The 54,796-nt window shown below is 36.1% G+C and carries 60 protein-coding genes and 2 pseudogenes; 15 read left to right on the top strand and 47 right to left on the bottom strand.

The genetic code is table 11. The features are described from left to right. Together ABH966_RS22570 and ABH966_RS22565 are read left to right on the top strand one after the other, a co-directional pair. Window positions 1-214: hypothetical protein (locus tag ABH966_RS22570; RefSeq protein WP_370082369.1), on the top strand; the 214-nt coding region annotated here is incomplete at its 5' end. 44 nt (window positions 215-258) lie between these two features. Further along, window positions 259-588, top strand: a complete 330-nt coding sequence (locus ABH966_RS22565; protein WP_370082367.1) for a YrdB family protein — start codon at window positions 259-261, stop codon at window positions 586-588. A 28-nt stretch (window positions 589-616) separates the two neighbouring features. On the opposite strand, the gene ABH966_RS22560 is transcribed toward ABH966_RS22565, so the two are convergent. The 5 genes from ABH966_RS22560 to ABH966_RS22540 all read right to left on the bottom strand — a co-directional run bounded on the left by ABH966_RS22560 (window position 617) and on the right by ABH966_RS22540 (window position 5,111). After that, on the bottom strand, window positions 617-1,564 hold the full coding sequence (locus ABH966_RS22560) for an MBL fold metallo-hydrolase (protein ID WP_370082365.1): 948 nt from the start codon (window positions 1,562-1,564) through the stop codon (window positions 617-619). A 103-nt stretch (window positions 1,565-1,667) separates the two neighbouring features. Further along, window positions 1,668-1,889 (bottom strand): hypothetical protein, encoded by a 222-nt coding sequence (locus ABH966_RS22555; protein WP_370082363.1) that lies wholly within the window; start codon window positions 1,887-1,889, stop codon window positions 1,668-1,670. Between the two features lie 11 nt (window positions 1,890-1,900). Continuing rightward, a complete protein-coding gene (locus ABH966_RS22550) occupies window positions 1,901-2,971 on the bottom strand; it encodes a LolA family protein (RefSeq protein WP_370082361.1) in 1,071 nt (356 codons plus the stop codon). Beyond that, window positions 2,968-4,416: a HAMP domain-containing sensor histidine kinase gene (locus tag ABH966_RS22545; RefSeq protein WP_370082360.1), complete on the bottom strand. Its 1,449-nt coding sequence runs from the start codon at window positions 4,414-4,416 to the stop codon at window positions 2,968-2,970. The genes ABH966_RS22550 and ABH966_RS22545 overlap by 4 nt, the downstream gene beginning before the upstream one ends. After that, window positions 4,413-5,111 carry a response regulator transcription factor gene (locus ABH966_RS22540; protein WP_370082358.1) on the bottom strand — a complete coding sequence of 233 codons (699 nt, stop codon included), beginning with the start codon at window positions 5,109-5,111 and terminating at the stop codon, window positions 4,413-4,415. The genes ABH966_RS22545 and ABH966_RS22540 overlap by 4 nt, the downstream gene beginning before the upstream one ends. 81 nt (window positions 5,112-5,192) lie before the next feature. On the opposite strand from ABH966_RS22540, the gene ABH966_RS22535 reads away from it, so the two are divergent. Next, window positions 5,193-5,690 (top strand): hypothetical protein, encoded by a 498-nt coding sequence (locus ABH966_RS22535; RefSeq protein WP_370082356.1) that lies wholly within the window; start codon window positions 5,193-5,195, stop codon window positions 5,688-5,690. Between the two features lie 109 nt (window positions 5,691-5,799). On the opposite strand, the gene ABH966_RS22530 is transcribed toward ABH966_RS22535, so the two are convergent. Next, window positions 5,800-6,012, bottom strand: coding sequence for a hypothetical protein (locus ABH966_RS22530; protein WP_370082354.1), 213 nt, complete (start codon window positions 6,010-6,012; stop codon window positions 5,800-5,802). A 749-nt stretch (window positions 6,013-6,761) separates the two neighbouring features. On the opposite strand from ABH966_RS22530, the gene ABH966_RS22525 reads away from it, so the two are divergent. Both ABH966_RS22525 and ABH966_RS22520 read left to right on the top strand, forming a co-directional pair. After that, on the top strand, window positions 6,762-7,031 hold the full coding sequence (locus ABH966_RS22525; RefSeq protein ID WP_370082352.1) for a hypothetical protein: 270 nt from the start codon (window positions 6,762-6,764) through the stop codon (window positions 7,029-7,031). Window positions 7,032-7,750: 719 nt separating this feature from the next. Beyond that, window positions 7,751-7,918 (top strand): hypothetical protein, encoded by a 168-nt coding sequence (locus ABH966_RS22520; protein WP_370082350.1) that lies wholly within the window; start codon window positions 7,751-7,753, stop codon window positions 7,916-7,918. A 134-nt stretch (window positions 7,919-8,052) separates the two neighbouring features. On the opposite strand, the gene ABH966_RS22515 is transcribed toward ABH966_RS22520, so the two are convergent. Further along, window positions 8,053-8,229: a hypothetical protein gene (locus tag ABH966_RS22515; RefSeq protein ID WP_370082348.1), complete on the bottom strand. Its 177-nt coding sequence runs from the start codon at window positions 8,227-8,229 to the stop codon at window positions 8,053-8,055. A 310-nt stretch (window positions 8,230-8,539) separates the two neighbouring features. Between ABH966_RS22515 and ABH966_RS22510 the strand changes: the two genes are divergently transcribed. From ABH966_RS22510 to ABH966_RS22500, 3 genes are all read left to right on the top strand, one after another. Next, window positions 8,540-8,848 carry a hypothetical protein gene (locus tag ABH966_RS22510; protein WP_370082346.1) on the top strand — a complete coding sequence of 103 codons (309 nt, stop codon included), beginning with the start codon at window positions 8,540-8,542 and terminating at the stop codon, window positions 8,846-8,848. 339 nt (window positions 8,849-9,187) lie between these two features. Next, on the top strand, window positions 9,188-9,337 hold the full coding sequence (locus tag ABH966_RS22505) for a YjcZ family sporulation protein (RefSeq protein WP_370082344.1): 150 nt from the start codon (window positions 9,188-9,190) through the stop codon (window positions 9,335-9,337). 217 nt (window positions 9,338-9,554) lie between these two features. After that, window positions 9,555-9,689: an IS3 family transposase gene (locus ABH966_RS22500; RefSeq protein ID WP_483308143.1), complete on the top strand. Its 135-nt coding sequence runs from the start codon at window positions 9,555-9,557 to the stop codon at window positions 9,687-9,689. A 116-nt stretch (window positions 9,690-9,805) separates the two neighbouring features. Here ABH966_RS22500 and ABH966_RS22495 read toward each other — a convergent pair whose 3' ends face one another. The 4 genes from ABH966_RS22495 to ABH966_RS22480 form a co-directional block, all read right to left on the bottom strand. Next, a complete protein-coding gene (locus tag ABH966_RS22495) occupies window positions 9,806-9,934 on the bottom strand; it encodes an N-acetylmuramoyl-L-alanine amidase family protein (protein WP_370082342.1) in 129 nt (42 codons plus the stop codon). A gap of 209 nt (window positions 9,935-10,143) precedes the next feature. Beyond that, window positions 10,144-10,596: a GNAT family N-acetyltransferase gene (locus tag ABH966_RS22490; RefSeq protein ID WP_370082340.1), complete on the bottom strand. Its 453-nt coding sequence runs from the start codon at window positions 10,594-10,596 to the stop codon at window positions 10,144-10,146. A 191-nt stretch (window positions 10,597-10,787) separates the two neighbouring features. Next, window positions 10,788-11,075: a YolC/YozM family protein gene (locus tag ABH966_RS22485; protein ID WP_370082338.1), complete on the bottom strand. Its 288-nt coding sequence runs from the start codon at window positions 11,073-11,075 to the stop codon at window positions 10,788-10,790. Window positions 11,076-11,347: 272 nt separating this feature from the next. Continuing rightward, complete coding sequence (locus tag ABH966_RS22480) at window positions 11,348-11,782, bottom strand: MarR family winged helix-turn-helix transcriptional regulator (protein ID WP_370082336.1); 435 nt, start codon at window positions 11,780-11,782, stop codon at window positions 11,348-11,350. 144 nt (window positions 11,783-11,926) lie between these two features. On the opposite strand from ABH966_RS22480, the gene ABH966_RS22475 reads away from it, so the two are divergent. Continuing rightward, complete coding sequence (locus ABH966_RS22475; RefSeq protein ID WP_370082334.1) at window positions 11,927-12,403, top strand: GNAT family N-acetyltransferase; 477 nt, start codon at window positions 11,927-11,929, stop codon at window positions 12,401-12,403. A gap of 107 nt (window positions 12,404-12,510) precedes the next feature. Further along, on the top strand, window positions 12,511-12,777 hold the full coding sequence (locus ABH966_RS22470; RefSeq protein ID WP_370082332.1) for a hypothetical protein: 267 nt from the start codon (window positions 12,511-12,513) through the stop codon (window positions 12,775-12,777). A 1,819-nt stretch (window positions 12,778-14,596) separates the two neighbouring features. Here ABH966_RS22470 and ABH966_RS22465 read toward each other — a convergent pair. The 4 genes and pseudogenes from ABH966_RS22465 to ABH966_RS22450 form a co-directional block, all read right to left on the bottom strand. After that, a pseudogene (locus ABH966_RS22465) lies at window positions 14,597-15,738 on the bottom strand (M56 family metallopeptidase); the annotation flags it as partial. A 2-nt stretch (window positions 15,739-15,740) separates the two neighbouring features. Continuing rightward, window positions 15,741-16,142: a BlaI/MecI/CopY family transcriptional regulator gene (locus tag ABH966_RS22460; protein ID WP_370082373.1), complete on the bottom strand. Its 402-nt coding sequence runs from the start codon at window positions 16,140-16,142 to the stop codon at window positions 15,741-15,743. 311 nt (window positions 16,143-16,453) lie between these two features. Beyond that, the gene (locus ABH966_RS22455) at window positions 16,454-17,470 is read right to left on the bottom strand and encodes an inorganic phosphate transporter (protein WP_370082330.1); all 1,017 of its coding nucleotides are present in this window, start codon (window positions 17,468-17,470) and stop codon (window positions 16,454-16,456) included. 15 nt (window positions 17,471-17,485) lie between these two features. Next, complete coding sequence (locus ABH966_RS22450; RefSeq protein WP_370082328.1) at window positions 17,486-18,106, bottom strand: DUF47 domain-containing protein; 621 nt, start codon at window positions 18,104-18,106, stop codon at window positions 17,486-17,488. A 387-nt stretch (window positions 18,107-18,493) separates the two neighbouring features. Between ABH966_RS22450 and ABH966_RS22445 the strand changes: the two genes are divergently transcribed. The 3 genes from ABH966_RS22445 (at window position 18,494) to ABH966_RS22435 (ending at window position 21,951) form a co-directional block, all read left to right on the top strand. After that, complete coding sequence (locus tag ABH966_RS22445) at window positions 18,494-19,261, top strand: sulfite exporter TauE/SafE family protein (RefSeq protein ID WP_370082326.1); 768 nt, start codon at window positions 18,494-18,496, stop codon at window positions 19,259-19,261. A 390-nt stretch (window positions 19,262-19,651) separates the two neighbouring features. Then, window positions 19,652-21,034 (top strand): Na+/H+ antiporter NhaC, encoded by a 1,383-nt coding sequence (gene nhaC / locus ABH966_RS22440; RefSeq protein WP_370082324.1) that lies wholly within the window; start codon window positions 19,652-19,654, stop codon window positions 21,032-21,034. 152 nt (window positions 21,035-21,186) lie between these two features. Next, window positions 21,187-21,951: a hypothetical protein gene (locus ABH966_RS22435; protein ID WP_370082322.1), complete on the top strand. Its 765-nt coding sequence runs from the start codon at window positions 21,187-21,189 to the stop codon at window positions 21,949-21,951. A gap of 152 nt (window positions 21,952-22,103) precedes the next feature. On the opposite strand, the gene ABH966_RS22430 is transcribed toward ABH966_RS22435, so the two are convergent. The 3 genes from ABH966_RS22430 to ytaF form a co-directional block, all read right to left on the bottom strand. Beyond that, window positions 22,104-23,042, bottom strand: a complete 939-nt coding sequence (locus tag ABH966_RS22430) for an LCP family protein (protein ID WP_370082320.1) — start codon at window positions 23,040-23,042, stop codon at window positions 22,104-22,106. Between the two features lie 102 nt (window positions 23,043-23,144). After that, window positions 23,145-23,798 (bottom strand): DUF1232 domain-containing protein, encoded by a 654-nt coding sequence (locus tag ABH966_RS22425; protein WP_370082318.1) that lies wholly within the window; start codon window positions 23,796-23,798, stop codon window positions 23,145-23,147. A 316-nt stretch (window positions 23,799-24,114) separates the two neighbouring features. Next, window positions 24,115-24,747 (bottom strand): sporulation membrane protein YtaF, encoded by a 633-nt coding sequence (ytaF, locus tag ABH966_RS22420; RefSeq protein ID WP_370082316.1) that lies wholly within the window; start codon window positions 24,745-24,747, stop codon window positions 24,115-24,117. 341 nt (window positions 24,748-25,088) lie between these two features. Between ytaF and ABH966_RS22415 the strand changes: the two genes are divergently transcribed. Then, the gene (locus tag ABH966_RS22415) at window positions 25,089-25,847 is read left to right on the top strand and encodes a methyltransferase domain-containing protein (protein WP_370082314.1); all 759 of its coding nucleotides are present in this window, start codon (window positions 25,089-25,091) and stop codon (window positions 25,845-25,847) included. A gap of 91 nt (window positions 25,848-25,938) precedes the next feature. Here the strand turns inward: ABH966_RS22415 and ABH966_RS22410 are convergent, their stop codons facing one another. From ABH966_RS22410 to ABH966_RS22310, 21 genes and pseudogenes are all read right to left on the bottom strand, one after another. Then, window positions 25,939-26,346 carry a GNAT family N-acetyltransferase gene (locus ABH966_RS22410; protein WP_370082371.1) on the bottom strand — a complete coding sequence of 136 codons (408 nt, stop codon included), beginning with the start codon at window positions 26,344-26,346 and terminating at the stop codon, window positions 25,939-25,941. A 177-nt stretch (window positions 26,347-26,523) separates the two neighbouring features. Then, window positions 26,524-27,129 carry a zf-HC2 domain-containing protein gene (locus ABH966_RS22405; protein ID WP_370082312.1) on the bottom strand — a complete coding sequence of 202 codons (606 nt, stop codon included), beginning with the start codon at window positions 27,127-27,129 and terminating at the stop codon, window positions 26,524-26,526. Beyond that, the gene (locus ABH966_RS22400; protein WP_370082310.1) at window positions 27,119-27,634 is read right to left on the bottom strand and encodes an RNA polymerase sigma factor; all 516 of its coding nucleotides are present in this window, start codon (window positions 27,632-27,634) and stop codon (window positions 27,119-27,121) included. The genes ABH966_RS22405 and ABH966_RS22400 overlap by 11 nt, the downstream gene beginning before the upstream one ends. A gap of 171 nt (window positions 27,635-27,805) precedes the next feature. Continuing rightward, window positions 27,806-28,129, bottom strand: a complete 324-nt coding sequence (locus tag ABH966_RS22395) for a YnfA family protein (protein WP_370082308.1) — start codon at window positions 28,127-28,129, stop codon at window positions 27,806-27,808. A 224-nt stretch (window positions 28,130-28,353) separates the two neighbouring features. Beyond that, complete coding sequence (locus tag ABH966_RS22390) at window positions 28,354-29,259, bottom strand: aminoglycoside phosphotransferase family protein (protein ID WP_370082306.1); 906 nt, start codon at window positions 29,257-29,259, stop codon at window positions 28,354-28,356. A 93-nt stretch (window positions 29,260-29,352) separates the two neighbouring features. Continuing rightward, on the bottom strand, window positions 29,353-30,090 hold the full coding sequence (locus ABH966_RS22385; RefSeq protein WP_370082304.1) for an urease accessory protein UreH domain-containing protein: 738 nt from the start codon (window positions 30,088-30,090) through the stop codon (window positions 29,353-29,355). Between the two features lie 207 nt (window positions 30,091-30,297). Next, window positions 30,298-31,815, bottom strand: a complete 1,518-nt coding sequence (locus tag ABH966_RS22380; RefSeq protein ID WP_370082302.1) for a multicopper oxidase family protein — start codon at window positions 31,813-31,815, stop codon at window positions 30,298-30,300. A 47-nt stretch (window positions 31,816-31,862) separates the two neighbouring features. After that, a complete protein-coding gene (locus ABH966_RS22375) occupies window positions 31,863-32,906 on the bottom strand; it encodes a sensor histidine kinase (RefSeq protein ID WP_370082300.1) in 1,044 nt (347 codons plus the stop codon). Continuing rightward, window positions 32,903-33,565 (bottom strand): response regulator transcription factor, encoded by a 663-nt coding sequence (locus ABH966_RS22370; protein ID WP_370082298.1) that lies wholly within the window; start codon window positions 33,563-33,565, stop codon window positions 32,903-32,905. Before ABH966_RS22370 ends, ABH966_RS22375 begins: the two co-directional genes overlap by 4 nt. Before the next feature lie 135 nt (window positions 33,566-33,700). Further along, window positions 33,701-34,570 carry a LysR family transcriptional regulator gene (locus ABH966_RS22365; protein ID WP_370082296.1) on the bottom strand — a complete coding sequence of 290 codons (870 nt, stop codon included), beginning with the start codon at window positions 34,568-34,570 and terminating at the stop codon, window positions 33,701-33,703. Between the two features lie 180 nt (window positions 34,571-34,750). Beyond that, window positions 34,751-35,440 (bottom strand): glucosamine-6-phosphate deaminase, encoded by a 690-nt coding sequence (locus ABH966_RS22360; RefSeq protein ID WP_370082294.1) that lies wholly within the window; start codon window positions 35,438-35,440, stop codon window positions 34,751-34,753. A 297-nt stretch (window positions 35,441-35,737) separates the two neighbouring features. Next, window positions 35,738-35,950 (bottom strand): annotated as a pseudogene (locus ABH966_RS22355) (PTS sugar transporter subunit IIA); the annotation flags it as partial. Between the two features lie 338 nt (window positions 35,951-36,288). After that, complete coding sequence (locus tag ABH966_RS22350) at window positions 36,289-37,236, bottom strand: ABC transporter permease (protein WP_370082292.1); 948 nt, start codon at window positions 37,234-37,236, stop codon at window positions 36,289-36,291. Further along, on the bottom strand, window positions 37,205-38,128 hold the full coding sequence (locus ABH966_RS22345) for an ABC transporter ATP-binding protein (RefSeq protein ID WP_370082290.1): 924 nt from the start codon (window positions 38,126-38,128) through the stop codon (window positions 37,205-37,207). The genes ABH966_RS22350 and ABH966_RS22345 overlap by 32 nt, the downstream gene beginning before the upstream one ends. Before the next feature lie 5 nt (window positions 38,129-38,133). Continuing rightward, window positions 38,134-38,829, bottom strand: coding sequence for an ABC transporter ATP-binding protein (locus ABH966_RS22340; RefSeq protein ID WP_370082288.1), 696 nt, complete (start codon window positions 38,827-38,829; stop codon window positions 38,134-38,136). Between the two features lie 10 nt (window positions 38,830-38,839). Beyond that, window positions 38,840-39,196: a GntR family transcriptional regulator gene (locus ABH966_RS22335; protein WP_370082286.1), complete on the bottom strand. Its 357-nt coding sequence runs from the start codon at window positions 39,194-39,196 to the stop codon at window positions 38,840-38,842. After that, window positions 39,193-39,972 (bottom strand): hypothetical protein, encoded by a 780-nt coding sequence (locus tag ABH966_RS22330; protein WP_370082284.1) that lies wholly within the window; start codon window positions 39,970-39,972, stop codon window positions 39,193-39,195. Before ABH966_RS22330 ends, ABH966_RS22335 begins: the two co-directional genes overlap by 4 nt. A gap of 813 nt (window positions 39,973-40,785) precedes the next feature. Further along, entirely contained in the window at window positions 40,786-41,544 is a 759-nt protein-coding gene (locus ABH966_RS22325) for an ABC transporter ATP-binding protein (protein ID WP_370082282.1), read from the bottom strand. Between the two features lie 3 nt (window positions 41,545-41,547). Then, the gene (locus ABH966_RS22320; RefSeq protein WP_370082280.1) at window positions 41,548-43,866 is read right to left on the bottom strand and encodes an ABC transporter permease; all 2,319 of its coding nucleotides are present in this window, start codon (window positions 43,864-43,866) and stop codon (window positions 41,548-41,550) included. Next, window positions 43,851-45,014 (bottom strand): MFS transporter, encoded by a 1,164-nt coding sequence (locus ABH966_RS22315; protein WP_370082278.1) that lies wholly within the window; start codon window positions 45,012-45,014, stop codon window positions 43,851-43,853. The genes ABH966_RS22320 and ABH966_RS22315 overlap by 16 nt, the downstream gene beginning before the upstream one ends. 127 nt (window positions 45,015-45,141) lie before the next feature. Then, window positions 45,142-45,789 (bottom strand): TetR/AcrR family transcriptional regulator, encoded by a 648-nt coding sequence (locus ABH966_RS22310; protein WP_370082276.1) that lies wholly within the window; start codon window positions 45,787-45,789, stop codon window positions 45,142-45,144. Window positions 45,790-46,010: 221 nt separating this feature from the next. Between ABH966_RS22310 and ABH966_RS22305 the strand changes: the two genes are divergently transcribed. Then, window positions 46,011-46,877 (top strand): pentapeptide repeat-containing protein, encoded by an 867-nt coding sequence (locus ABH966_RS22305; RefSeq protein ID WP_370082274.1) that lies wholly within the window; start codon window positions 46,011-46,013, stop codon window positions 46,875-46,877. A gap of 183 nt (window positions 46,878-47,060) precedes the next feature. Here ABH966_RS22305 and ABH966_RS22300 read toward each other — a convergent pair whose 3' ends face one another. The 8 genes from ABH966_RS22300 to ABH966_RS22265 all read right to left on the bottom strand — a co-directional run. Beyond that, window positions 47,061-47,510, bottom strand: coding sequence for a DUF1569 domain-containing protein (locus ABH966_RS22300; protein ID WP_370082272.1), 450 nt, complete (start codon window positions 47,508-47,510; stop codon window positions 47,061-47,063). A gap of 314 nt (window positions 47,511-47,824) precedes the next feature. Then, a complete protein-coding gene (locus ABH966_RS22295; RefSeq protein WP_370082271.1) occupies window positions 47,825-48,043 on the bottom strand; it encodes a hypothetical protein in 219 nt (72 codons plus the stop codon). A 607-nt stretch (window positions 48,044-48,650) separates the two neighbouring features. Further along, window positions 48,651-50,366 carry an FTR1 family iron permease gene (locus tag ABH966_RS22290; protein ID WP_370082269.1) on the bottom strand — a complete coding sequence of 572 codons (1,716 nt, stop codon included), beginning with the start codon at window positions 50,364-50,366 and terminating at the stop codon, window positions 48,651-48,653. Beyond that, window positions 50,341-51,600, bottom strand: a complete 1,260-nt coding sequence (gene efeB, locus ABH966_RS22285) for an iron uptake transporter deferrochelatase/peroxidase subunit (RefSeq protein ID WP_370082267.1) — start codon at window positions 51,598-51,600, stop codon at window positions 50,341-50,343. The genes ABH966_RS22290 and efeB overlap by 26 nt, the downstream gene beginning before the upstream one ends. Before the next feature lie 6 nt (window positions 51,601-51,606). Continuing rightward, a complete protein-coding gene (gene efeO / locus ABH966_RS22280) occupies window positions 51,607-52,473 on the bottom strand; it encodes an iron uptake system protein EfeO (protein WP_370082265.1) in 867 nt (288 codons plus the stop codon). A gap of 143 nt (window positions 52,474-52,616) precedes the next feature. Beyond that, entirely contained in the window at window positions 52,617-53,810 is a 1,194-nt protein-coding gene (locus ABH966_RS22275) for an MFS transporter (RefSeq protein WP_370082263.1), read from the bottom strand. 11 nt (window positions 53,811-53,821) lie between these two features. Next, window positions 53,822-54,250 (bottom strand): MarR family winged helix-turn-helix transcriptional regulator, encoded by a 429-nt coding sequence (locus ABH966_RS22270; RefSeq protein ID WP_370082261.1) that lies wholly within the window; start codon window positions 54,248-54,250, stop codon window positions 53,822-53,824. A 300-nt stretch (window positions 54,251-54,550) separates the two neighbouring features. Next, window positions 54,551-54,796 (bottom strand): hypothetical protein (locus ABH966_RS22265; RefSeq protein ID WP_370082259.1); only part of this gene is annotated, 246 nt, incomplete at its 5' end.

The raw sequence follows: 54,796 nt of genomic DNA, 5'->3' as shown, positions 1-54,796 counted from the left end.
TATCAGCGATGTTCGTGGTTCTATCAGCGATTCTTCCGCTTTTATCAGCGATGTTCGTGGTTCTATCAGCGATTTTTCCGCTTTTATCAGCGATGTTCGTGGTTCTATCAGCGATTCTTCCGCTTTTATCAGCGATGTTCGTGGTTCTATCAGCGATTTTTCCGCTTTTATCAGCGATGAGTGTTTTTATCAGCAGTTCGGTTCACTTTATTAGCGATTATGTACACCCTTTCAAAACCAATTTTTCGGAGGGATACTATGGTATTGAATTTAGTACTTCGCTTTCTATTAGAAATTTGCGTGTTAATGGCTTTTGGATATTGGGGTATACAAACTGGGAAAGGCATGTTCTTCAAGCTTTTACTTGGCATTGGAGCACCGGCTTTGTTCGTAGTTAGTTGGAGTTTGTTCGGTTCACCCAAAGCAACATTTCCATTGAATGGGATTTCGCATTTTTTGTTTGAATTTGTGATATTCTCTTTAGCCGTCATAGCTCTGTATGCTACAGGACGAAAACAATTAGCGATTATATTTGCCATACTAATTATCATTAATGAGATTTTATTGTCCGTATTTCATCAACGCTAAAAAATCCACGTTTTTATAAGTGGATTTTTTAACTCTTTTGAAGATACTTGTATATCGTTGTAAGGTTACCTTTAATACCGTTTACTCCCTTCCATTCCCTATACTTTTTAGGTAAATCAAATTCAGAAATAAAATCTTCCAGTGGCAACTTTCGTTGAAGAGCCTCTTTTGCGCGTTGAATCATGAATGATAAATAGTCAATTAATGTATCGCATAAAGTCATATCAGCAACATTACCATGGCCAGGTACAATTATATTTATATCGATTTGTTTAGCTCGCTTTAATATAGTCAAAAATTCTTCAGGATTATAGATTGGAACATGTAAATCTTCAGTCGCTAAATCACCCATAAAAGCTATTTTTTCGTTAGGCAGGTACATAAATGTGTCACTCGGTGAATGTCCTCCGCCTAAACAGTATAATTCCACAGTTCTTTCGGAACCGGTGATGGTTAATTTCTCTTCAAACAACAAGGATGGTAACACAATTTGTAATTGGGATAAATCAACCAACACCTTCGACATTTCTTGATATTGGTTTATTAAACTCGCTTTTATAATGGTGTCCTTTGTTGAGCCGATTTGATTTTCCAGTTGAAGGAGGTATTGATTCATGTCCTGCTTTTCCTTCTCATAATCTTCAATCTTATTTTTTTCTTTGCACAATTTCTCAGTTACATATGTAGAAATAATCGTTGTATCTGAAAATACTCGATTCCCAAAAACGTGATCTCCGTGATAGTGACTATTAATCAAATACTTTACTTTCTTACCCGTTAAACTTTCGGCTTGGCGCCTTAACTCTTCCCCCGCTGAAGGAGTACTTAGCGAATCAAAAACTAGAAGTCCGTCACCTAAATCAATTATTCCTGCATTACTCCAAGCACCTTGACCTGGTTTAGCAATAGCAGCAAACACACCGTCACATAAAGTATGCAAAGTAAAATATTTTGTTTCTACAATCTCCCGCTCCATTCATAGCTCCCCCTAAAAGTTTTTACATATTATAGCATTCATACTGGAAGATAAATCAATACAAAAAAAATCCACTCTTTTAAAGTGGATTTTTCTCATCATATTAAATAAGTCTCTTAATCTTCGTTTCATATAACGCAACAATTAGTAAGCCTCCAAGTATAGGGGTTAAAGAACTTAAACTGAAATAAAAACCTTCATCATTATATTGTCCTAAGAAATGAAATTGTAGCCATGAAACGCCATATGTTTCACCTATACCGTATAAAAAAACTGTGCTAAATAAAAACAATGTAAGACATTTGATAAATTCATTTCTTTTCATTGCAATTCACCTCACTTAACGATGGTCATTTGTTTTGCATAGGCTACAAGGTCTTCGATAGTAAGCTTAGGTTTTGCAAGAAAAATGCTATATTGATAGCCGTTTTCCTGCCAGCTAATATAACGGAAGTTTTTCTCATCCATTACAGTACCTTTTTGACCTCGGATATCCATTTCTTTTTGACCTTTAATAGGCTCTTCCTTCTTAGCATTGCTAGTTGCTTTAACAACTGTTACTGAAATATTTTGCTGACCATTCTTCGCATAACTAAAGGTATATGCTGAATGATCTTCTATCCCTTTATCTAATGAAATATCCTCCAAAGTTAGTCCATTTACTTCTGGCACCATTAAAAATTCGCCAAGCTGTTCTTTCACTGTATCCAGTGTCACTGATTCAGGTTCAGGTACATTTATTTCTTCTACCGTTGCATCCTTTGGAATATCAAGTGTAAATTGTGCATCATCAATTTTTGCATTTTCATCCATTTTCGTATACTCTGATGTCATTTTACTTCCAGCACTATTCGTTATTGTTTTTAACGTTACCCATGTTTTTTTATCAACCCATACTTCTATATCACCTATTAAAGTATCATCTTTTTTAGCTTTCGCGACAACTTTATACGTATCTCTTCCAGCAATCTTCTCCTCTCCTGCAATTTTCACATCATGCGTATCCTTTACTGCGTTAAATAGTAATTCTAACTGGTCTCTTTGTGATGGGATTTCATCTAACCCACCGTTGCTAATATCTAATTTATGAACAGTGTTTTTAACAACATCATACATCATAATCTGTGAGCCATCGTTGACTGCGATGCTATGCTCACCATTTTCAGTTGTCGACTCAATACGTCGTTTACCATCTTTAATCCACTCTTTGACTTGAGCTTTTTCACCAGCCTCGCCTATATCCATTGTGTATTCACCGTAATACGTAAGTGGTTCTTTCGTTTCCTGTAATGCATGATCAATAATTTCCTGTGGTGAATATGATCCCTCTGTATTACAACCTACTAAGCTAAATGTTAGGGCAGCAACTAAACCTGCTGCACGTAATGATTTTTTCCAATTCATCATGAATTCTCTCCTTTAAATGATGGTAACCAGCAAAGTACAGCTGTCCCATAGTTTTCTTTTGATATAAGCTCTACTGTCCCACCATGTTTTTCTATTATTTGTTTTGCTATATTTAATCCTAGTCCAGTGCCGCGCTCCCCAGCCTTAGTTCGTGCTGAATCTGCTTGGTACATGGGCTCGAATAACTTCTCGATATCCTCTTTTTTTACACCTTGCCCGCTATTTTGTACAATGATATACATACCATTCTGCTTATTCAGTGCAGGCGATACAAAATCAAAGCTCTCTATAGGGCATTGTCCAGCATTCACGGCTGCTAAGCCTATCGTTGTACCTACTGCTCCATAGCGCCAAGCATTACTCATTAAATTGTCGATCACCCGTTGAAGCTGCTTCGGATGCACTGCATACATACCCTCTATGTCACAAGTAACTTCAAGCATAAATCCTTGATCTTTGCACAGCTGCTCGTAATCAGACAGTGCCATTTCAAAAAACTCTGCCCCATCAACTGCAACAAGTTCTAAATGATAGCTTGTCGATTGCAGTAAAGTGTACATTAGTAAATCCTCTAACATATGCTTCATCGTTTCAGACTTTGTTAAAATTATCTGTCGGTACTCGTCTTGCTGTTCTTCTGATAACGCCTTGCTTTGTAAAGATTCAGCATATGCTTGAATAGCTGTAAGAGGTGTTTTCAAATCATGGGAAATACTTGCAATCATTAGCTCCTTTTGCTGTTGTTCAGTTTTCAAGTGAGCACGCGCTGTTTCAATTTCGTCCTGCATGGCAAGAAAGGTTTGAGCAAGTTCCCCAATTTCATCTTTTCTTACCACTAAATTTGATTCCACATGCTCCCCCTTTGCAAAAGTACGCATTTGCCGCATCAGTTCATGTAACGGGCGATTTAATTTACGGTTAAGCAGCATCATTACTGCAAAATAAATAAGGAGAAATAAAAATATAGAGCTAGCTATTACAAGCCAAGAACGACTTTCTACACCTTTTACCCAATCCGTCCTAACTAATTGAATCTCATAAACCCCAAGCAATTCTCCATCTTGATAAACAGGTTCTTTATAAGTAAAAGCATTGTAATTTTGCTTTAGCTCATATAAACCTTTAAATATTCTATCTTTAGAATCAAACACCTGTTTCAATGGATTTGAGGAATACAAAATCAAGTCTGATTTCGAGTAAAGAGTAATTGCAAGATGCTCATTCGTTAGTGCTTCAATATCCTTTATATCCGCATTTTTTTTATAATACATAGGATTTTCGAGAACAGATTTTACCTGATTGAGCTCTGTTAATTTTTCAAAATATTCACCAACGTTTTTATCTTGGTAATAGGCATTGATCCACACATAAAGGCTATAAGCACCTGTTATCGGTAAAACCATCACGATGAAGAAAGTGATGAGTAACCATGTTTTAATCTTCATAAAAGTTCACCGATAAAGCGGTACCCCTTGCCCCATACTGTTTGTGTATAATACGGTGATTTTACTGGGTCTTTTAGCTTTTCTCGTAGCGCCTTTATATGTACTGTGACTGTATGTGTTTCATCTACGCTCGCCTGTTGCCAAATATGCTGATAAAGCTCTTCTTTTGAAAAGGTTTGGCTTGGATTTTTCGCAAGTAGTTTTAACAGAGCAAATTCCTTCTGTGTTAAGGCAAGCTCTTGATCCTCAAGGCGCGCTGTTTCCTTTTGCCAATCAATTTTTAAGCCGTGTTTAAAGGATGTAACATCTTCTGCTATTTCTTTTTTCGCAAAACGTTTCCAGCGACGTAAGTGTGAGGCTACACGTGCCTTTAACTCCTCTAAGCTAAACGGTTTTGCTATATAATCGTCAGCGCCCTGCAAGCCCTCAACCTTATCTTCCTCTTCCTTACGCGCGCTCATCATTATAATAGGTACATCACTTTCCCAACGGATATTTTGACAAACCGTCAGACCATCCATCTCAGGTAACATCCAATCGACTAACACTAAATCGAACGTATCAGCTTGAAAATCAGCTAGCCCTTCAAGTCCTGTTGTTGCCCAAGTAATTTGGTAACCCTCTTGCTCAAGCGTATCCTTCACAATACGCCCTATCGCCGTATCATCCTCAATCAGTAATAGCTTTTCTTTCATCTGTTTTCCTCCTGTACTAACCTTACTATGTAAAAAGACAATTTTTCTGAACTTTATACTTTCTTTATAATTACCATAGATTTGGTTATCCGTCACTTCTCGTTTTTTATCCTTCGGTCTGCTCGAGCTTTCCGTCGCTTCTCCTTCTCTATCCGTCGTTCTACCCGGACTTTCCGTCGCTTCTCCTTTTCTTTCCGTCGTTCTATCCAGACTTTCCGTCGCCTTCTTTCCCATCCGTCGTTCTGCTCGTGCCTTCCGTCGCTTCGCCCTTTCTTTCCGTCGTTCTACCCGGAATTTCCGTCGCCTTCTTTCCCATCCGTCGCTCTGCTCAGGCTTTCCGTCGCTTCTCCTTCTCTATCCGTCGTTCTACCCGGAATTTCCGTCGCCTTCTTTTTCATCCGTCGTTCTGCCCGGCCATTCCGTCGCTTCTCCTTTTCTATCCGTCGTTCTACCCGAGCTTTCCGTCGCTTCTCCTTTTCTATCCGTCGTTCTACCCAAAATGCCCCTCAATTCTTATCTACAGCAACTTCAAAAACTCCATTTCGAAAAAGATTGTTCAAAATGGAGTTACTCTTTTAGATTAGTATGAAATTTTTTGTAAAAAAGCTTGATCATTTTAATAAGCCTTATTCTGCAAACGCTCCTTTTTCCGGAATAAGCAATTCACTTATTGATATTAATATAACAGTTAGATTTCCTTTATTAGACAATATATTTTTTCTACATCTACTATTTGGCTGCCACTGACTAACTCGAGAATACTGTTTTTTTCAACTTCCGTTTCGAAAACTGATTGTTCGTCTCCGCTTTGAACTCTCACTTTCGCATCCTCTAATGGCTGCGCTATCGAAACGATACGACCACTTTTATCGTGAACGATCGACACCTTCACTTTTGTCATTTCTACTTCACCCCTTTCGGTCGATCCATAGGCCAGATTATGAGAACTTTCGTCCAGAATACCCCCGCGTCACAGTGTCTCAACTTGAGCAATAATGTGAACGTTACAGGAGTTGAAGAATGCATTGTTCATAATTTTGATTTTATAGGCTTTTTGTGACGTCGACGTGCTCGAACGACTCCCCGGCGTGAGCGTTGCGTGTCTCACAGGATTTAGAACACCCGTACCGGGAAAGACTACAATACTGAAGACCACTAACTCATTTGCGTAGAATCCATGGATGAACTACGCATAGCATTATGACTAGCTCCAACTCCTCCAATATAAAAACACGTGAAGATTTATCAAACCCCATACCTTTTAAGTCTTCGCAGAGTCTAATACTTGAAGAAGATACAGTGTCTATATCACGTGTTGTATAGTTATTTTGCGCATAAATCTCTACCGATAGACTACCATCTATTAACCTTCATAAAGATCAAAGATCTATATGTATTTCTAACTCTTAAAAAATTATTAATCAAAAATAACGGATTTTGTTCATTTCTTTTTAGGACATTCTAGAAGTGGCTTGGTGATCATGGTTGGTGGTACTAAGTAAAAAAGCGTGGCGAAATGGGTAATATTTGTAATTTTTTCAAACAACTACAATTTTCGACAACATTTTCATTTTTGTTGTGTTATGGTTGTATTATTCTATTAAATGCAACTTATTAATAGAAAAAACAAATGTAAAGGGAGAGTTAATTATGTTTAAATCAAAAATTTCAAAAATGGTAGGATCACTGGCTTTATCAGGGGCTATACTAATTCCTGCAGTATCAGCGAATGCATGGACTGAGTATGTTTATGTTAAGGACTTATATCCGAACGCTGAACATTTTGTATTTGTAAATAGCGGGGCAAATGACAAGTATGTAATAGTACAAGAAAGAGGATGGGATGATAGAATATACGAAACAAAGGTAAAATGCGATAAAATGATGGATGGTAAGTGTTATGTAGCACGTGAAAGATAGTTCAAAATGTGCTACTAGGTGGGGCATTTAGTATTTATTGAAATACATAAATACAAAAAGGCGCATTGGCTCATTAACGAGTTGTGCGCTTTTTTTGTTTCTCGGGGAGTGAACCTAGAGTTGTTTAGTTAGTATCTGGTATTATAAAAACATCATTTTAAGTAAGAGATTTATTATTTGTTATATCCAGCCAATCATTCTTCGTACAAACTCTTCCAGAATATTTAACATTTACTACCATTCTACCTGCATGTAGTACTGCACTTTCTTTTGAAGCAATTACAACTACTTTTAACAATTCAATCGTGTTATTTTATTTGTCTTCATTTTCATCCTGAATTATTCATACTTTTAAAAAGAAAAACATTTTGTTCTTGAAATTTAGGGAAGAAAGATAGTAAATAAATAGACGAGATTTTTTTCACTTGCCTTGATTCCTTTTCCTTTAGATTTAAGAATAAAGTGTCATCCTTTTAGGATAAAGAAAAACAAGTAACTGTTGAAGTGACCCCTAAAAGTTAGACACGGTTATTTCATATCACACAAACCAAAAAAGCGAATGGAACTATATTCATTCCATTCGCTCTTCTTATTCCTCACTTATTTGCAATTTACTTCATTATCCAACGTGTCAATCTACCTTAATTATCCTCTCCCGCATACCATTTACCCTTAACAATAACAACCTTTCAGCAGGCACCGAAGAAATTGTCGGTAGTGTGAATTCGATCCACTCCATAACTAAATCTAACGCAGCAGGCACAGAAAGTATTTCTGCTACGACCGAAGAACAAACGGCATCAATGGAGGAAATTTCATCATCTGCTTATGCACTTGCAAACTTGGCAGAGGAGTTAAGGGAATTGGCAGCTCAATTCCGTGTATAATCTCATAAACGGAGACAGCATCACTCTTAACATTTAAGTGTAACTTTGTACATTTTTTAAGGAATAACCACTTCAGTCATATAAAAAGAAGCGGCAAGATTATTTTTTGATCTAAACCGCTTCTTCCTATTATGTTAAGCCATTCCTATATACCAATTAAATAAATTGTTAAATTTTGAATCACTCTCTAATTCTGGATAGCTATCTATGTAAATGGTATAAGCTTTTAAGTATGAAGGAATAGCTTTCTCAATTACTACATTTATTGGTAAATCTAATAAAAAATAATAACCTTGCACTCTTAATAGCATACAGTCCTTCTCATTTTAAACATCTTCTCTTTATCCTCTTGTGATAATCTAAATTTAATTGAAGGTAAATTTTGAGAGGCATAAGCTTCGATGATTTTTTTGAAAGTGTTAAAAAAGCGTTAGATATTATTTTCTAAATACACAGATAAAAATAGTATTGCTCATCTTACTGCAAGGATATTAGTAGATATGGGATATTCAAATTCAGTGTATGAGCTTATCAAAGATTCAGAAGTTCGACTTTTGGTTGAATTAGCGAATAAAATCAAGAATTAACAACTTATAAATCTAAATATTAAAAGGAGGACATATGGAAATATACAATATTAATTTGAATATTCATTATTCTGCCCCACAAGAAGTTTGGGATAAGTTGGAGCGTTTATATAGAGAAATGCCTAACTGGAACAACTTTGTAAACGGCTGTCCACAGTGGTATGGTTCACATGGTAAATTGATAGAAGTAAGTATTGAATCAAGTGGATTACAATTCTATGCTAAATTACCATCAGAAGAATGGAATGAATGGATTACATTATTTAAGAATAGAGCTACAAAATTATTGGGATATGAAGTTGGCGAACCAGAAGACGGTTTTGAATTTAACTATTATGATTAACCCTACAAATTCAAAGTTGTCCATAAGCTTAATTTGAAAATACATAAGACATTTCGGTGTCTTTTTTATATCATCGACAATTCTTCCAATCACACCTAATTTCACAGGCAATTCACTATACAAATATAGCTATCACATCATAATAATAGTAAGGTAAAGCTAATTTAGCCTTACACCTCCTATTCTTTTTACTAAGGGTCACTCCATCCCAAGTGGCCTTTTTTTAATGGTTTTATCTCACGAAAATATATTTTTAAAAGCCTATAGCTCAATGGTTTAACAACCATACTCCTTCTCCGCAACCAACATATTATATATTGTAGAAAGGAGGTGTTTTTTATGGGATACTATGGCGGAAATGTTGGTGGCATTGGTAACTGCGGCTATTCCGGCGGCGGTTATGGTAATGGTTCTGCATTTGCCTTAATTGTTGTTCTATTTATACTTCTAATTATTGTCGGCGCTACTTTCTTAAATACAGGGTATTAACATTTCCGATGTAAGGGTCGCCCTCCCAGCCTGGTGACCCTTTATTAACTTCTCACATCAGAATGCCCCCACCTTACTGAACATTTTCTTTCAGATATTCATTCAATATAGTTTTGAAATTTATAGTTTCACTTTGGTATCTTTGTTTAAAGTAACCTTCTACTCCTTCTTCTTCAACTAACCTGCACCGTTAGCTTAATTAGATTATTTAAGAACTATGAAAAACGCCCCTCAAGAATCCCTCTTCGGTCATTTTAAAGATGAAACCAATATGAAAGCGTGCGAAACATTAGAAGAAGTAAAAGAAGTGAAAAGTTATATGATGTATTACAACCATTATCGAGGGCAATAGAACTTGAAAAAGCTGCCGCCTGCAAAATACAGACAGCAGCTCCAAAAGGTTGCCAAGCTTTTTTCAAAATGTCCTTTACAAAGGGTACACTTTAATGAACCGTGTAGCCCTTTTTACTATTGTTTTGAGTAATATTCCAAAATTCCTTTGTAGATAGATTCAGCAAATAGCTCAATATATTGATTATCTGTCAGTTTAGCTCGATCTTTACTATTTGATAGGAAGCCTAGCTCAACTAGAATCATTCATATTTACGTTTTTAACAATTTGATTGTTTACAAACGTCGCAAGATCAATGTCTTCCTGATGCATATCACCTAGTGTTTTAGCGAAAAATGTTTCGGTACCTTGCGCAGAAGTATTATCTGCATAATTAACACATGGATACTTACGAAAATCTCACCATAATTATCATGTGTAAAGTCAAGTTGAACAATATTCCCCCTTTTTCAACCTATAAATCTCGAGATAAACGAACCATATCCCTGCACTGAATACCGTTCTCAAAAATTTCTTCTGGGTAATGCTTAACAAAAAAGTCCATATCAACACCAATTATTCTAAAACCGCATTTTTGATAAAGAGCCAATTGCCCTATGCTTGAATTTCCAGTTCCAATTTCTATTGTTTTGTATCCTTTTGTCTTAACTACCTTAATTGCATCCATTACCAACTGTTTCCCTATACCTCTACCGTGTTGCTCCTCTACGACTGCAACATTCACCAGCTCCACTGTTTCTGGTCTTGTTGGAAGTAATACATAAACTCCAATAATTTGCTGTTCGATTTCAGCTACAAAACATTCGCCTCTATTGACATATTCCTCAATAATCTCTCGTGAAGGGTCAGCCAATAGCAACAATTCCATTGGAAGTTTTTCATCTTTATTAAGTTTCCTAATATCCATTTTAATCTCCTTTTTTAACCTCTGACTTCTTTGATAATATATCATTGTTTCTTTAACTAATCTGTCCGTTAGTGAAAAAGCGATTGCTCTAATTGAACAATCGCCCCCGTTAGTTGAATATGAACAGCCACGCTATTTCCAAAATCGCGCCCAATTTTGGAAAATGATTTATTGTGGTCTCACCAAAAAATTCACGACCACCGAGAAAATACCTCGATTTCATAGTGTTCTAAATCATCTTTAGACAATTTGGCTTTTAAATACTTTTCAACTTCAGGTATATCATTTTTATCATATACATCTATCGATATAACCGGATCAGTAACACCAATTTGAGTGCTTTGTACTTCATATTTATCCCACAATGAGTCTATAACTTGCTCTGTATTATATGGCTTTTGTTGCGCGTACCAAAATACCACAGACATTACAATAACACTCGTTATAATTAGTGCTCCGAATTTTCTTTTAACACCCATTTTTCTCCTCCATCATTTGTTTATCACAATCTTGCGCCGTAAATAACTTTTCATTTCAATATAGATTACAGTGTTTCTAATAAAATTAATTAAAGTTGCTACCTTTCATAAACCTGCTCCGTTAGTTCTATAACTTAATAAAAAGAACATCACTCCTTCTTACCTACTAGTCATTATGACGAATTACATGGAAGAATGTTACAACCTTTATTCAACCAAGCTGCACGTTAGTTAAACATCTCTCCCAAAATCAATTAAAAATTTAAAAACTTTTAAAATCTATTTTTATGTAATTTCTCTCTTATTACCATCATCGAATTACGAATATCATTAATTTCACTATCAGTTAGTCCATTAAACAATTGAATTATTTGGTCATCTGACTGAATATTAATTTGACCCAGCAGTTCCTCTCCTTTTTTTGTCAAAAAGAGAAGGCTTTTTCTACTGTCGATTGTTGAGCTTTTTTTCTCTATTAATTCTTCCTTCTCTAATTTACGTAAAATTCTGCTCATATAGCTTCTATCAATATTAAGTTCTTGCACGAGAATATTGGCAATACACTCAGTTCTCTCGCTTATTTCAAATAGTATTCGTGCTTCAGTCAATGAATAATCTGTATCAAGAATTTGGTTATTAAATAAACCAAGTACCTTTGTATAAAATCGATTGAATTGTCTAATATCATAAATAATCTCTTTATCCATAAATTCTCCTTTAGTTGACTTTGTCCACATTTAACATTAATATAACTATATCCTTACAACGTGGTCTTTGTCCACATTATAGGGATGCCATTTTCAAAAATCTTTCGCAATCTTTATTATTAACCGAATTGAAGGAGATTATATATGATAATTCGAGAAATTAGAAAAGAAGACAATGCAATAGTAAAGGAAATAATACAAGATTCACTAAAATCACTAGAATTAGCAATTCCAGGGACAGCTTATTTTGACCCTCAACTTAACGACCTTCACCAGTATTATAATAATTTAAAACATGCGAACTATTGGGTGGTCGAAATGGAAGGAGAGGTTGTTGGTGGAATTGGTATAGCACCGTTTAACGAACATGATAAAGTTTGTGAATTGCAAAAGCTATACTTAAGTACAAAAACACAAGGTTTAGGATTTGGAAAGATGCTAATGGAAACAGCTTTATCATTTGCATCTAAACATTATGCAAAGTGCTACTTAGAAACAATGCATGAATTAAAAACTGCATGTATATTATATGAAAAGTTTGGATTTACACTTTTACATGAGCCACTATCAGGTTCGGATCATTCTACTATGAATGCGTGGTATTTAAAAGGTTTGAATTAACCAGAAGTCTGGTAGCGTGCCAAAAACAACTCTTTGAAAACTCCCTGCATCACAATTGTGGTAAAATAGGTTAATTATGGTGTGTTATATTATTGGGGGTACTATAATTGATGAAGAAATCCATAATTATTTTAGTAGTGATAGGCGCAATTGGTGTATATTGGTTTTGTCCTAAAGCACACGTTGAAGAACCTATTGTGATGTCCGTTCAACTTGACGAAGTAAGTAAAACATTAGCCGTTTCATACATAGTTGAACAAAATAACGATACGTATTTAATGGAAATTGCACATAATACAAAAGGATTTTACCCTCCACGAAACAGTGGTAATTGGGATCGGGAAACTAATTTTACAGAAGTATTAGCAGTATAAAATGGCTATGAGCTACGAGAAGATGTAGTTGAACTAACAGACGAACTGCTCTCCTACTTTCTTTCATTAGAAGGGCGTACATTACCTGTTGAAATTTCATTTGAAAACTATTATCCAATTGAAACAACACTTGTTCTACTAATGGAAGGTGAGGCAATAGACGTAATAAAGAATGATGATTTGCTTCGCTATACGTATACATCCTCTAAAGATGAAACGATTGATTCAATCGGTCATTATGATAGTGTAGCTACGATATCATTCGAGCAGAATAATTAGGAAGTTGATTTTCCACTCACACTTACACAAGGAAGTTCAGTAGATATTCTTATCCACGAACCATACAAACTTAGTTCGAAGGATAAACTTTTACTTGAAATTACAATGATTGATGGACAATCAGTTACGAATAATATCTTAATGACTAGATCTATTCCAAAAGGATACTTAAAGCAAATTGTAAAGGAAGCGAATGCTAATAATAATTGAGTAGATTATTTATAATCTACCAAAGCCTATTTAAATACATAAGCGTTTTAGTTGAATAAAGTTTTTACTATATACAAAACAAATCTAATAAACATTCCTAAATGCTAATTTGGGCACACATAAACCTCAAAATGTTGATAGTACAGCGTTCTGAGGTTGTTTTGTGTGCGATACGTCCATACGTTTTTTTATGCAAAGGCCTTGAACGCAGTTACTGTAAGTCTTTTTTTAATTTGCAGAAAAATGTTGCTGGTGTACTGTCTGTATAAAATCGTACATATTCAGGCAATTTCTTAACGTCTTAAATATGCACTTTTATTACGAGCCCCTTATTGAACTACCCTGCTCCGTTAGTTGAATAGCAACAATTTTTTTCGAAAACAGCCTTAATATTTTATGTACTCGCTATTTAATACAATAATTATAAGAGTAATTATCAGAATTATATATCCCAAAGAACCTAAATTATTATCATTATGTTTATTTTTCTTTTCAATGATTTTTTCAATAATTACAAAATAGATAGAAAAAAAAAGCTCCAATATACAAATAATCAGAGAATAATAGGATTAATAATAATGCTCAAAATATTAAATATCTAAAAACTTTACTTTTAAGTATAAATTCTCCTTCAAATAGTTTATAGTTTTATTTTACATTTAGCTGTTTTTAGCATATATTCTTTAATTCCTTTCTGAACTAAACTGCACCATTAGTTCAATAAGAAAAAAGAGCTGCATATGCAACTCAGTGATCTTCAAGAAAAGCACTCCGTTAGTTTAATTTAGCTAGGTGTTTCAATTAATATTTTTTATATTATAAATCAATACCTACGTTTTTACTCGGGTTTGAAATTGTAGAGTTTTCCTTGTTCAATACATCACTCGTAATAATATTTATCGTATTAATTTCACTATATGGAACCTCTAAAGTGGGAATAAGAATATACCTCTCATCGACTACTTTATTTATAAAGGTTTGCGAATCAGATGTTTGATGGAATTGTAACTGTATCAACAGGGTGGAAAACTATATCTTTATCGGTTGTATTTTCAACTTTATAAGATATATCAATTAAATTTAATTCATCATTGAGATCTTTACCATGTTTCTCTTTGATTTGTTTTACAGTAAACTCAGGTAAATTTGTCAATTGTACAAAATTGATGGATTCAATAGTAAATTTAATAGCACCCATATCATAGGTTTTGTCTACATTTTTTATATTAACTAATGTAGCTTTATTATAACCATTTCCTAAAAATTTCCACTGCCCTACTTCTGTAAGTGGACCGTTTGTTGGTTCGCTATTTTTGACACTTAATTGGACCACCTCTGTCTTCCCTTTTTCTTCACTAAATTCCGTACTTTCATTCATCTGGTTAGTCGGTTTATCTACACCTGCATTTACTAAAGATATAGATGAGACAGCGATTAAAGTAGCAACGCCAAATACAGACCAACGATAAGAGTTTTTGAATTTTTTTATCATAAGGATCCTCCTTTTCAAAGTTTTTTTATTTCTACTTAGGTTTGCTAAACTTGGTATTTGATAAAAATTTGAGTAGTGTTCTAAAAGGCTAATAATAGTATGACCGTATGCAAGTTGCTCCTCTGAATTTATATATGTAAGAGCTAATGAATCACAGGCTAATTCCTGATCTTCTCTCATACATGAGTAGGCATACCAAAGAATAGGATTAAACCAATTTAGAATGAGTAAGCCATACATAAGCCAATTCACCCCAACATTTCTTCGTTTGATGTGGGCTAATTCGTGATGAAAAATGTATCGTAGCTGTTGCTCATTTAATATTTCCGAGTGTACACCTGACAATAACACCTTTGGCCTAATAAATCCGACCACAGTTGGACTTGAAATATTTCCAGCAAAAAAAAGTGGGATTTCCTGTTGAACAGACATAGATTTTTTACAATTCTCTGATCTGTAATCATAGGCTGTTTTTTTATGAAGTGAAGTAAACGCCTATTTATAATGATAGTAGTAAAGCCCAAAATGATAACCCCAGTAAGCCAAATGTATATAAGGATTGTATAAAAAGAAAAAGTCTCATTGTTTTGGTTTGCAATATTGCGACTTTGTTTCTTATTTTCCTCAGCTACTTGGGTTGAACCAGTTGCAAAGGAATCTTCTTTAGTAACTAACTTTGAATAGTCTATATCTGTCAATTCTTTCATATGTTCTTTTGAAGAAGAAACAGTTGTAACAGCAGTCCCATTACTGTATGAAAAGATAGAATAAATACTGTAGGTACTATTCAAAGACCATGGCAATAAAAGTCTTACAATTAATATCATCCAAAGTAGATATTGCCATCGTGGATTTAGCTGATTTCTAAACAAAATTTTTACAAATAAGATTAGAACAACTAGAATACTTGCCATAATTGAGGTTTCTATCAACCAATTAAAAAAGTGAGGTAGATAGACGTTTATAAACATATCCATCATTATTAGCTTTCCTTCCTCTGATTTTCCTCAGTCTTCTCATCCAGAATACGTTTGAGTTCGTTAATATCTTCTGAAGACAACTTTTCTTCTTTTAAGAAATTCACAAGAAGAGGTTTAAATGCTGCGCCATAGAAACGTTTAAGTAATGATTCTGTTTCTACTTGAAGATACTTATCTTGAGACACTAAAGGAAAATATGCATATATACGCCCTGTATCTTGATGGTAAGAAATAGCTTCTTTTTGGACTAATCGATTAATAAGTGTTCGAATTGTCTTCGGTTTCCAATCCGTTGTTGACTCTAATACTTTAATTACTTCATTTGCTGTTTGTGGGGATTTTGACCAAAGAACTTTCATAACTTCCAATTCAGCTTCGGAAATCTTAGGTAATTCTTTCATAATATAAAACTCACCCCCTGTATTACAAATGTAATCCATATACAAATATTACATTCGTAATCAATAATTGTCAATCTTATTTTAATTTTCAAATAGATGCTCACAATACGCTCATGCTTTCCGTCGCCTTCTTTCCCAGCCATCTGTCTGCTCGGGCTTTCCTGCTTCGCCTTTTCTATCCATCGGTTTACTCAGATTTTCCGTCGCTTCGCCCTGTTCGGCCTATCCTCACCTTGCCATATCTATCCGTCGAGCCTACTTATTAATCAAACAAAAAAAGGAATGCACGCAATTTGTGCATTCCTCCCACTATGTTAGAAAAATAAACTTAATATGAAATAAATAGCTGCCGCCATGACTGCGGAAATTGGCATGGTGATTACCCATGTTGTCACGATTTTTCGTGCCATGCCCCATTTAACACCTCTTACACGGTGTGCTGTTCCTACTCCCATGATAGATGAAGAAATAACATGTGTTGTAGATACTGGTAAATGGATTAATGTCGCACCGAAGATGATGGATGCAGAAGCAAGGTCTGCTGCTACCCCGTTTACTGGACGGATTTTCATAATCTTGCCGCCGACTGTTTTGATGATTTTATAACCACCTACAGAAGTACCAAGACCCATCGCACAGGCTGCTGCAAAACGTACCCAGAAAGGAATATCGTCTGTGTGATGCAAGCCTCCCGCAATTAAAGCGAGCGTAATAATCCCCATCGCCTTTTGTGCATCGTTTGTACCGTGTGTAAATGATTGTAAAGCGGCTGTACCAATTTGCATTGTCCGGAAGCCTTTATTCGTTCGATATAAATTCATATCCTTAAATAACACTTTAAATAAAGACATCATTAAGAAACCAGCTGCAAACGCAAGTAATGGTGAGAAAATAAGCGCCTGAAGAATTTTTATAAAGCCACTATAGTTCAAAACATTAAAGCCAGCTGCCGCAATGGCAGCACCAGCCACAGAACCGATCAATGTATGCGATGAACTAGACGGAATTCCAAAGTACCACGTTACTAAATTCCATGTGATCGCTGATAATAATGCCGCTAAAATAACGACAGAACCTGTAGTATCTCCATTAAAAGCATTTAAGCTGAATGGGTCAACAATATCCTTTGTTAATGCTTTTGCTACCCCAACGAATGTAATAGCTCCAATGAAGTTCATAATTGCAGCCATATATATTGCGGTACGTGGCTTTAATGCCCTTGTTGATACCGAAGTTGCGATCGCATTGGCCGTATCATGGAAGCCGTTAATAAAATCGAAAACAAGTGCAAATAAAACGACTAATATTGTTATCAGTAATATCGTATCCATTTCTTACACTCCATCTTACGCGTTACGCATAATTATTGTTTCAATTGTATTTGCTACAGTTTGACAGTAGTCTGCAATATCTTCAAATTGTTCGTAAATACTCTTAAAGACGATGATGCGCATCGGATCTTTTTCTTGAATAAATAATTGCTTCATAGACGAGCGGAAAATTTCATCACATTCACGCTCATAGTCCTTAATTTGAATAGCATGTTTACGCATTTCAACAAGCTTTTTACTATTTAATAGCTCCATTGCTTGGACCATTTCGTCTGTACTTTTCGCAATATATGTTAAGAATTGGCGCATCGGGTCTGTAACTTCTGTTAAATTGTACATATCAAAATGAGCAATACAGCCTTCCATTCCATCAATAACATCATCTAATTTATTGGCAAGTGATAAAATATCTTCACGCTCGATAGGTGTCATAAATGATTTATTTAGCATAACGATAAGCTCGTGAATCAATTTATCTCCACTTGTTTCATATCGCTTCATTGTGTCTGCGATTTCTTTTAGTGAATCTATATTTTCAATACGTGCGTTATGAGCGTAATAAATACCTTCTTTCACGTTTTTAGAAATGTTTAACAATGCCTTAAAAAATGGATCTTGCTTGTTTGAGTTGAACATCATGTTCCTCCTGTTGAATGAATATTGACGATTTCTGCAATCATCATAACAAAACTTTCACATAGTTCTACAGATTTTTAAAGATAAAATAGTTGAATTTACAAAAATGTAATATAAAATTCGCCACAATTATTTTTAGGTACTTTTCCAAGTTGAAAACGTTGGAAACTCGATAACAAAATTTATCGATTTTTCTTTAAATATTACCGTTTTTTCTTTCATTTTTATAAAAATACTTGAAAAAACAATTTTTTCTTCAATTTTTTCATCGTTTTCAATGTTAAGGAATTGTAAACGATATTTACATTCCTCCATTGTCATTTATTACAATTCGCAGTACTGTTATAAGAAAAGTTTATCTTACAAATAAGGATGTGGGTATCACATATGGACATCGATTTACTATCACTTGTAATCCTTTTAGTACTTGGCTTTATCGCATCCTTTTTAAATGCGATTGTCGGTGGCGGAGGATTAATTTCGTTACCTGCGCTTTTAGCTGTTGGTTTACCCCCAAGTACAGCAATTGCCACAAACAAACTCGCCAATACAATTAGCAATGGGACTAGCATGTTAACTTTTTTACGAGCTGGCAAGGTTGATGTGAAAAAGAATAAGAAAATAATGCCTTTTATTTTTATTGGTTCATTCATTGGTGCATATACTGTGCATCTCGTATCGCCAGCTATTTTAAAGCCTCTAATGCTTGTTATGCTCGTACTAGTTACAGCTTATACGGTTTTCAAAAAAGATTGGGGTCAGAAACCTGAAGAGCAGACATTAAGTACTGTTAAAAAAATTGCCTTTGTTGGCGCTTTTGCTGCTGTTGGCTTTTACGATGGTTTCTTCGGACCTGGCACTGGTTCTTTTTTTATTTTCCTTTTACTAATGATGGGAAATGATTTCTTGCAGGCCGCGGGTAATGCAAAAGCCTTTAATTTCACGTCGAACTTAGCCGCGCTTGCTATGTTTTTACTATTAGGCAAGGTTAATTTTTTATACGGTTTACCTATGGGCTTCGTCATGATTTTCGGTGCGATAATGGGTTCAAAATTTGCGCTAAAACGTGGGACAAAAATGATGCGTATTATTTTTATCATCATGACTTGTACATTAATTGTCAAAAATGCATGGGATTATTTCAGTATTCATTAAGGTGGATCATTACCATAACGTGTGGTTGATTTCCGTTCCAACTGGGCGCTTTGTTGCTGACGCTTCGCTTTCGCACAGAGCAAAGCTTCCTGGGGGCGTCCGATGAGCCGCTTCGCTTGGCTGCAGGGTCTCATCTGTGACGCTAATCCCCAAGGAGTCGCCCAGTCTCCACTCCAATCAACTAATATACAAGGCATACGTTTTAATGAATGTCATCCACAACTTTTGGTGATGAGCCATTAAGGTCCAGTTTTAAAAAATCACCAAGGAGAAATACTATCGATTTCATCGGCGAAATTTATCAGCCAATTGACAAAATTTATTAGCGTGCTATAATTCTTTTAGGCTTCACCGCGTTGAAGCGAAGAAGTAACTAGTAGGAGGATTAGCATGTTTCGAATAGAAGCTAAGAGTAACCCTCGATTTATTGAGGCAAGCTTTATAATTATATTAATAATTGCCACGATGGCAGTCAGTATTGGGTATTTAAAAGCAACACCCCATATACCTATTTTTCTTGTCATTTCACTTTTAATTGCCTATGGATTACTAAAAAAAGTTCCTTTTCGTGAGCTTGAAACTGGTATGATTGCTGGTGCAAGTGCTGGACTTGGGGCAGTTTTTATTTTCTTCTTTATTGGCATTTTAATTTCGAGTTGGATTATGGGTGGCACGATTCCAACACTTATCTACTACGGCTTTTTAACAGTTACACCAAGCTTTTTCTTTGCAATCGTATTTTTGATTTGTAGTATCGTTGGTGTTTCTGTTGGTAGTTCTTTAACTACTGTAGCAACTGTAGGCGTTGCCTTTATGGGAATTGCCGGTGCAATGGACATCTCTTTAGCGATAACAGCTGGTGCGATTGTTTCAGGAGCTTTCTTTGGCGATAAAATGTCTCCGTTATCGGATACAACCAATCTTGCATCTGGTACGGTTGGCGTCGATCTTTTCGAGCATATTAAAAATATGGGTTGGACAACGATTCCAGCATTCGCAATCTCATTCGTTCTTTATGCAATATTATCGCCAACAGAAGCAAATACTTCATTTGAAACAGTTGAGCAATTTAAAGATGGATTACTGTCAACTGGTCTTATTCATTGGTATACATTATTGCCAATTGTTGTTCTTGTTATTATGACTTTTTATAAAGCGCCTGCACTTATCACACTCGCAGTCGTCTCAATTCTTGGTGTTGGACTTGCCTACATACAAGAACCGATTGCACTCTCAAATGTCTTTAAAATGCTTTTTGAAGGCTATGTATCTACTACGGAGAATAAAGACGTGGATGCATTACTGAGTCGTGGTGGTATGAACAGTATGCTATCTACAATTGCCTTAGTCTTATTAGCATTAACAATGGGTGGTCTATTATTTACGCTCGGCATTATTCAAAGTATTTTAGCGAAGGTAGAGAGCCTCTTTAAAAGTGCTGGCTCTGTCATTACAGGAGCTGCTATTACGGGGATTGGTGTTAACACATTAATTGGTGAGCAGTATTTATCTATCCTACTTACTGGTGAAGCTTTTAAAGCACAATTTGAGAAGGTTGGACTTGCCCCTAAAAATTTATCCCGTGTTATGGAGGACGCAGGTACTGTAGTCAATCCTCTTGTTCCGTGGAGTGTTTGTGGTATTTTCATAGCTAGTGTACTAGATATTCCAACAACAACTTATCTGCCATTTACCTTCTTCTGTCTACTCGGACCAATTTTGACGATTATCTTTGGTTGGAGCGGTAAAACATTAACAAAGCTTGAAAAATAAGATTGGTAGCTGATGAATTCGTCAGCTACCTTTTTTCTATCTCCCTCTATAATTTTGACTTTAAATGGATATTTAACGACTTTATGTGTTTTATCTTACTTTCTTCTGCTATGCTAAAAATAATAACTGGTTTTATTCGAGGGGGTATAGAATTGACACCAGCTGAATCAATTTATTTTAGCGTGATTGCTCTTGCTCTATTAATCATTATTTTACTAATCGCTTTCATTTTTAGAAAACGAAAAAAATGCGTATTAGCTATTATTATTCTACTGATTATCAGTTATATAAGCTATATTGTTTACTATCCTACTTTAAAAATCAAAACTCATGCAGAAAGGTATATTCAATTAGAAGCTTATTTGAACCAAACACATCCTAATCAACAATTTTCGGTAACGCCTGAGCATTTTGAGCCTGGCTATACAGTTGGTCAGTTTAGTGTGCATGCAATGGAAACACCTCAAATTGGCGTCAATCTTAGAGTTGATAAACACGGAAAAGTTACGCAAGTCTCTACATGGACAAAAGAGGAATACCCTACACAAGAGAATCTATGGAAGGTGATCGAATTACACTTTTTTGAAGAATATACACTCGATAAAAATATACCTCTCATTACAAAAAAAGATTTTTGGTTTAACGGAGATGGATTAACTGTTTTTGCTTTAGAAGTCGATGATTCACCAACCATTGCTGTTTTTACATATAGTACAGCTGGATACAGTTTACAACATTTTGTCGAAGGTAAAGCTGGTGAAATGATTTCTATTGAAACTGAGAATTTTGTCTTCGCTTATATGGATGAAAAGTATACAGGCGAAGCAGCAACAATTACTACAAAGTCTGGGGAACAATATGAATTAAATCCAGATAATCAAAAAATGAAATTAACTGTTATTCATATTGCTAAATAACCTTTCTTTACTTTAACTACAAGATATAAGAACCTCAATTAAAACATAAAATAACAAAAGAGTATGTTTTGAAATAATTTTTCAAAACATACTCTAATTTTTGCCCTGCTGACTATTTAATTATATTGTTACCTTTTGTCTCATCAAGTCTCTTAGTCATTTTTCCCATTGTCCTTTGATGATAAAAAGTCTTCTAATGCTTGTTTGTTCTTATCAAAGTCAATATCCAAAACGTCACCTACATCGACACGTTTGTCTTCATAAGCATCTGCAACAGGAATTCGTAAAGTGTCAATACCTTTAGATTTTCCATTTACAATCCCTTTTGCAATTGTAAGGATCGTTTTATTATCTACATTTGTATCAATGTAGGAATCTGCAACGCCAAGTATTTTTGGCAAATTCATTAAGCTTGAAACACCGATTTGTTCTTTCACCTTACCTAAAACCTCTTGCTGGCGTTCCACTCGCCCAAAATCACTTAAACGATCATGGCGGAATCGTACATAACCTAATAACTCGTTACCATGTAAAACTTGTTCCCCAGGATGTAATGTCATACCAATTCCATGAGACATTTCATAAGGAATATCAACCTCTATCCCATCAGGTGCTAAAAGATCTATAATTTTAGGGAATCCTTTAAAATCCACGAGAGCGTAGTAATTTACATCAATATCAAAATTTTGCTTAATTGTTTTCCTTACAAGTTCAGGACCTCCTAAAGCAAAAGCAGCATTTATTTTATTCATTCCGTAATCTGGGATGTCGACATACGTATCCCTCATAATCGAAACAAGTTTGACATCATTTGTCGTTTGATCATAGTGTGCAATCATTAAACTATCCGATCTACCATCCTCATCTCTAGCGTCACTGCCTATTAATAGCACATTAATCTGACCAAATTGCACATCCGCACCTTCAAATGGATCAAACGCCTTTTCGTTATCGTTTATATGACTGTCGTCTGCCATAGCCAATCCACTATTGTATTGGTAAACCCCATAAATAATCCCTGCTACGATTACTAATGCGAATGCTAAGAACAAATTCCTTAGCCATTTACGGCTCTTTTTGCTTCTTCTCATAAATCAATCCACCTATCATTTCAATTATGCCACGGTATCATTGCGTCCGGAGGCTTTTACTTCTTTCAGCGGATGTTTGCGCACGCTAAAAGAAGTTAAAATCTAAGTTATTCTATTTAGTAACGCCTTTGTAGTAAGCTGTACAGCTATTGCATCATCTAAATAACCAATAGGAAATAAATAATCCGGTATTACATCTACTGGAATAATAAAATATAATAATGTACTTCCAATTAAAGTTAGTTCAAAAAGTGTTCCTTTCCCCGATGTGAATTTTCCATATAACTCTTTTAATTGGTTTATAAAAGGGCCAATGCTTCCTACACTCTTAATTTTTTCGTCAAAATCCTTAAGAATCGTATTTTTACCTTCTTCTGTTTGCGCATATAATCCATAGCTTTCAAGTTTCTGTTCAACATTGGACACCGAAAATTCATTATCGTAAACATTTGAAGACTTAAGAAGAGCTTGTATTGCATCAACAGACGTATGAATATCATCTGAATCTGACTCTTCTTGTTTCTGTTCAATCGGGTATCCTGCTGCTTCAAAAAGATTGATTAAAGGAACTTCAAGGCAGTCAGCAAATTTTTCTAAATGTTGTGGTGTCGCTTTTCTCTTATCATTTATTATCCGTGAGATCGTAGCTGTATCGATTCCAGTGAGTTCACTAAACTTCCGCATAGATAATGAACGTTCTTTCAATAACTGTCTCAGTAATAAACCTAGAGTATTACTGTTACTCTGTTCAGCCATTTTCGATTCTCCCTTCTTACGGTGACTAACGTGACTTAAAGCAGTCGTCTAATAAATCAATTATACCTCGGCATAATTCCGTGACATCCACCGGAGGCTTTGTAAATAAATGCCACAGGACGTGGCGTTTTTAGAACTGAGTTCCTCTATTTCAGCGGATGTCTTTTGTACCAAAAGCGTAGCGACAAGTACAAATGTTTGAACACCCTCTGAAATATGTTAAATTATCATTCTCAAGAAGTGTATAATTACGTTGACATTTTGTCAACACATAAACCATTTAAGTCCCGACACATAATTGCGTCCACTAAAGAAGTTAAAAGAATGCTGCAAAAGCAATTATTAACAACATTACTCCACTAATAATTGTTCCAAATTGACCTACAGTAAATGTGCCGATCCGAACATCTGCTACTTTACTTCCTAAACTGACACCTAACCAAACAGTAATAAAACTCCCAATTGCAGCAAGTATCGAGATGACAAGCGGCGAAAGACCGAGTAAACCTGCACCTACCCCATTCGTAAGTGCATTCGCCGATAAGGCAATACCGAGAAGTACAGCTTCTCCCCATCCAATTTCCCCAGACTTATTGAAATGAGCTTCCTCGGGATTTCTTAAAATACCTTGAACATTATTGGACTGCATTTCATTGTTACTATCCACTATTGAAGTCTCTTGTTTCCGCGGTTTAGCCAACAGAATTATCCGAATTCCGATGATAAATAATAATAACGCTCCAATGATCACAGGAAGCATACCTGGAAGAATTTTTGACATCCATACACCAAATGAAATGCCTCCCATACTCATAAGAAAACAAATAACCGAGATTAAAATATTTTTATCAAATCTAACATTTATCTTACGAATTCCGTAAGAAAGACCGACACCCAAATTGTCAATGCTGGAAGAAAAAGTAAAAGCCAAAATGATTAACCAATTCACCGTACCACATCCCTTATTTTTTTATATCATATTACTCGTATTGACAAATGGTGCCTATTTATCCGAAAAACGTTGACAAAAAAACAACATTATCTTAGTAACACAATAAAGTGTGCGAATTAATAAAAAATATTGGCTATCAGCATAGCGTGAGGTTGATTACATTCTGGTTGGAGCTTTCAATGAACTAATTGAGTTAACGAGTATTAGTCAGAAGGCGGTATCGTATTATTACAGCGTTAATCCCTCTTATATTCCAATGTGGAATCAAAACTGATCATTTTACGCATTTCTGTTCAATTAAACTCTCTGGTAAGCTCAAAGAAAGGAGATGAGAGACAATGACAACAAAATGGAATGCCAATTTGTATGATCAAAAGCATGACTTTGTTTCAAAATTTGGAGGGAGCTTAGTGGATTTACTTGCACCACAAAAAAATGAAGGAATTTTAGATGTGGGTTGTGGCACAGGTGATTTAGCCCTTGAAATTGCAGCTCTTGGTGCCAATGTTCAAGGGATAGATGCTTCCCATGACATGATTATCGCTGCACAGCAAAAATACCCAAACATTACTTTTCACACAATGGATGCTACCGCACTTCAGATGACAAATCAATTCGATGCAGTCTTTTCAAATGCTGCATTACATTGGATGAAACAGCCGAATGAAGTCATTCAAAATATTTACAATGCACTAAAACAAGGTGGGCGTTTCGTCGCTGAAATGGGTGGACACGGTAATATTGCTTCTATTGTTTGGGCACTGCAAAAAAGTATGGAGGAATTAAAATTTTCTTATATCGAGGATTATTTCCCATGGTATTTTCCAACTTTAGAAGAATATCAGGCGAAGTTGGAAGGCGCTGGATTTACAGTTGAAATGATTACGCTATATGAGCGCCCAACACCCCTTCAAGGCGAGGATGGGTTACGTAATTGGCTAGTGATGTTCAGTAATAATATGCTAAAACATTTATCAGAAACTGAAAAAGAACAGATTTATGAGAAATGTGAAGAATTATTAAAGCCAAAATTTTATCAGGATCATCAATGGGTTGCTGATTATTGCAGATTACGCTTTGTTGCAATAAAAAAATAACAGCCATTTCACAAATGAAATCACAGAAAGCTTCGATGAGTAACGAAGCACGTAAAAACGCTTGGAAATATCCAAGCGTTTTTCTTTATGTTTATTTAATTCCAGACTGCATTTCGTAATTTCTAACGAGCATCCCGTTTGATTTTATCATTCTAAACTTCTCATAATAAGGAACTAAGTCATCATCACAACACAAATCAACCATATAGATATCATCAAGTTCATTTAACATTTGTTTGACTAATTCCTTGCCAATACCTTTATTTTTATACTCTGGCAAAACTTCAAGGAACGGAATGTAAGCAGATAGAACTCCATCACTAATCGCTGTTATAAATCCAACTACTTGATTCGTATAATCATCTAAAGCAATGACCACCTTACTACTGTTTGTTAACAGCTTTAAGTGAGTTTGTGGATTAGGTGGATTCAGCCAATCTACAAAAAAGCCATTCAACATTTCAGAAGAAATTCCATCAAGAGAATTTTTGTATATCATCATATATCAGCTCCTAAATTTTCTTTAAATTTTTAGGTGGATGATATATCTCAAAAATAAAGTAGCAAAATTGCGACCTCCAAACATTTCTGGGATTACTATAAAATATTCGATTCAAATTCTATAAATCCTTCTTCAATGACTTTTACGTTAAATAACTTTGTAACTAATAATATTTCAAACTACATTAATGAAAAATTCGCCTTTTTTAGCTTTAATCTCGAGGTAATAGTTTACGTTCTTCTTTAATCCCTCCAATTTCTTGCTTTTCCCGGGCGAAATGTGAAATTCGTCTACTATAACTTGACCATTTGCATCTTTAATTCTTAGAAGTACTTCACCGTCATTATTTGCATCATTAACGATTTCCTTGTTCCAAAATATACTATCAAACTTAAAATACTCTTTATTGTCGAAATATACTGCATTCCACTCTTCCTTATCATCTGTTACATATACAGTTGTCATATTCTTTGGAAAAAAGAAATTATGCACAGCTCCCACTTCTTGAACAACAAAAGAGCCTATAATTGTAATAATAAAAGTAATCAAAATGGAAATTAAAACTTGAATACGACGCTTTTTATTTATTCTTTTAAATGGTGCTTTTGCGATTATAACTTCTTCTGGCAGAATATCATTTGTTGGCTGCTCCATCACTTCTAGATACAATCGACACTCTTCACAATGATGTAAATGTTCCTCGACAACTTTAGTAGTATCTTCACTACAAATTCCATCAATATATGAGGGTAATAAATCCTTTATAATATTACAATTCATCATGATCACCTCGGACCCTTTCTACTAATTTTAATTTAGCTCGATAATACGTTACCCTTGCCCAGTTCTCACTTTTATCGAATATCTCTCCAATTTCCTTAAAACTAAGATTGACGGAAGTTCTAAGTAAAAATATTTCACGATACGGTTCTTTTAATTGATGAATTTCTCTATGTAAGGAAATAAATGTAGTACGATTGGCAAGCTCTACGTCTGGTAATTCCGAATTAGATGGAACATCCAACCCCACTTCCAACATTTGTTCTACACTACTATGGCTATAACGTTTTTCCTTTTTTAAATGGTTATAGTATGTATGCTTTGCAATTTGGCATAACCAAACAGACATCTTACATTCACCATTGTATCGGTCAATTGACTTTACAGCTTGATAAAAAGTTTCTTGCGTTAGTTCCTCAGCTAAATCCACGTTAGTTGTTAAACAAATAAGAAACCGCTTTACTTCATCTGCATAAGATTTGTATATTTCACTTAAATCCTCCACTTTCCTCCCTCCTCTCTCTACTTTTAACGGTGGATACTTATATATAGATTTTAAAGAAGATTCGTTACAAAAATTTTTATTTTTTTAAATTAAATTTTTAATTTAAAATAAAAAACCCTTCACAATCATGATTTTACTCAAATTGTGAAGGTTATAAAAACATACTATCTATCATGAACGAGGTATTAAAATCACCAAAACACCAATTAAACAAATACCAGCTCCAACGAAATCCAAGTTGTCTGGTTTTTTCCCGTCGATTCCCCATCCCCATAAAATAGATAGGACGATAAAGACACCTCCATAGGCAGCGTAGACCCTTCCAAAGGTTGGGAAGGACTGAAAAGTAGCGACAACTCCATATAAAGCTAACACAATCCCGCCTATAATTCCCCAATAAAATGGTTTACCTTCTCTTAACCAAAGCCAAATTAAATAGCCGCCCCCTATCTCGCCAATTCCTGCGAGGATAAATAATAATGTTGCACTAATCATTTTTTTCACTCTTTCTGTATATGTTTCAGTATCTACTCTATTATACATAAAAGCACGTTACCATTAATAAAATCAAAAAATTCAGCTTACCTCCTGGGCAACCATAAGCAGAAGGTTGTTTTTTAACAGGAGATATGCGAGATATTGTAAGTTGTATATATCGCTATATTTACTAAACTCCCCTTTCTCCTGTTAGAAGGAGAATCGTAATAGCTGTCTGTGTTTTATGTATACCAACTTGGTTTTACATTACTAAAATACTGATGATCATCTAGGAAGATACTAATTTTATTTCGCATATTATCCATATCTTCTGGAATTGTTTTTAATGTCCATACAACTGTTGAAAATACACACATGGCTAAATATAGACTATACAAAGTCCAAAATTCATCATTTGGCTCTTCACCATTAAAATAACCTTTTATTTGACCAATGGAAAAAGGAACGCTAATATTTCGTGTGAAAATACCGATTTTCAAAAATTCATGAATCGGATCACCCCAATCATATCTCCCAAAATCAATAATTCCGTTTAATTTCCCTTCCTGTGCAATTAAATTACTTGGATGATAGTCATCATGTTGAAAGATATTAGGGCGATTTTCCATCAACAACATATGATTATCTATAAATTGTAGGATTTTTTCATCTTGATCAATTTTTATTGGGCATGCTAGATATGCCTCTACATATTTTTTATGCTTTAGACTTTTTCGTTCATACCATGATTCTATATGTTTAGGTGCTTGTATCTTATGTAGATTCAAAAGCTCTTGCCCTGCTTCAAAACCTAATTGATATTGCTCTTTTTCTGTTAATACTAACAATTCAGCTTCAACATCATTCCCATCAATATAAGTGGTTACTATATAACCTCGACCTTGAATTTCCCCAATCTCAATCGCTTTAATTGCTTTATTTGTATAAGTCCCAATTGTTTTTAATATTGCAAACTCCTTTTCTCTATCTTCAAATTGATTAATTGGAAAAAATCTTATCATATATTTTTCATTACTATTTTTAAGAGAAATGAAATACTTTTCATCTGAAGAAAACCCCTTATTAATTCTCTTCCACTCTCGATAATCTTTTAGCAAAGGTATCTCTTTCAATAATTGTTCAATCATGTATTCCCTCCTTTAGATAAAATATGGAATGCAACTCCAATTTCGATGTTTAAATGCTCTGTAGCGTATAGGGGCAAAGGCGCTTCTTCCTCTTTAATACAATCCCCAGTATGTAATCGTATCTGCTACCCCTATAATAATCAGAATAACACCCGCTACAATTTGAATCACTCGTCCCATTTTCATGCTTGTACGCATAATGAATCTTTTTGCGTCAAAAAAATGAATAAGCCCCAGCATCACTAGTAGTGGTACAGAAGTTGCTATTCCAAAAATGGCCGGTAAAACTACCCCATACGAAGAGCTTACGACTGTTGGCATTAACCACACGAAAAATAGCACAAACATCGTAGGGCAAAAGGCTATTGAAAAACTAGCCCCCATCAGAAAGGAGCCCAATTTCCCCTCTTTTATAACTGCCGGAATGTACTTAGGAATTTGATTTAGAAATTTCAATTTTAAAATTCCAATTAGCACGAGCCCTGTTATGAACATGATTGGACCAATTGCTTTGCGAAAAACAGGAAAATACTGAGTCATCTCAGTTTCAAAGGACTGACCGAAAAGCCAGGCGAAGAAACCTATTAAACTAAATACAACAACTTTCCCTAGAATAAAAAATACAATTTCTTGCCAATTATTTTTCGTTTGAAATGTCCGATTTCCATAAAAAGTGATTGCACTTATATTCCCCGTTAATTGACAAGGTGCTAAAGCGCCTATTAAACCAAGAAGTATCGCAACAATGAAAGGAGAATGTTCATAGGAGTTCAAAAATACTGTAATAGGGTCACTAATGAATTGGCTTATTTTGGACATTAAACTATACATCTAAAAACACCTTCTATTTTTTATTAAAGTACGATTACAGATTTAGTACCTCAAGTTATTTACTGTTTCTTTGTATATCAGATGACAAACTGTTTAAATTGCCTCAATATCCGCTCGTAAAAAAATATCTTTTCACTACAAGAACATAAAAGAAAAATCCTGTATCAAAAAATTAACACAGGATTTTAATCAAAACACAAATAAGCATTAATCCACCTGAATTTGACCCATCATTCCATTATCCTCATGCTCTAAAATATGACAATGGAACATGTAGATGCCCTTATGTTTAAATTGTACAGCTATTTTTACTGTCTCATCTGGTTTTACGGAGATTGTGTCCTTCCATCCTTGTTCATTTTCAGGTGGCTTTTTCTCATCACGTGAGATTACTTTAAATTGTGCTCCATGAATATGGAATGGATGAATCATGCCGCCCATCATATCCGGCTTATTATAAATTTCCCATACCTCAGTAACACCTTGTTTTTGGGTAAAATCAATTCTTTCCGGATCAAATTTCTTTCCGTTTATCGTGACCATGTCCATCATTCCAAAGAGTTCCACTTTTTTTGTAACAGGTAGATCTACTTCTTTACCTTCTAATGATAAATCATTTAATTTTTTAGGGAGCATACTCGTCTTTCCACTTTGATCAGTAACTACAAATGGTAAAAGGACAGAACCATCCTCATTTATTAAAGCTAGGTCTTTAACGTCCTTCATTTTTGAAAAGTCAACTACGATTTCTGCCCTTTCGGATGGCGTTAGTGTAATCTCTTTTAAAGAAACCGGTTCATTCAAGAGACCACCATCTGTTGCGATTTGAAAAAATGAATCCTCTGTATTCAATTTAAAGGTATAATTTCTCGCATTAGATCCATTTAATAAACGAAGGCGCACTTTCTCTTTGTTTACAGTCAATTTAGGATTGAGCGTTCCATTAATTAATAATGTATCTCCAATCGTTCCGTCTGTGTTCATTGTGGCGCTATAATTCAATTGCTTCTTATCATCAAATATTCTATCTTGGAAAATCAAAGGGAAATCGTTCTTTCCATAATCATTTGGCAATCCAAGACTTTTTGAATGATCATCTTCAATATAAACTAAGCCTGCAAGCCCGTTATATACCTGTTCAGCCGTTTTTCCATGTGGATGGGGATGGAACCATAGCGTTGCTGCTTCCTGATTCACTTTAAATTCAAGAGTTTTTTCTTCTCCAGGTTTCAGAATGCTTTGTGGCCCTCCATCTTTTTCCCCTGACACTTTTAGTCCATGCCAATGAAAAGTTGTATTCTCATCAAGTTCATTGATAGTTCTAATCTTTACAGTTTCACCTTTTTCAAGACGAATCATCGGTCCGAGAAACGATCCGTTATACCCATAAGTATTTGTTTGAACACCATCGAATATTTCTGTTTTTCCTTTTTGTGCCCTAACTGTGTATACAACTTCATCCTTTTTATTACTTTTAAGTTCAGCAGGGACTTTTACTTCATTTACTCCTGTCGAATTGTTTAAACTTACGACATTGCTATGACTCTCATGGTCCTTCATCTTGTCATGATCCATGTCTTTCATATCTTTTGAAGAGTGTTCCATACCCTCCATCTTCATAGAGGAATGATCCATGTCCTTCATATCGTTACTTTTCCCTTGGCTACAAGCCCCAAGTATGCCCAAACTTGCAATAATACCTGCTGCTAATGCTATTTTCCTCATGTCAACCATTCCTTTCACCTAAAGTATATAGAACAGTTGTGTAGGAATTATGTAGAAAACGGCATTTGTATACAAAATGTTGTTCCTATATTTTTCTCACTTTTGACGGAAATTGTACCGTTATGTGCTTCCACTAGCTTTTTGGTAATTGTCATACCAATACCGTTGCCAGTATATCGGTTTTCCACTCGGTAATTTCGTTCAAAGATTTTTTTACTTATTTCTTCATCCATACCAATTCCATTATCATGTACAAGTATTATATAATCGTCACTTTCTTTAAATAATTTGATTAATATCATGCCATCTTTTTGAACATGGTACATTGCATTTTTTATAATATTGTGTAGAATTTGATTCAATCTCAAGGCATCTACCTTTGCATTGATTGTTTTGTCTAAATCCAATTCTACTTGTATTTCTTTTTCAAGTAATCCACTTGCCAACATAATAACAGACTTTTCGATTACATTAGCAATCGGTTGCTCTTTCATCATGACCTTAAATGTAGGATTATTAATATCATTTAATGTATCCAATTCTCCAACAAGAAGAGTTAGCCTATCAATTTCCTCAACACATGCTTTCAAACGATCTGGAGTAGCTGTCCAAATCCCATCTTCAAATGCACTCAAGTAGCTTTTAATCGAGGCTAATGGATTACGAATTTCATGCGCAAGATCCTGTGTCATTTCTTTACGACGGAGTTCATAAGCGTTTAACGTTTCATCTAGTTTCATCAGTGATTTACCTAATTGACCAATTTGATCATTAATCGTATAGCTTATCTTTAAGTGACGGTCTCCACGCACTAGTCTTAACGCAAAGTGATTCAGTTCTTGGATAGGCTTCGTTAATGTTTTTGCAATTAACAAACTAGAAATTACTATAAAAATAAGCAAAAGGCCTAATGACCACATTGCTGTTTCCCTTAATGCCATGTCAAAGTGGTGAATTAATTCTTTAGAATCTGTAATATGAAGCATCATCAAATGTTCATGACCTTTATAAAGTAATATCCCTGTGATGAATAAAAGTATGCTTGTAGAAAAGATAGCTATAATTAAGGCAATTTTTATATGAAATTTCATTGATTTATAACCTTTTCATTTATTCTGTATCCCAAACCAAAAACAGTCTGGATGTACTCTTCCTTCATTTTTTTACGAATATTTTTAATATGCTGATCCACAATACGTGGATTTATGTTCAAATCAAAACTATATATTTTTAGAATGATATCATCCCTGCTAAAAACCTTTTTAGGATTTTCAGCCAGTAATAGTAAAATGCTAAATTCATGTGGCGTGAGCTGAATACTTTGATGATTTACAAATACTTTTCTCTCATCTTTATGGAATTCCAACTGTCCTAAAATAATAATTTGTTTTTTATGTGAACTAGGTAACAACCTTTCAGCTCTTATTAATATTTCTTTAGGATGAAATGGTTTAACTACATAGTCATCTGCACCCATTTCAAATCCAATTACCTTATCATCAATAGAGATTTTTGCTGTAAGCATAATCACCGGAATATCGTAATTTGATTTTACATATTGGCAAATATCCTCTCCGTCCATATCCGGCAACATTAAATCTAAAATAATCATATCAAGAGGTATTTGATCGATCATTTGAATTGCGGATTCTCCTGTATGCGCAATATATGTATGATCTCCGTTTTTTTCAAAATAAGATGACAATACCTCAGTAATCTTTTCTTCATCATCTACAAGTAACACTTTCATTTTTCAATTACACCAACTTTGTATAAGAGATTCAAAAATATTATAAACAATAAAAACAGTAAAAGCGCTTCATTCATACTATTACTCAATCTAATTGCCCTTTAATGAAAGAACATCTACTCTCTAGCTCTCATATTAATCACTAATAACGTCTTTGTAAATCAGATGACAGACTGCTAAAAACGCCTCAATATCCGCAGTTACATATTTCGTTAAAAAATAGGTATTCGAAACAATATGGGCGCATTCCTTTAACGAATAGCTATGAAGCAATTGCTGATGAGATTCAGCCTCAATTACACTCTTTGGTAAAAAGGCAATCCCTAATCCTTGCTTAACAAAGTTTTTAATAACCTCTGTTTGATTAATATTCATACTTTTATAGCTTTGGAATTGTTGTAGTACTTGTTGTATGTCCTGCCAATAAGGTGCATATTCATGTGTTAATATAGTTTCTTGCTGTAATAGAGTCTGTGCATCTGTCGCCTTTTTTGATATCGGAGCAATCAAATGAAGTGGTTCTTGGGCGAGAAGGACTGTGTGGATGTCACGTGTCGATGTTAATTTTGATAAACCGATATCTACTTTGCCTGCATATACCGCTTCTCCGATTTCATTGGACTTTAACAGTTCGATCGTTAATTGAATAGCAGGGTTTTGCTGTTGAAATGTATGAATGATTGCAGGCAATGTAGAATTAGCAATTTGTGGTGAAACACCAATCGTTAACTGGGACGTATAACCATTCAAAAAGGATCTAGTATTTTGTAATCCTTCATCAATCGTTGCCATCATTTTCTCAGCGTGTTGAAGGAAGTGAACACCGATATGATTTAATTTCACATTCTTCCCTTGTCGTTCAAAAAGTGTTGTTTGTAGTTCTTTTTCTAGATGTTGAATATGCTTCGATACAGTTGATTGTGTTATAAAACGTTGTTCTGCCGTCTCACGAAAATTCTCTTTTTTCGCTGCAACAATAAAAGTTCGTAACCATTCTGTTTCCATAAACATACCTCTCTAGTTTTTCATTCATTATATCGAATTCTATTTACGTCTTGAAACCTTTTCTACAAAACACTTACAGAAATAAAAAAAAGCAGTTGAAGCTACAATCTCTTGTATCTTCAACTGCTTATTACCTCGTCTACTAGTAGCTGACTAGTCGGACGTATGAGGACCTGTTCCCTACTCTTGTAAATCTGTTAAAATCACAACATTTGGATGCTTTGTTAAAACACTTGCTGGCACCTCTTCAGTATATTCAGAAGCAAGTACACGTTGTAATACATCCCGTTTTGCTTCTCCAACTGCGATTAACAAAATGCATTTTGCGTGCATAATGGATTGAATCCCCATCGTTATAGCTTGTGTTGGAACTCCATCGATTGAATCAAAGAAGCGTGCATTTGCTTGGCGGGTTGATTGTTCAAGCGTTATAAGATGTGTCAATGAATCAAATGGCGTTCCAGGTTCATTGAAACCAATATGGCCATTTTGTCCGATACCAAGCAATTGGAAATCTAATGGATTCTGTTGTAATAGCAATTCATAGCGTGCAGCTTCCTCTGTAGGATTATCAGCTAAACCATTCGGTAAATAGGATTCTTTAAATGGTTTATGACGAAATAAATGTGTATCCATATAATATGCATAGCTTTGTTCATGTTTAGCACTTAATCCAACATATTCGTCTAAATTAAAGCTAATACAATCGGAAAAATCAACCTCAGTCTCACAGATTTTAGAATATAGCGGTTCCATTGTACCACCTGTAGCTAAACCGAACGTTATAGCACCGTCATTTTTTGCATTCGTTATAATGTCTACTGCACGAGCGTATAAATCATTTCTAGAAGAATAACGTTCTAATTTCAACTCACTATCCCCTTTACTCAATTTCGTTAAAACACCTATACTTGTAGCTCATCTTACCAGAGTTGCTAGATTCCTGTGGGAAAAACATGAGACTCAAGCTTTCCCGCACTTTCATCTTGTTTATTACTTCTTAATAGAAATAATATTATTAGAACCAGCTCGTTGGAAACCGGATTTTTCAAATGTAACTTCTCGTCCAATTAAACTTGTGAATACAATTGGTGTGACGATAGAAGCTACATTGTCTTTAATGTTCTTAAAGTCTACTTTTAATAAAGGATCGCCACTTTGAATTAATTACCCCTCTGAAACTATCAGTTCAAACCCCTCACCGTTTAGCTTGACAGTATCTAAACCAACATGAATTAATATTTCTACACCTGTATCGGATTTTAAGCCAGTAGCATGCTTCGTTGGAAAAATCATGACTACTCTTCCAACAAACGGTGCATATACCGTACCATCTGTCGGATGAATGCCAAAACCCGGCCCCATTATACCTGATGAAAAGGCTTCGTCAGGATTGGAAACATTGACAACCTACCGATTTTTTGAAGAAAGCTAACAATTTTTCGCCTCTCCCTAGGTATAGTTGTCTATACCAATCATTGTACTATCTATTATATTCTTTATCTAGAAAAAAACAACCAATTTTCAGAATTTTTGTTATTTACCCCTCGTATTCAACCTCTTATCTTTATGTATCTGTTTTATTTGGATAAAGTTATATATGGTCATCCAATACATATAACAACTAAAATTGTCTCATCCAGACAAAAAAAGCACCTCCAATTGTTAGTTATATCTCTAACAATTGAGGTGCAGTTCATGAAACAGCTAACGCCTTTTTATGCAGTTACATCGCGTTTCGTAAAGGACATATAGCTGATCACAAGGAAAATTACAGCGTAAATCGCAAGAATTGTGAGTGAGAATGGCATTGTCATATCATCTACTATAAAATTGCCTTTTTCATACTGTGTTAAGTCTGAATGTGTTAGCCAAATATATTTAACGATTTCAAATCTGCTTAGGAACATCACAATCATTCCACCTGTAAAAGATAAGAACATCGTTAAGCCAATCGCTAAAGAGCTTGAACGGAAAACTGAGCCCACTAAGAAAGCGAACAATATTGACATGACAAAGTCTCCGCCAGAAAGTAAATAGTGATAAGCTAAATCATTCCATACTGCTTTTTCAACAACTTGACCGTTGACGATTTCTAGCTCAACACCAGTTGAACCGCCAAATAGTATCAGTCCAACAAGAGCACTTACTACTACATTGACAACAAACAATAAGAGTCCGAATATGAAAGTTGTAAGTAATTTTGAAGTTAATATTTTTGCTCGCGAAACCGGACGTGTTAATAGCATTTTAATCGTACCAGTAGAGAATTCACTAGATACAATACTTGCTGCAGTAATAACTGTAAATAATGTCACTAAAGTCAGCATGCTACCTGTAAATGACATAAAGCTTGCTACGCTTAGATTTTCTTGAGACGGCACATCGTTTGCTATTCGATACTCAGAAATAGCAATTTGCTCCTCGAAGCGTTTTTTATCCTCTACCGATAAACCGTCTTCTTTCATCATCTCTTTATTATTATTAATAGCCTTCTGTTCACTTTCCTGCCACGTTATATCCTCTGTCGTTTTTGTTTCATAGTATTTCATCATAATACCAGGACCAATAATAAAGAGGATTAATAGCGCGACCATTACCCAAGTACCTTTTTTATGCCATAATTTCATCCATTCATTTTGAATTAGCTTCAGCAATTTGGCCACCTCCTGTCATTTCTAGGAATTGATCCTCTAACGTTTTTTGATGTGGTTGGACGGCAAATAATTGAATTCCTTCATTAACAAATTGTGAAATGAGTTTCGGTATATCCTCTTTCTTTATTTCCACTACATAACCATTATTTTCTGCAACAAAGTTGTAATCAAGTTTTTGTAGAAGTGCTGCAGCCTGATCATTTGGTGTAGCTTCAATATAATAAAACGAAGAAGTTTCAACGTTGATATCACGAATATCGATAAGTTTGCCATTTTGTATGACAGCTACTCGATCACACATTAACTCAATTTCGGATAATAAATGACTGGAAACAAAAACAGATACTCCATCCTCCGCCGCAATTTTACGCAAATACATACGAAATTCGCGGATACCTGCTGGATCCAGACCATTTGTTGGTTCATCTAAAATTAAAAACTTCGGTCGATGAAGTAGTGCCTGTGCAAGTCCTAAACGCTGACGCATTCCTAACGAATACGTTGACACCTTTTCATGAATGCGCTTTTCAAGACCAACTTGTTTAATGACCTCTTCAATACGCTCTTTTGTAACGTTTTTATGCATACGTGCAAAGTGCAGCAAGTTTTTATAGCCCGTCATAAATTTATACATTTCCGGATTTTCTACAATTACGCCGACCTTACTAATCGCTTCTTCATAATTGTCCTTTAGAGAAAGACCATCAATAATGACATTCCCCTCAGTTGGATGCATAAGCCCTGCCATCATACGAATTGTCGTCGTTTTCCCTGCTCCATTCGGTCCTAAAAATCCAGTAATTTGACCTGGATATAAATCGATATTCAATTGCTGAATCAATTGCTTACCACGAATGGTTTTTGATATATTTTGCAATTGAACAATTGGTTGTGTTGTCATTAATTTCACCCTTTCTTATAATACGCCTTCATCCATTGCACAGCATCCTTATTCGAGACATCTCGAATCGTTTCTACTTCCTCATGTGCAATAATCGAACCATTTTGCAATAAAATGATTTGATCTAAAATAGGCTCTACCTCATATAATTCATGCGTTGATAATAATATTGTTTGGTGTTCAATATCTGTAAATTGAATTAACCCTTTAATGAGCTGTTCACGAACAATAGGATCAAGACCAGAAAATGGTTCATCCATTAAATAATAGGGTACTTCTCGCCCAAGAGTTGCGGCCATTTTCATTCGACCACGGTTCCCCTTTGATAATTGCCGTAGTTTCACACTTTTATCAACCTGTAAAAACTCCGCAACAATACATGCCTTATCATACGAAAAATCTTTGAATTGAGAAGCATAGTGCTGAAAAAGCTGCTCACCTGTGTAAAAATCAAAAAACAAATCAATATCTGGTAAATATGCAATTTTGTCAGCACTTCTACGTGTAACAGGCGTTCCGTTTAGCAATACTTCACCACTTGATGGACGTAATAAACCTGCCAACACTTTTAATAGCGTCGACTTACCACTACCATTTTCTCCAACAAGCCCTATGATTTGTCCCACAGGAAAGGAAAAAGACACATCTTGTAAAATAGGCTTTTTCATATAACGAAAAGAAACATTCGATAACTGTAGCATTTATTTCACCTCACGATTTATTTTGTAAAACAACAAGCATCTCTTCCTTTGAAAATCCAAGTGCTTCAATGGAAGTTAAAAAATGATCTGCTAATTGAGTTTTCATTTCTTCGCGTAAAAGCGCAATTCGCTCTTCATTAGTTGTAATAAATGTACCTTGACCTCGTTTAGTTTCCGTTATATTCATCGCTTCTAACTCCTTATACACCCGTTGCACAGTATTTACATTAACACCTGTTTCCACTGCATATTCTCGTACCGAAGGAAGTCGATCCCCAAGCACTAGATTCCCTTTCAAAATGTCCCCACATATCCGATCTACTAGCTGACTATAAATGGGCTTATCACGTGAAAAGTCGATTGTCATCGTAAAACCACCTTTTCAAGCCACTTTGTCGCTATGAAAAATAGGATTGCTACCAAAATAAAAGTTGCTACTTCATCTACGATATACATTGTGCTCAAACTTAAATTCATTGTTGGTGACTTCGGGAAAAATTGTTCCAGACCCGTTAATGAAATACCCATACGATGGAAAATATTATCATATAACTTACTTTTTGTAAATTCGAACCATAAATTCAAACTGAAGAAAAAGGTAAACATAGTGATAACTACGGAAAAGTTACCAATAAAGTGTTTCATTTGGAAATTAAATGCAAAAAATAGTAGCACTATCACAAACATCATCAATTGGAAAATAACAATAATTGCCACGGTAAATATAAGCAATAAAAGTATTTGGGCGAAGTTGCCTATAATCCCATCTTTAACATTGTAAATAGCTATACTCACAAAGATAAAATTGAAGATAGCGTACCCTATTAAGGAGAATACAATTTTCACACCTACAAGCTGTGCAATGGAACTAGTTGAATGCAGCCAGATCTCTTTGGTCCTTAAGTCATTACGGATACTAACTAGATATTGTAATACCGAAAAAAAACCACCTAACATAAGTACTAATATCGAGAAGAAAAATGGCAGCTGGTTTTCCATCGTAAATTCATTACTAAAACGCCTAATTAAATATGGAACTACCATTGACAGCATGATCCCAATAAAAATCCCACCGAATAACCATGCCCTATAGAGCACCCATTCCTTTTTCAATAGCCCTGCAAAATTTTTCAAAATAAACACCTCGTGTCATAGTGTACTAGCCAAATATTACACTATGACTTTTAACTTTGCAAGTATCAAAAGCAAAAAAAAGGAAGAACCGCTAATTAAATGGCTCTTCCTTCATGAATTTAAGCAGAATAACGTATGCCTCTTGCCTTTTCAGCAAAGCGAGGGGGGTGATTTCCGTACTGACTGGGCGCTTTGTTACTGTCGCTAGGCTTTCGCACAGATAAAACATTTGTTGCTTTCGCGCAGAGCAGAGCTTCCTAGGGGCATTCTGTCTCCACTCCAATCAACCAATTCATCTGACATACGTTTTACAAAATGGCATCCAACTTTTTTAGTTTTATCGGAACACTTTCAGGAATTATCGCCCAACTTTTAATTTTTATCACCCAACTTCTGAATTTTATCGACATCCACCTTGCAAAGAGCAAAAAAAAGATTCACACATAAAACTGTGCATGAATCCTTTTACTATTCATTCTTGAATGGAAAAGTTAAAGTTTATCAGCGCAAATGCGGAGTGTTAACGCTACTCGCTCTCCCAAAATATATATATTTAGACTGTTGTCATTGGTTTAACAGAAAAGCTTCTAACACAGTGATAAAAGCCAAATCTAACCCATTTTCCCAACTACTTTAACTTCTTTTCATCTAAGTCAAGTTCGATTATTTCATTAGTGAGCATGTATTCTTGGGAGTTGTCGACACAAGCTAATAAATTTTTTGATGCTCTAAAACCAATGATTTATTGCCAACTCGGTACGTAACTACTATAGAAATCCTGCATTCTTCATTGTGAGATTCGGTGTTAATTGATACAGCAACTCATATTCCGATTTCCCACATTTTCTCCGTTACTTTCCCTACTCTGCCATCAATATTCGTTCCATCAAATTTTGGAAGTTTCAGCTCACTTACGATTTTTCCATCACGCATAAACATCACACGCTCCGTCCGCGCCGCTACTTTTGCATCGTGAGTGACAAGCATAATCGCTGTACCGCCCGCGTTAATTTCGGAAAAGATGTCCATGATCTCCTGTGCTGATTTTGAGTTAAGTGCACCTGTAGGCTCATCGCCGAAGATGATTTTCGGGCTGTTCAAAAGCGCTCGGCAGATCCCTGCTCGCTGTAGCTGCCCTCCCGAAACTTGTGTAATGTCGCGCATTTCAAGCTCCTTAATGCCTACCCTCTTCATAAGTGCCCTTGCCTTCTCTGATATTTTTGCAACGTTTTTTCTGTTTTCGCGCATTGATGGAAGAATTATATTATCGAGAATATTTAGATTTTTAAGCATCGTTGGCTGCTGAAATACAAAGCCCATTTTAGTTCTACGTATATCTGAAAGTTCAACCTCTCCGACTGACGATAAATCATTGCCATCAAAAATAACCCTTCCGCCATCAACGCTGTCCATGCCACTCAGTGCAAACATTAGCGTTGATTTTCCCGAGCCAGAGGGTCCCATTATCGCAACAAACTCACCCTCGTTTATGTCAACGGACGCTCCGTCGAGAACATTGCACTTTTCATCGCCCTCACCGAAAGATTTTACAATATGTTCACCGCTTATAATCTTCTTCATAAACTACTCCTTTATATTTTCGGATATTTTTATTTTCCCCGCGCCCGATGTACCAATTATTGTTGTGATCAGTACCGAGCATACCATCATTAACGGACAAATCACGTACGCCGAGAGTGGATTGATTGAAAAACTAAACGACGATGCCCCAAACGAGGAGATAATTGCGCCTGCAAGTACTTCTCCGAGAGTATTTGCTAGTAGAGTGCCAAGGACAATGCCGATCATTGATACGAATACCGCTCGCGAAGCAAACTGTATCGTAATATCCTTATTTGTAAAGCCTAATGCTTTCATGACAGCAATCGAATATCTGTCCTTTGCGACAAGCATTTTCATAAATAACTGTGTTACTAGTACCGTTATTACGAGTGCTATAGCAATGGCAGCAATGGATGCTTTGCCGACTGATTTTATAGTCGAGCCGAATGTTTGAGTTACAAATTCATCGATATTGGAAATCTTAGCGAAAGTAAATCTGTCCGCATACTCTGAGACTTTTTCATTAACAAGATATATATCTGAAAGCTTCGCGCAAATCACGCTCCACATTATACCTTCCGAATTGTCGGTAAAAACAGCCTTTGCTGTTTTTCCGCCGTTCGTAATGTCGGAATAAATGCCACTGACCGTGAGCTTTGTCTCCTTCCCCTTCATCACGATCGTAATGACATCGCCGACCTTTTTGCTCATTTCATCAGCGTTCAAAGCCGAAAGTGCAATTTCGTTTTCTGCTGCGGGTGCTCTGCCCTCGGTATATTGAATTGGGAATATTGAATGGTCGCCGAGTTCGATTTTTATATTTTCTTCCGAACCGTCTTCCTTTTTGGTTTTGAATGTCTTAGTTGTAAGGATGGTATATTTTGAAATGGAACTATCACTGTTCATCGATTTTAAAACATCTGCAGATTTTTGGGATATATGATCAGTCTGCTGAATATCGATACGAATATCGTAGTTTCCAATACCCATATATTTAATGAAACTTGTTGAGGAAATCGTGTTGTAAAGGTTTTGTGGAACAATAATGATAAATGCTGAAATTACAAGTACTGCAAGCATTGTGGCGTAAAGTCTTTTCCTTGCAAGAACATCTTTGATACCAAGAAAAATATTCGTGTTAAGCAGTTTGTTTTCATTCAAACTAAAAAGCTTTGCGCCTGCGTTTTTTTCCTGTGAAGTACCAAAACGGATTGCTTCTGCAGCAGATATTTTCCGAAAGCGTCTCAGCACCCCGCTTACATAGGCAATGATTGCGAGGAATACAAGCAGAATTCCGATTATTCCTAAAGCCGCAGCAAAGGAAGAGTTTTCACTTTCCCCCATATAAAGCCGGATATTTTCAAGAAGGATGCCTTTGAATAAGAACGAAAGTGCAAAACCGAGAATACTCCCCCCTGCTGCAATCGCTGTGTACTTCGCAAGATAAATTTTCTTAATGTCAGATAGACGTAGCCCTATTGCCTTCATAACACCAATTTCACGGTAATCGTCCTCAATTTTCGCAAGAAGTGTAAAGCGTATACACATAAATGCGATGGCAACGACGAGAACGCTTATAAGAAGAATAACTGCTATCATGATCCCGTCAGAAAATGCGTTAAGTGTTTTGAAAAGTGGATATGTAATCGTTGGCCCGTTCGCTTCAAGTCCTGCGGAGGCATAAGCAGTTTCAAATTCACCGAGCTCAGATAAATCCTTTAATCTAAACTCAATCAAATATTCCATACTTCCATGGTCTTTTATTGCCGCGTAATCATTCGGACTGACTAGAAATCTTTTTGAAGAAGACAGCATAGTATTCATCTGTGAATCACGAAGGAAGCCCGCTACAGTAAATTCCTTTCCACCTATTACGGCTTTATCACCGACTCTAGTTGTGTTGTCCTTCATATAGTTAATTGGAACATAAAGCTCGCCATCGGATACGTTGATAATGTTTCCTTCAAGATCAAGAAGATAATCGAATTTTTCACTCTGTATGCTGAAACCATTGTCTTGAACATTATTCGCAAGCGAACTATCCCCTAAAATAATTTGCCCGTTATCCATATTGAGAAACTCAAGTACTTGAAATTCATCGACATCGCTATTTTGCTCCGCGAAATTCGCAAGCCGTACAGTATTAATATCCCCCGAGTGCATTTGCATAAAATGCGGAGTTTTCGCCTGATTCATAAGTGAATCAATCGCACCTGAAAGATTGATGATAAGTATCGCCGAGAGAGAAACGAGCATAGCCGCTGCGGCGACAAATATTGTTGTTGTCAGCGTTATCAGTTTGCTTTTAGAAATGTCATTCCGGATTATTCTGTAATACATACGTCACCTCTGTTTTCAAGCTTTTTAACTGACTTCAAGTTGAACAGAATGAATGAAGTAACACATAATAAAATGCCAGCAATTATGATGAGTAAGCCCATTCCTCTGCCTTGACCTGTACCAGTAATTTTCCCTACACTGTCGGCAAGCAATCCGCCGTCAACTAGCAAAGGGGTGAACACATAATCTGCAAGTATACCTGAGAGAGCATAGGCGACAACAAATCCAAGCTGTGAAATTACCCCGATAAGTGACCACGCTCTACCCTGAACGGCATTATCAATGTTAGTACGAACAAGAAAATCCAATGTTGAGTTTGCAAATGGCATCATGGCAAAAAAGAAAAAGCCTGAAATGCAAATAAGTATTATATTTTCGCGAAGTCCGAATGCCGCCATAAATACTCCTTCAAAAAATAGCGAAAACGAAAGAATTTTCACATAACCTTTTTTGATTGGAAGAAATCCAATGATCACACTGGATACGAGCATCCCCATAGCAACAAAAGTTTCCACCGTTCCTATTACGGAGCTGCTCGTAAAAGTAAGCAACATCGGAATGGAAAGTGTTTCAATAATTCCAAGATAAAATATCAGCACCGATGTCATCATTACAAGAACGAGCACACCTCGATTTTCAGAAACTGCACGCCAACCATCTTTGAACTCATGGAAAAATGATTGTGTCTGTTCATACTTCTTTGAAACAAGACCTCTCCGTACTGCAAGGGCTGAAGAAACGGTTACAAAAAATGTACAGATGTCGATGACAAGCAAAAGCTTTATATCCGAAACGACAAGCAAAAATCCCGCAATAATAGGTGAAATCAAATATTTTGCAGAACCCGCCACCTGGACTAAACCACTTGCCTTTGTGTATTGTTCCTCGGTCAGTAAATCCGTAACCGTAGCCTTGTATGCGGGATCAAGCAGCGATGAAAACACCGAGCTTATTGTAACTCCCACACAAATCTGCCATAACAGTGCTTCCCCGCTAAGCATACAGATAAGAATATAAACAAGTCCTATCGCTGAAAGACTGTCGCCTAACACCATTAAAAGTCTTCGGTCATAACGATCCGCAAGCACTCCTGCTACAGGGCTTAATAGAAGCGAAGGCATAAACGCAAGTAAGGTTACAAGTGCCATTGCCGATGCCTTTCCCGTCTGTCAGAAAACATAAATACCAAGCCCAAACGCTGTAAGCCCGCTTCCTATTGCTGAAATTAGTTGTCCTGACCATAGCAGAAGAAATCTCCCGAATAACCCCTCTGAATTAACTGTTGTTTCTATTTTCTTCACCCCCACTGCCAAACATCTTCATCATGTACATAAGACTTCCGCTTTCGACACCGAGCAGTCTTTCTACGTTGAATATAAAAGCTGGTATACGTGCAGCACGTTCTTCATCTGTCAGATCTACCATATCATCATCAAAAACGGTATTCGTATAGGCCACAATCATTTCCATACATTCATACGGATACGGTGTACTAAATAGTCCTTGCTCAATACCCTCACGAATTATTTCCGTCAATATCGGTGGAAGACCATTAATGATAACCTTTTGTATTTTCTGATGCATAAGCGCGTTCTGAGGCTTATGTATATGGTCAATAATTTCCTTGCCATTTCCGCCGCTTATGTTTAGTGCCATCACAACACGAACAATACGCTCGTGAACGGCTATGCTCTTATCTGCAGCAATTCCATTGGCTGCACCTAAAATTTGAGTATTATATCGATCAATAAGCGCGTCCATAATATCTTCCTTCGACTTGAAGTGATAATACAGCGTTCCCCGTGCAATTCCGACCTTTTCAAGAATATCGTTAGTACTTGTGCCATCAAAACCCTTCTGGCCGAAAAGCTCATCAGCCGCATCAAGTATTTCGTTTCTGCGCTCTATCGCTTCTTTTCTCATGTTTACTCCCCCTTAATAGACCGACTGTCTGTCGATAAAAATTATAGCATTTTACAATAAATTGTCAATGGGCTATTCCGATTTTGTAAAAAACTATCAATTTATTTCCTAAATATCTAGAGGTAAATAATAAATTTATCCATACAAAATTATCCTTTTAACGCATAATAAGTGATAGAATAAAATGTAAAAAGTTTATGTGCTGAGTGAGGTAAACAATAATGTCTGAAGTAAAAAAAATCGATTATACAATAGGGAAAAAAATACGTGAAAGTTTACAGGCAGATTGCCAAAGCTGTTTTGGTCTATGTTGCACGGCTTTAAATATTGCTGCTTCTAGCGACTTTGCCATTAATAAAGAAGCTGGGACACCTTGCCCTAATCTACAATCGGATTTTAGCTGTCAAATTCATAGTAAACTTAGAGATCAAGGGTTTAAAGGGTGTACAGTTTTTGATTGTTTAGGAGCAGGACAAAAGGTGTCACAAACAACCTTCCATGGACAAGACTGGCGACAACACCCTGAAATTTCTGAGAAAATGTATCGAGTCTTTCCGATTATGGAACAACTTTATGAAATGATCGCCTACGTAGCAGAGGCATTATCGTATACGGTCGATTCATTCCTATTTAATAAACTACATATGCAATTAGAACAACTACAGCGTGCAACTGAGCTAGAAGCAGATGCATTACTAGCAATAGATATTCCTAATTTCCGACTGCCAGTGAATGTTTTACTGTTAGAAACAAGTGAGCAAATTCGCCAAAACCTTATCGAGAATATTAATGGAAAAAACGCTCGAAAGTATAACTATCGTGGGGTTGATTGGATTGGGAAGAATTTAAAAGGCAAGGATTTAAGAGCAACCGATCTTAGAGGAGCTTATTTAATTGCTGCCAACCTACAAAATGCAGATTTAAGAGGTATTGATTTTATAGGTGCGGATTTACGTGACGCAAATTTACGTGGCGCAGACCTTTCTAGCAGTATGTTTTTAACCCAAATGCAAATAAATTCAGCACAAGGCAATCACCAAACAAAATTACCCTCTCACCTGAAGCGTCCGTCTCATTGGGGTAACTAACTTCTAAGCAGCTCCCCCTCAGACTGAGAAAAACACTATTTTGTTTAGCTGCAGTTTCTATAAATCATGAAAAAGAGCAAATAGAAAAAGCGTGTTTTGAAAAAAGAATGATCAAAACATGCTTTTTCTATATTCAATTGAACCGTACTTGTCGCTACAGAAAACACTTGTTGCTGAAAAAAGTTAAACTCCAAACTGTTTAAAATGATGGTCAAGGTGCTTGTATACGCATTTACCCCATTGCTCAGAAGTGAGTTTCCCAAAAAAAGGATGCGGATGTGTTGTGCACTTCTCTGGTCCGTTATTTTGGAATGTGATAATTTTTTGTTTAAGCTTTTCTTTTTCTGTCTCAAATTCTCTATCATCTGCAATCAAAATAGTTGGAATAGTAGACATATTATGAGGCAATGTCTTGTCATTGTAAACGATTTGTTTTGCAAACCTCCCTACTATTATTCCTAACCAACTCCTTGGTGGAAAAGAATTTCCCATTGCGATGTCCTGGAAAGATGAACAATGCGCTAGCATTTGGGCAACATCCATTTTTCCCCATTGCGGTTGTGAATTTGGACTCAATTTGTCGATACGCTTTAAAACTTCTGCTGTATGCATATGGTCAAAAATATTTTTCATTAGTTTGGATATCCCCTTTAAAGATGTACGGTATTTTAAACGGCTGACACCGCTATTTATAATAAAGTTTGATTAAGACTACAGAAATATTCAAAGCAGCTGTAGCACTTGTGAGATTTGATTCAATCATAACCACAGCTTTGACATGCAGCGCTCCATATGAAAATGTAGAGTTCCAGTAAGTGAGTGAACAACATAACAAAAGGACTTACGTGTATGAGTTGTAATACGCACAAGTCCCCTAGATTGTTGGAGCATTCATTATGAAAATTGTACTTAATGATTATACAATCCCTATTCCAGTAAAGCTACATCTATAGATTATTAATTACGAATACATTCAGAACCCAACCAAGAATTGAAATGATAATAATACTCCATGCATTTTTCTTACGCTGTATTACACCTACAATTCCCATAATCACCCCTAATAATGGTGAAAATAGAATACCGATAATATACGCAAAAATATTGTAGGTTTGATAACTGTAGCTTTCGTTACTTTCATTACCGTATTTGTTGTCACTATCCATCTCCATCCCCCCATATTCTTTTGGCCAACTTGATGTTGGTCACTGAGTCATGTGTTGATGTTGCTGTCACTTTGCTTTCGCACAGATAAATTGCCACAGGACATGATGTTCTTGGACAAAGTTCCTCTATTTCTGAGGATATTTGGACTTCCGCTGAAACAAGTTAAAACAATTGTAGCACGAGTCCAACTTTGAGTTAGCTACCGTAGCAATTTATAAAGCCTATTCGAATAATAACTCAAAAAAGCTTATTCCTTCTTCCATTTATAGGGGATATTTGCCCAATCGTAAAATATATGAAAAAGGAAAATTAAAATTGAAACTCCAATAATTTGTCCCCATTGAATGTCACCACGAAATAACCATTGAAATATAATACATAGTATGAAAAAAATTAACGGATATTGTATATTTTTCTTTATGATTTTCACCATATTCATCCTCTCCATACAATAATACTCTATTTCTACTTATTGAAGAAGCCCCTACCTTTCGTTTCAATAAGCACAACTTTATTCAGAAAAGGTAAAAACAATACAATTAATTACATAAAATATTTATCGACAAGCAAAAAGGCAGATGAAAATATATTCATCCGCCCTTCTACTTATTTTTGTTTCTTTTTATAAATAATCGTAGCTACAACAAGTAAAAGTAAAATCGCTTGTCCAAGCATTGTTTCTACTGTTGGATAGAATCCAATGATGCTGACAACTGGCAAGCCATCCACAATTGTTGTTGAAACTGAATCTCTTAGCTGCAAAGTGTGCAGACTGACACCAATAATTTTAAATGCCAATACATAGATTAACACCGTTGCCACTGCGAAAAATTTATGAATTGGAATTTTTCCACTTGCTTTCAATAACACAAATGCAAAAATAGCTAATAATAAAAGTGCTACTATGATACCTAGTACAAATTGAGATGTCTCCATTTTAGGTGCAATCCCCGCATAAAAGACAAGTGTTTCTGCACCTTCACGGAAAACGGATAGGAAGCTAATTGCTGCCATCGCAAACACCGAGCCAGTTGAGATGGCATTGCCCATTTGTTTGGAAATATAGCGATTCCAGCTTGTCACACTTGATTTACTATGGAGCCAAATACCAACTCCAATCATCATTGCAGCTGCTAGTAACCCAATATAACCTTCCATCAGCTCTCGACTTGTATCAATTGTCGCAGATTGGAAAAGTGTCGACATTAAAACAGCTGCTACCGCTGATAGTAAGATCCCTACAAATGCGCCAACAAATATCCATTTGCGCATTGTTTTTTGTCCAGATTTCTCTAAGAACGATACTAATGCCATAATAATGAGCAGTGCCTCTAAGCCCTCTCGCAGTAAGATTAATGCTGCATCCCACAGAGTATAATCCGAGTCACCTTGAATCAGCTCAATTTCAGTGCGGAAAGTATCAAGCTTACTTTTAATTGCTTTGACATCGACGTTTGATTTTAATAAGTCACTAACGAGAATCGGCATATCACTTTCAATTTTTGTATAAAGGCTACCGTTACGTGTTGAAATATCAATCTCTACACTTGGCCATATTTTAATGAACTCTCGAATTTTATCAGATGCAGCCTTGTAGTCACCTGCATCGATAAAATCATTCGCCTCATCAATATAAGCGACTAATGTTGCTAAAGAATACTCACCTTCAACAACTTTCGCCGTATCATTACCTGCTACAAAATCCTCGATTGTTTGTTTTAAATCTGCATATTGCGATTGCATTAAAGTTACATCTGGCTTTTCAGAAGCAAGTGAGATCCGAATAAAGGCCATCTGTGTTTCAATTTGACCGTACATCGCAATGCTTTGCTCACGTACAGGGCGTTCAATTTTCTTCCATTTCGCATTAAAATCCTTATACGCCGCATCGATTGTAGTTAAATCACCGCTAGATAAAGCATCTTCAAATGCTTTCATGATAGGTTTAAATTTCGTGCCAAATTCTGCTCGCTGCGCGGCTTCATCTACAGGATTCTCAAGCTTTTCTAATGCACGTAAGGCATTTGACAAGTCAGATAGTGCCTTTAAACGTTCATCCTTAGACGTAGCTTCAACTGCTTGCGTAAGAATTTCGTCCACTTTTTCTTTTGCATCCTTTTGCTCAGAAGTGACCGACGCCCAGTCTGTAGCAAATTGTTCAAGGGCATGTTGTGCCTCAGCTTCTTTGTCTTGCTTCGTATTCATTAGCGCATCACTTATAGAAATGTACAAATGACTATATGATTGCGCTGCCTGCACCGGTACAGCAAGTGCCAATAACAAGCAAAGTACTAAACTACAACGTGTTAAAAAGTGCTTCACCTATATAACTCCCCTTTGATACACCAGGGAAACAAGCAAACACTGCGCTGCCTCGATGGGTAATGTACTCATTCATTTTATCCATTCGCCCTAAGCTATTTTGAACTGTTGTAAATTGGGCTGGGTCTTTTTGATAAGATATAAATAATAGTCCGGCATCGTGCGCACCAGTATTCGTCATAACACCTGATGCATAAGAGTAAGAACGACGTAAAATACGTGCACCTGATTTACGTGCCAAATGGACATGTGAAGTATCTGGCATAATATACTCACCGTTACTATCTTTCGCCTCTACATCAAAATCATCGAACTCTTTCTTTTTACCGAAAGGTGCACCACTATCGCGATAACGACCAAATGTTGCCTCCTGCTCCTTCAAAGATGTGCGATCCCATGTTTCAAGATGCATTTGAACTTTACGTGCAACTAAATAAGAGCCGCCTTTTAGCCATCCTTTATCGACCCATACAACTTTATTTAAATCTTTGTCGTCGGTAGTCGATGGATTTCCAGTGCCATCCTTAAATGCAAATAAATTTCTCGGTGTTCCCCCACCAGCGGGGAATGAGTTAAAGCCTGCTTGAGACCATTTAATTTCAACCTTGCCTGAAGCTGCTCGAACTAAATTACGCACTGCGTGGAATGCTACCTGTGGATCATCCGCACAAGCTTGAATACAAAGATCGCCACCAGTAAATTCTTTTTGCAATTGATCTTTCGGGAAATGCGGTAAATCCTTCAATTCAGCAGGTTTCAAATGCTGGATACCAAGCTTATCAAACAAAGATGGTCCTATACCTATTGTGATCGATAAGTTTGATGCATCCAATCCTGCCGCCTCACCCGTATCTCCTGTTGGGATACTAGCATTTTTCGTTAAATCTACCATTAATTCACCATTCATTAAACGTACAACAAGAGGTGTCCATTGTTTGAACAACTCTTGTAGTTCTTTCTTTGATGTAAATAAAACATCCAAAGAAGCAAAATAAATATTTGTTTGAACTGGTGTAATAATGCCAGATTGATGTTTTCCATAGAAATCAACTTTATTACGTGCTGTCGTGCTGTCCGCAACAGGCTCAAAGACATCATAGCCCATTACTTTCATAACACCACCTAAGCCAGAAGCACCGATAGCTACACCAGCTACTCCGATACCCGATAGCTTTAACATGTCACGTCTAGATATTTTTTTATTCATCCATTTTTCATCATTTGACGCTGTCATTCATTATCACTCCAAAATAATACCCATTTGACTTAATGGTTCTCCAAGTTGATTAACTGCTGCTGCAAGTGCTTTTGTGTTTTCTTCCGTTAACTCTTCGTAAGAAACATACCCACCATCAGCTGTTGCATGCTGTGCCAATAAATCATCTACTGCTTTGAATTTTTCATCTAATGTAGCTACTAAGTCATTGTCTTTCGCTTCTAATTTCGGACGTAGGATTTCAAAGATTTTTTCTGCGCCTTCGATGTTTGCTTTAAAGTCATAAAGGTCTGTGTGAGAATAAATTTCTTCTTCACCAGTGATCTTAGATGTCGATACTTCATTTAATAAATCAACAGCACCCGTAATCATTAAATCCGGTGTTACTTCTACAGTTTGAACTAAAGCGTGTAATTCTTTTGCGTCTGCTAGTAATTGATCTGCAATTTTCTCATAGCCTGCTGTTTTATTTTCTACCCAAAGCGCATGCTCAAGCTTATGATAGCCAGTCCATTCTTCCTCGCCTTTACCTTCTTCTTGGATATCAGCTAAACGACCGTCAATTCGTGGGTCAAGATCACCGAAGCTCTCAGCGATAGGCTCTGAACGCTCAAAATACATACGTGCTGGTGCATAAGCTGCTTTAGCTTTTTCAATATCACCAGATTTAAATGCGTTCACAAAGTCTTCTGTTTTTATTAAGAATTGATCCATTTGCTCTAAAGCAAATTTTTGATAGGCTGCTAGTTCAGCAGATAAATCAACCTTTGAAGCTTGCTCTGTTTGCTCTGTTGCAGGCTTATCTACTTTTTTAGCTTCATCTGTATTGCCGCAGCCAGTCATAAGAATGCCCCCTGCAACTAATACTGACAATAATGATGTTTTTTTCATGCTAAGTACCTACTTCCGAAATAGTTTATATCGAGAATGATAATGATTATCATCTTCAAATGCAAGAAGTATTTTCATTTAAAGAAAAAAACATCATTATCTAGTTGATAATGATGTTTTTTCTTCAATATAACGATTCTAACCTATGAAATTTTTGCTTGTTTTTCATACTTTCCGTATAAGAAATAATAAAGGACAATTGAAACTAAAATAACGAATACCATCGCGAAGAAAATGGCACTGTACCCCGACGTAGGGACGAAGAATCCTAAGAAATAAGGACCAACCCCCAAACCTAAATCATATAAGATAAAATATGTCGATGTCGCAAGTCCTAAACGCTCATTTGGTGTAACTTTAATAGCTATTGCTTGCGCTACTGAGTTGAAATTGCCATAACCAATCCCTATGCAAGCAGCAGCTAGTAAAAAGACAACACTACTTGTCGCCGAACTAAAGGCATACATACCGATCGCAAAAATGACTAGACATGGATAGATAACAATGTTCGCACCTCTGGTATCTAGTAATTTCCCTGTAAATGGACGTGTCGCTAAAATAACAATTGCATAAATAATAAAGAAATAACTTCCTGCTGTAACCAAATTAAGCTCTTTCGCGTAAAACGTCATAAATGACATAACCCCTGAGTAGGCAAAGCCAATAACAAGCGCCACGAAAGCAATTGGCACAGCGCGCATTTCGATAAAATTACTTAGCTTAAAGCCTGTTTTCTCAGCCATTTCTTTGGCCTTCTTCGGTGCATCCGGAACGGTTACGATAAAATACATCAAAAAACAAACAATAGCTAATACGGAATCAACAGCAAAAATCATACGATAATCTTCAAACAGCTGTGTTAAAAGAATACCTACAAAAGGTCCTATAGCTGTTGCTAAAATAGCACTTAAGCTATAATAACCAATACCTTCCCCTCGACGCTCAGGCGGTAAAATTTGCGCAATAATTGTTCCCGTCGCCGTACTAGCCACCCCAAGTGCAATCCCTTGTACTAAACGATTGATCATTAAAAGCGGCAAATTCGTTGCGATGAAATAAGACATCGTTGATAGCATAAACAATAATAATCCACAAAATAATGTTTTCTTGCTACCCCAATCCCCAATGATACGCCCTGTCCCAAGACGACCAAATAAAGTACCAATAATAAAAATACTCGATACAAGCCCTGCCGTACTAGTTGAAGCCCCAAAGTGCTCAACCGCATAACCTGCAATTGTTACCATCAATAAATAAAAAATTAATGTAATGGTAAAGTTTATAAGTGAGACGATTAAAAAGTCCTTCGTCCAAAGTTTTTGTCTAGATGCTTCCACTTTTTTCTCTCCTACCTATTGATATTTGCACAAATGTTCGCTAAAACTTTTGTCGCAATTTCAATATCCTTCTCTGATACGCCTGCGAGTGCCTGTTCAAAAAATGGTTTTAATTGTGCCTTAATTTCCTGCACAACCTCTTCACCATTAGCCGTTAATTGTATAAGCTTTTCGCGCTTATCCCTACCCGCTACCGTTTCCACATAGCCAAGCTCCACAAGCTTTTGCACAAGCCTTGTCACACTCGGCTTTTCAATAAACATAAAATTCGCAATGTCAACAAATGTATGTGGCCCTTTATCCATCAATAACCGAAGGAGAGCCCATTGAGAACTATACAACTGATATTTCTCTAACTGCACATTTACTAGATTGATAAACGGTCTGTACATTAAGCGGTATTGATTAAAAAATTCTTGTTCGATTGTCAAAAATACCACTCCTTTTAAATTAGTTAGCCTAGCTAACTATATACTTAAAAATTCTATTTGTCTAGTAGGGAATTTGCTAGAATACTGTCATTTTGAGAATGTTCTATCCGTCAGTGTGAGGGTTCTTTCCGTCGGGGCAGGAGTTCTTTCCGTCGCTTCGTGACTTTCTTCCGTCGGTGAGGCCTTCCTTTCCGTCGTTGCTGATTCTATCCGTCACCTTGAGGGTTCTTTCCGTCGGGGCAGGAGCACTTTCCGTCGCTCTGTGACTTCTTTCCGTCGGTGAGACCTTCCTTTCCATCGTTGCTGATTCTATCCGTCACCTTGAGGGTTCTTTCCGTCGGGGCAGGAGCTCTTTCCGTCGCTCCGAGACTTCTTTCCGTCGGTGAGACCTTCCTTTCCGTCGTTGCTGATTCTATCCGTCACCTTGAGGGTTCTTTCCGTCGGGGTAGGAGCTCTTCCCTCGCTCTGTGACTTCTTTCCGTCGGTGAGACCTTCCTTTCCATCGTTGCTGATTCTATCCGTCACCTTGAGGGTTCTTTCCGTCGATGCAGGAGT

Source organism: Lysinibacillus sp. RC46, from assembly GCF_041262385.1.
Classification (GTDB): domain Bacteria; phylum Bacillota; class Bacilli; order Bacillales_A; family Planococcaceae; genus Lysinibacillus.
Note: the sequence above shows the minus strand (reverse complement) of the source record. Positions and strands in the feature narration are given on the sequence as shown.

What these genes read in the sequence shown, in the direction of transcription:
- ABH966_RS22565 (WP_370082367.1), top strand. Translation starts at nt 259, where the DNA reads ATGGTATTGAATTTAGTACTTCGCTTTCTATTAGAAATTTGCGTGTTA.
- ABH966_RS22560 (WP_370082365.1), bottom strand. Translation starts at nt 1,564, where the DNA reads ATGGAGCGGGAGATTGTAGAAACAAAATATTTTACTTTGCATACTTTA.
- ABH966_RS22555 (WP_370082363.1), bottom strand. Translation starts at nt 1,889, where the DNA reads ATGAAAAGAAATGAATTTATCAAATGTCTTACATTGTTTTTATTTAGC.
- ABH966_RS22550 (WP_370082361.1), bottom strand. Translation starts at nt 2,971, where the DNA reads ATGATGAATTGGAAAAAATCATTACGTGCAGCAGGTTTAGTTGCTGCC.
- ABH966_RS22545 (WP_370082360.1), bottom strand. Translation starts at nt 4,416, where the DNA reads ATGAAGATTAAAACATGGTTACTCATCACTTTCTTCATCGTGATGGTT.
- ABH966_RS22540 (WP_370082358.1), bottom strand. Translation starts at nt 5,111, where the DNA reads ATGAAAGAAAAGCTATTACTGATTGAGGATGATACGGCGATAGGGCGT.
- ABH966_RS22530 (WP_370082354.1), bottom strand. Translation starts at nt 6,012, where the DNA reads ATGACAAAAGTGAAGGTGTCGATCGTTCACGATAAAAGTGGTCGTATC.
- ABH966_RS22525 (WP_370082352.1), top strand. Translation starts at nt 6,762, where the DNA reads ATGTTTAAATCAAAAATTTCAAAAATGGTAGGATCACTGGCTTTATCA.
- ABH966_RS22515 (WP_370082348.1), bottom strand. Translation starts at nt 8,229, where the DNA reads ATGCTATTAAGAGTGCAAGGTTATTATTTTTTATTAGATTTACCAATA.
- ABH966_RS22510 (WP_370082346.1), top strand. Translation starts at nt 8,540, where the DNA reads ATGGAAATATACAATATTAATTTGAATATTCATTATTCTGCCCCACAA.
- ABH966_RS22505 (WP_370082344.1), top strand. Translation starts at nt 9,188, where the DNA reads ATGGGATACTATGGCGGAAATGTTGGTGGCATTGGTAACTGCGGCTAT.
- ABH966_RS22500 (WP_483308143.1), top strand. Translation starts at nt 9,555, where the DNA reads ATGAAAAACGCCCCTCAAGAATCCCTCTTCGGTCATTTTAAAGATGAA.
- ABH966_RS22495 (WP_370082342.1), bottom strand. Translation starts at nt 9,934, where the DNA reads ATGATTCTAGTTGAGCTAGGCTTCCTATCAAATAGTAAAGATCGAGCT.
- ABH966_RS22490 (WP_370082340.1), bottom strand. Translation starts at nt 10,596, where the DNA reads ATGGATATTAGGAAACTTAATAAAGATGAAAAACTTCCAATGGAATTG.
- ABH966_RS22485 (WP_370082338.1), bottom strand. Translation starts at nt 11,075, where the DNA reads ATGGGTGTTAAAAGAAAATTCGGAGCACTAATTATAACGAGTGTTATT.
- ABH966_RS22480 (WP_370082336.1), bottom strand. Translation starts at nt 11,782, where the DNA reads ATGGATAAAGAGATTATTTATGATATTAGACAATTCAATCGATTTTAT.
- ABH966_RS22475 (WP_370082334.1), top strand. Translation starts at nt 11,927, where the DNA reads ATGATAATTCGAGAAATTAGAAAAGAAGACAATGCAATAGTAAAGGAA.
- ABH966_RS22455 (WP_370082330.1), bottom strand. Translation starts at nt 17,470, where the DNA reads ATGGATACGATATTACTGATAACAATATTAGTCGTTTTATTTGCACTT.
- ABH966_RS22450 (WP_370082328.1), bottom strand. Translation starts at nt 18,106, where the DNA reads ATGTTCAACTCAAACAAGCAAGATCCATTTTTTAAGGCATTGTTAAAC.
- ABH966_RS22445 (WP_370082326.1), top strand. Translation starts at nt 18,494, where the DNA reads ATGGACATCGATTTACTATCACTTGTAATCCTTTTAGTACTTGGCTTT.
- nhaC (WP_370082324.1), top strand. Translation starts at nt 19,652, where the DNA reads ATGTTTCGAATAGAAGCTAAGAGTAACCCTCGATTTATTGAGGCAAGC.
- ABH966_RS22430 (WP_370082320.1), bottom strand. Translation starts at nt 23,042, where the DNA reads ATGAGAAGAAGCAAAAAGAGCCGTAAATGGCTAAGGAATTTGTTCTTA.
- ABH966_RS22425 (WP_370082318.1), bottom strand. Translation starts at nt 23,798, where the DNA reads ATGGCTGAACAGAGTAACAGTAATACTCTAGGTTTATTACTGAGACAG.
- ABH966_RS22415 (WP_370082314.1), top strand. Translation starts at nt 25,089, where the DNA reads ATGACAACAAAATGGAATGCCAATTTGTATGATCAAAAGCATGACTTT.
- ABH966_RS22410 (WP_370082371.1), bottom strand. Translation starts at nt 26,346, where the DNA reads ATGATATACAAAAATTCTCTTGATGGAATTTCTTCTGAAATGTTGAAT.
- ABH966_RS22405 (WP_370082312.1), bottom strand. Translation starts at nt 27,129, where the DNA reads ATGAATTGTAATATTATAAAGGATTTATTACCCTCATATATTGATGGA.
- ABH966_RS22395 (WP_370082308.1), bottom strand. Translation starts at nt 28,129, where the DNA reads ATGATTAGTGCAACATTATTATTTATCCTCGCAGGAATTGGCGAGATA.
- ABH966_RS22390 (WP_370082306.1), bottom strand. Translation starts at nt 29,259, where the DNA reads ATGATTGAACAATTATTGAAAGAGATACCTTTGCTAAAAGATTATCGA.
- ABH966_RS22385 (WP_370082304.1), bottom strand. Translation starts at nt 30,090, where the DNA reads ATGTATAGTTTAATGTCCAAAATAAGCCAATTCATTAGTGACCCTATT.
- ABH966_RS22380 (WP_370082302.1), bottom strand. Translation starts at nt 31,815, where the DNA reads ATGAGGAAAATAGCATTAGCAGCAGGTATTATTGCAAGTTTGGGCATA.
- ABH966_RS22375 (WP_370082300.1), bottom strand. Translation starts at nt 32,906, where the DNA reads ATGAAATTTCATATAAAAATTGCCTTAATTATAGCTATCTTTTCTACA.
- ABH966_RS22370 (WP_370082298.1), bottom strand. Translation starts at nt 33,565, where the DNA reads ATGAAAGTGTTACTTGTAGATGATGAAGAAAAGATTACTGAGGTATTG.
- ABH966_RS22365 (WP_370082296.1), bottom strand. Translation starts at nt 34,570, where the DNA reads ATGGAAACAGAATGGTTACGAACTTTTATTGTTGCAGCGAAAAAAGAG.
- ABH966_RS22345 (WP_370082290.1), bottom strand. Translation starts at nt 38,128, where the DNA reads ATGACAACACAACCAATTGTTCAATTGCAAAATATATCAAAAACCATT.
- ABH966_RS22340 (WP_370082288.1), bottom strand. Translation starts at nt 38,829, where the DNA reads ATGCTACAGTTATCGAATGTTTCTTTTCGTTATATGAAAAAGCCTATT.
- ABH966_RS22335 (WP_370082286.1), bottom strand. Translation starts at nt 39,196, where the DNA reads ATGACAATCGACTTTTCACGTGATAAGCCCATTTATAGTCAGCTAGTA.
- ABH966_RS22325 (WP_370082282.1), bottom strand. Translation starts at nt 41,544, where the DNA reads ATGAAGAAGATTATAAGCGGTGAACATATTGTAAAATCTTTCGGTGAG.
- ABH966_RS22320 (WP_370082280.1), bottom strand. Translation starts at nt 43,866, where the DNA reads ATGTATTACAGAATAATCCGGAATGACATTTCTAAAAGCAAACTGATA.
- ABH966_RS22315 (WP_370082278.1), bottom strand. Translation starts at nt 45,014, where the DNA reads ATGGCACTTGTAACCTTACTTGCGTTTATGCCTTCGCTTCTATTAAGC.
- ABH966_RS22310 (WP_370082276.1), bottom strand. Translation starts at nt 45,789, where the DNA reads ATGAGAAAAGAAGCGATAGAGCGCAGAAACGAAATACTTGATGCGGCT.
- ABH966_RS22305 (WP_370082274.1), top strand. Translation starts at nt 46,011, where the DNA reads ATGTCTGAAGTAAAAAAAATCGATTATACAATAGGGAAAAAAATACGT.
- ABH966_RS22300 (WP_370082272.1), bottom strand. Translation starts at nt 47,510, where the DNA reads ATGAAAAATATTTTTGACCATATGCATACAGCAGAAGTTTTAAAGCGT.
- ABH966_RS22295 (WP_370082271.1), bottom strand. Translation starts at nt 48,043, where the DNA reads ATGGATAGTGACAACAAATACGGTAATGAAAGTAACGAAAGCTACAGT.
- efeB (WP_370082267.1), bottom strand. Translation starts at nt 51,600, where the DNA reads ATGACAGCGTCAAATGATGAAAAATGGATGAATAAAAAAATATCTAGA.
- efeO (WP_370082265.1), bottom strand. Translation starts at nt 52,473, where the DNA reads ATGAAAAAAACATCATTATTGTCAGTATTAGTTGCAGGGGGCATTCTT.